Raw genomic sequence first — 57671 nt, 5'->3', positions numbered from 1 at the left:
GGCCCGGCGACCGCGGGCACCCGGGCGTGCGCGCCGGACCCGTGAGGACCGTCCGGGCCGTCCGTGCCGGGGGGCAGCTCGGCTGCCGCGCCGCGCCACCGGGCGAACCGGCGGCGGGGCGCGTCGGGCGACACCGGGTCGTCGGCGGGGCGGCCGCTGCGGGAAGGACTCATCGCCGGGGTAAACGGGCCCGGCCGGGCCGCGGGTTCATCCGCACGGTGGCTTCACCGCCCGCCGTCACCCCGCCGAGCCGCCGTCCGAGCCGCCGTCCGAGCCGTCCGGCTCCGCCGGGTCCGGCATCAGGCCCGTCTGCACCTGGACGGTCCGGCGCCGGGTGATGTGCAGGGCGCGGCCGGGCGGCAGCTGGCGGGGTTTGACGCTGCCGAACAGGGCGCCCTCGCTCGGCGGGCAGGACAGCAGGGCGACCGGGGTGTTGACGTCCTGGAGCCGGCGCAGCAGCTGGTCGGAGTAGGCGCGGCCGATGCCGTTGGCGGAGCGGGCGACGATCAGGTGCAGGCCGAGTTCGGTGCCCTGGGCGAGGTGGTCGAGGATCGGGCCGAACGCGTTGGCGCCGGACTGGCCGGGGATGAGGTCGTAGTCGTCGACGACGATGAACAGCTCCGGCCCGGTCCACCAGTCGCGCAGCCTGAGCCGGGCGGGGGTGATCTCCTCGCCGGGGAGCCGGGCCTCCATGGCGCGGGCGGCGCCGGTGACGACCTGCCGGAGCACGTCGACGGCGACGGCGTAGCCGAGCCGGTACTCCTCCGGGACGCTGTCGTACAGGCCGCGCCGGAAGTCCACCAGCATGATCCGGGCCTCGGCCGGGGTGTAGGCGGTGGTGATGGCGTCGACCATCAGGCGCAGCAGGTTGGTCTTGCCGCTCTCGCTGTCGCCGACCACGAGCAGGTGCGGGGACTCCTCGAAGTCGTGCCAGAGCGGGGAGATCGCGGCGTCCTCCAGGCCGATGGCGACCCGCAGCCGGCCTTCGGGGGCGGGCAGGGCGGCGGCGTCGAGCTGCAGCGGCAGCATCCGCACCTCGGGGGCGCGCGGGCCGGTCCAGTGCTCGTTGACGGCGTCGACGAGGTCGGCGACGCCGTCGGCGAGGCTGTCGCTGTCACCCTGGCCGTCGATCCGGGGGAGGGCGGTGAGGAAGTGCAGCCGGTCCTGGGTGAGGCCGCGGCCGGGGACGCGGGGGACGGTGTCGGCGGCCCGCATGTTGATCATGGAGTCGATGGGGTCGCCGAGCCGCAGCTCGAACTTGGTGCCGAGCTGGTCGCGCAGTCCGCTGGAGAGCTCGCCCCAGCGGGCGGCGGTGACCACTAGGTGGACGCCGTAGTTGAGGCCGCGTCCGGCGATCAGGGTCAGGGCGGGCAGGTGGTCCATGAACTCCTGGCGCAGGGTGCCCCAGCCGTCGATCACCAGGAAGACGTCGCCGTGGCGCTCGTCGGCGAGTGCCGGGTCCCCGGCGGCCCGGCGGCGGCGGAAGGTGGCGACGGAGTCGATGCCGAGCTGGGCGAAGCTCTGCTCGCGTCGGGCGATGATGCCGTTGATCTCGGCGAGGGTCCGGCCGACCCGCTCGGGCTCGTGGCGGCCGGTGACGCCGCCCAGGTGCGGCAGTCCGCGCAGCGCGGCGAGCGTGCCGCCGCCGAAGTCCAGGCAGTAGAACTGCACTTCGCGCGGGGTGTGGGTGAGTGCGAGGCCGGTGATGAGGGTGCGCACCAGGGTGCTCTTGCCGCTCTGCGGGCCGCCCGCGATGCCGACGTGACCGCCGGCCGCCGAGAGGTCGGCGGTGAGGAGTTCGCGCAGCTGCTGGAAGGGGCGGTCCACCACGGCGACCGGGACGGTCAGGGTGCCGACCGGGCCGCGGTCCTCGGGGGCAAGGCCGTACCGCGGGTCGGGGGCGAGCGGCGGCAGCAGCTCGTCCAGGGTGGGCGGGGTCTCCAGCGGCGGCAGCCAGACCCGGTGGGCGGGCGGGCCCACGTCGAGCATCCGGGCGGCCGCCAGCTCCAGCAGGGTCTCGGTGTTCTCCTCCTCCTCGGCGCGCCGGGCCTCCTCGGCGGCTACCGCCTCCGGGTCGGGCCGGCGCGGCGCGGTGTACTCGGTGTCGTAGCGGACGATCTGCCCGGCCACCGCGGCCTGCTGGGCGGCTCCGCGGCGGCGCCGGTACGGCCCGGAGACGTACGCCGCCTTGAAGCGGGTGAGCGTGGCGATGTCGCTGCGCAGGATGCCGTTGCCGGGCTGGGAGGGCAGCTGGTAGGCGTCGGGGACGCCGAGGACGCCGCGGCTCTCCATGGCGGAGAAGGTGCGCAGGCCGATCCGGTACGACAGGTGGGACTCCAGGGCGTGCATCCGGCCCTCGTCGAGGCGCTGCGAGGCGAGCAGCAGGTGCACGCCGAGGGAGCGGCCGAGCCGGCCGATCATGATGAACAGCTCCATGAAGTCGCGGTGCGCGGACAGCAGTTCGCTGAACTCGTCGACCACGATGAAGAGTGTCGGCAGCGGGTCGAGCTGGGCGCCGCCGGCCCGGGCGGTCTCGTAGTCCAGCAGCGAGCTGTAGTTGCCGGCCGAGCGCAGCAGTTCCTGGCGGCGGTTCAGCTCGCCGTGCAGGGCGTCGCGCATCCGGTCGACCAGGGCGGCCTCGTCGGCCAGGTTGGTGATCACCGCGGAGGTGTGCGGGAGTTCGTCCAGGCCGAGGAAGGTGGCGCCGCCCTTGAAGTCGACCAGGACGAAGTTCAGCGTCTCGGAGGAGTGGGTGAGCGCCAGCGCCAGCACCAGGGTGCGCAGCAGCTCGGACTTGCCGGAGCCGGTCGCGCCGATCAGCATGCCGTGCGGGCCCATGCCGCCCTGCGCGGACTCCTTGAGGTCCAGCTCCACCGGGTTGCCGTCCGCGCCGACCCCGATCGGCACCCGCAGCCGCTGCCCGCGCGGGCGGTCCGTCCAGCTGCGGCCGACGTCGTGCTGGTACAGGTCGTTGACGCCCAGCAGGGCGGTCAGGTCGAAGTCGGTGCTCAGCGGCTCGGCGGCGTCCAGCGAGTCGCCCAGCCGGTACGGGGCCAGCACAGTGGCGAGGCGGCGGACGGCCGGGACGGACAGGGCGTCCGGGCGGCCGAGCGGGGTGGCCTCGTCGCGGCGGTTGCGGTCGGCGGCGACCAGGTCGAGCCGGTCGCCGGTGATCCGCAGCCGCAGCCGGAACTGCGCGTGCTGCCACTCCACGGCCCCGGAGAGGTCCAGCAGGACGGCGTTGCGGTAGCCGGCCAGCAGGGCCCGGCTGCCGGCCGGCAGCTTGACCCCGTCCACGACGATCACCGTGTACGGCTCGTCGCGGCCCGGCTGCGCGTCCGGCTCGTACGGCGGACGGTCGGTGAACTCCGGCCCCAGCAGCTGCTCCAGCTCCAGGATCGACTCGGCGACCAGGCGCACCGGTCCGGCGCCGTCGGTCTCGGTGGGGTGCAGGGCGTGCGGCAGCCATTTCAGCCAGGCCCAGTCGGCGCGCCGCTCGGGGGCGACGGCGGCGGCGATGCGCAGCTCGTCGGGGGCGTGGAAGAACGCGAGCTGGGCGATCATCGCGCGGGCCAGGGCGCGGGCCGGCTCCGGGTCGGGCTCGGGGGCGTCCTCGCCGTTGCCCTCGGTGTGGCCCTCGGCGGTGGGGTCCTCGTCCTCGGGGTGCTCGCAGCGCAGCAGCACATGGGCGTAGCCGCGCACGTGGAAGGCGATCGGCTGGTCGGCGATCGAGCCGTAGGCGTGGATGAACCGGCGCAGCGCGTGCGCGCACAGCGGCTCCAGGTCCTCCACCGGCTGGGTGGACAGCGGCGCGAGCTTGACGGCCAGCCGCTGGGTGCCGGTGGCGATCCGGACGTCGCCGAAGTCCGGGTGGGCGGTGCGGCGCTCCCACAGCCGCGAGGTGCGCACCAGCGAGCCGAGCGCGCCCGGCGCGGGGTGGCGCCAGGCCAGGGCGAGCCGCTGGTCGACGATGTGGCGGCGGACCTGACGGCGCATCTGGGAGAGGTAGCGCAGGTAGTCCCGGCGTTCGCCGCGCAGTTGGCGCTTGCGGTCGCTGGCGCCGCGGATCAGCTGGGTCACCAGCATGCCGACGGCGGACAGGCCCATCATGCCCATCGCCACGTAGGTGAGCGGCCCGCCGGAGGACTGCGGGTTGAGGAAGATCATCACCATCGAGAGCGAGCTCAGCGCCATCGGCGCCATGGCGATCATGTTGGACATGCCGCTCTGCTGCTCCGGCAGGACCGGCGGCTCCTGGAGCTGGAGCTCGCCGTCCGGCAGCGCCGGTCCCGGGCGCCGGGGCGGGCGGTCGACCACGACCACGCTCAACGGGCTTCTCCTCTCGCGGCGCCGGCGGGGTCGCCGGTGGCGGTGCGGGCCGGTTGCCGGAGGCGGTGCGCCCGGCGGCCCGGGCCCGCGTCGCACCCGGACGTACGGCCGGCGGGGGTCCGCGGGTTCACCAGGGGCGGGTGCAGGCGGGGGCGGTACGGGCGGGACCCGCGGGTTCACCGGGGGCGGTACGGGCGGTGTCCGGCAGGTCCGGTGAACCGCCCGTACGGGGGCGCCCGTTGCTGGAAGGGGAGACCGGGCAGTCCGGCCGCAGCGGAGGGGCGCGACAGGTGAGCGGTACCACGGTGGCGTCAGGGCTGGTCCGGCTGCGGTTCCGCGCCCCCGAGACCGCGTTCGAACTCGCCCTCCCCGGCGACGTCGTGCTGGCCGACCTGCTGGGCGCCGTCCTCGACTACGCCGGCGCCGCCGTCGAGGAGAGCGGCACCGAGCACTCCGGCTGGGTCCTCCAGCGGGTCGGCGGCCCGCCCCTGGACGAGGAACGCACCCTGGAGGGCCTGGGCCTGCGCGACGGCGAGGAGCTGTTCCTGCGGCCGGGGCAGGAGGCGCTGCCCGAGGTCCACTTCGACGACCTGGTGGACGGCGTCCGGGCCGGAACCACCGCCCGCGGCGACTCCTGGCGGCCCGCCGTCACCCACCACCTCGCCCTGGCCCTCGCCCTGGTGGCGCTGGCCGGCGGCCTGCTGCTGCTCGCCCTGCCCGGGCCGGACGGCCCGCGCTGCGCCGCGGCGGCCGTGGTCGCGGTGCTGCTGCTCGGGGCCGGGGGCGCGGTGACCAGGCTGGTCGCCGATCCGCCGGCCGGGATCGCGCTGGGCGCCGCCGGGGTGGCCTACGCGGCCGCGGCGGCCGCCCTGCTGCCCGGAGTCACCGGCCCGGCCCGGCTGCTGGCGGGCGGTTCGGCGGCGGTCGGGGCGACCGTGCTGGCGCTGGCCGTGATCGGCGCCGGCCCGTTCTTCGCCGGGCTGGCGGTGGCGGCCGTCCTCGCCCTCGGCTCGGGCGCGCTCGCCGCGTACGGGGTGCCGACCACCCACTCGGCCGCGGTGATCGCCGCCGCGGCCGTGCTGTTCGGCGCCTTCGTGCCCGGTCTGGCCTTCAAGCTGGGTGGGCTGCGGCTGCCCGCGCTGCCCCGCAACGCGGACGAACTCCAGGAGGAGATCGAGCCGTTCCCGGCCGAGGACGTGTTCGCCCGCAGCCTCGTCGCAGACAGTTACCTGGCCGGGTTCTTCGTCGCCGTCGGCGCGGTGTGCGCGGGCGCCCTCGCCCTGCTGGCCACCGCCCGGGACGGCGGCTGGGGCGCCACCGCGATGTCCGCCGACCTGTCACTGCTGCTCCTGCTGCACGCCCGGGACATCGGCGGCGTCCGCCAGCGGCTGGCCCTGCTGCTGCCGGGCGCGCTGGGCCTCGCCCTGCTGGCCTGGCGCACCGGGCAGGACGCCGAACCGTCCGGCCGCTTCGCGCTGTTCGCCGTCCTGGTGGTCGTCGCCGCCGGGCTGGCCGTCGCCGCCTGGGCGGTGCCGGGCCGCCGGCTGCTGCCGTACTGGGGCCGGGCCGGGGACCTGCTGCACTCGCTCGCCGCGCTCGCCCTGCTGCCGTTCGCGCTCCAGGTGCTCGGCTTCTACCGGATGATGCGCGGCCTGGCGGGCTGAACCGCCCGACCGCTCCCCCGTCCCCGTCGCTCCGAGGAGGACCACCGCCATGCAGTCCCGACGCGACCAGGTCCAGGCCCACCTGTTCGTGATGAGCCGGGTCGCCGCGGGCATCCTGCGCGCCGAGCCGGACGCCCCCGACACGCCCGTCGGCCGTACCAACCGGGGCGCCGTGCTCGGCCTGGCCGTCGCCCTGCTGATCGGCGCCGGCGCCGGCGTCTACGGCCTGATCAAGCCCGGTGGCGCGACGGGCTGGCAGAAGCCCGGCACCCTGGTCGTGGTCAAGGAGAGCGGCGCCCGGTACGTCTTCGCCGACGGTCTGCTCCACCCGGTGCTCAACGAGGCCAGCGCCAAGCTGCTCGCCGGGGACCAGCTGAAGGTCGACCAGGTCTCCGCCCGCTCGCTGGACGGCACCGCGCGCGGCACCCCGATCGGCATCGTCGGCGCCCCGGACGGGCTGCCCGGCCCGGCCGCCGTCGGCGCCGCCGACTGGCTGGTCTGCACCGTCCAGACCGCGGGCGCCGCAGCGGGTTCGGGCGCGGCGGCCGGTTCGGGCGCCGCCCGCAGGCCCCCGCAGCTGTCGGTCGCCGTCGGCACCCGCCCGGGCGGCCGCGCCGCCGGGGACCAGGCCGTCCTGGTCGGCACGCCCGACGGCGCCACCAGCCTGCTCTGGCACGGCCGCCGCTTCGCGGTGGACACCGCGGGCGGCGCCGTGCGCGCCCTCGGCTACACCGCCGCCACGCCCGTGCCCGTCCCCGCCGCCTTCCTCGCGGCCTTCCCCGCCGGACCGGACCTGCGCAGCCCCGAGGTGCCCGGACGCGGGCAGCCGGGGCCCACGCTGAGCGGGAGCCCGACCCGGATCGGCCAGCTGTTCACCGGCACCGGCGAGGAGCGCTACCTGCTCGCCGACGCGGGCCTCGTCCCCGTCACCGCCACCCAACTCGCGCTGCTCCAAGGGGATCCGCACACCCAGCAGGAGGCGTACGGGGGCGGCCGGGTGGAGCCCGCCCCGGTCGGCGCCGCCGACCTCGCCGCGCACTCCGCGCCCGCCGCAGCCGCGGCCGCCTTCAGCCAGGCCGGCCTGCCCGCCCGGGTGCCGGCCCTGCTCGCGCCCAAGGGCGAGCAGGCGCTCTGCGCGGCGCTGCGCTCCGGCTCCGACGGCGGCGAACTCGACGTCGTCGTCCCGGACACCACCTCCGTGCTCGGCCTGCCGCCGACCCTGCAGCCCGGCGTCATCCCCGCCTGCACCCCGGCGGACCGGATCGCCGTCCGCCCCGGCGGCGGCGCCCTGGTGCGGGCGCTGTCCGGCGGCGGCTTCGGCACCACCCTCTACCTGGTCACCGACACCGGGGTGAAGTACCCGCTGGCCTCCGCCGCGGTCGCCGACCGGCTGGGCTACGGCAAGACCGCCCCGGCCGCGGTGCCCGGGCGGCTGCTCTCGCTGCTGCCCACCGGACCCAGCCTCGACCCGGCCCCGCTCGCGGGCGGCGTCGTCCAGCCGCAGGCCGCCGCCGAGGGCCGCTGCGCCCGCTGACCCGGCACCCGCCCGGGCGGGACACCGCGGGCTGAACCGCCCCATCGGGCACGCCCGTTCCACCTGAGGGGCCGACTCCGTCGGCCCGCGGCACACCCCGCCGGCCGGGCCCCGGCCGGCGCTACCGGAGGAGGTACTGACGGTGACCCAGCAGACGACGATCGACCAGAAGGTCCTGGCCGACATCAGGACCCAAGTCGAGTCGCGGTACACCCAGATGACGCAGACCGCGGCGTACATCGAGGACATCAACACGGCCGTCCGGGACAGCTTCTCCGGCGCGGCCAGCACCACCTTCCAGAACCAGATCCGCGACTGGCTGGAGCAGTACGCGCTGGTCAAGCGGGACTACGAGGCCTTCCACGGGAAGCTCGGCGACAGCGGCACCATCTTCAACTCGGCCGACGACCACACCAACAACCTCGCCCTGGGCGCCCTGGGCGGCGGCCCCGGCCAGCACGTCGAGGACGTCCTCAACCCCAAGTAGCGGCCGGCGCCCCGCCTCCGCACCGACACACTCCTCCCGGAACCCGAAGGGACGCACCATGGGCAGCATGTCGCTCCACTACGCGGGCATCGACAGTGCCATCACCGACCTCGAAGCGCACTCCAAGACGATGCACGAGGCGATGACCTCGCTGCAGGACTACCTCAACAGCAAGATCAACCACGAGCTGCAGGGTGACTACGCGGTGGCCGCCGGCCAGCTCGCGACCACGCTCCACAACGCCGACGGCCAGATGACCCAGAAGATCACGGCGGCCCACCAGGCCCTCACCGAGATCCGCAACGTCATCAAGGACGCGGACATGCGGGCCAGCACCCACTTCGACCACGTGCAGGGCTGACCGCCGTGGGGACGACGGGCGAGGGCGGCGACGGCAACCAGGGCGACGGCGGGAACGGCGGTGACTTCAAGGTCACCGACAACTCCCTGACCGAGTTCACCGCGAAGATCGACGCCCTGGTCAGCGAGATCAAGACCAACGAGAAGGTGGCGCAGTTCAGATCGCTCGGTACGGGTGCGATCCCCTTCCTCGCGGGCAACAACGCCGGGACCTTCAACAGCCCCAGCGACCTGGCCGATGCGATCAAGGCCTACTGCAAGTCGATCGACGGCCTCCTGGGCACCTTCGTCAAGCAGCTGAACACGCTCACCACCGACCTGCGCATGGCGGACCTCTACCTGAACAACGCGAAGGACGAGGCCCTGGACTACGCGCAGTTCATGCGGCTCGCCGAACGGACCCTGAACCCGGGGGCCGGCAGCAAGCCCTGACGGTTCGCCGGTGAGCCGTCGTCACCACCGCGGAGCCGGTCCGGCCACGGGCCGGCCCCGCCTCACGTCCGGTCGCGCCCGGCCGAAGAAGGGTCCGTCATGGGGCACACATGGGATGAAGCGATCACGTTCCTCGGCTCGACGAGCGACGGCAAGTCGACCAGCGCGCAGGACGTGTTCAAGGACGACAAGCCGTGGATCGACACCAGCAACACGTACGCCGACGACGTCAGCGGCTGGCAGACGCCGGACGGCAAGGACACCGGGGTGCACCTCGACTCCTGGGTCGCCTGGTACTTCCAGTACAAGGTTCCGGCCGGGACCGTCTACAACGCCAGCTACGTGGTCGGTTGCCACATCCTCTACCCCAACCTCGACGGCGCGGGCGGCAAACTCGCCGCGTTCACGGGGAGCACGGAGCCCTTCAAACGCCTGTACAAGGCCTTGCCGAGGACCAACGACCGGCTCGACGTCCCCCAGTTCGAGAAGCTGGCCAACCTGCTCCTGGACGTCATGATCCTGCTCGACGGCTGGATCAAGGAGGTCGAGGGGTTCGCGAACACGGTCGCCAAGAAGGACAGCGACTGGCAGGGCAGTGCGGCCGGGGCCTTCCGCGCAGTGCTGATGGCGCTGCGCAACGAACTCGACGCCGACAACCGCAACATCACCCAGGGCGGGGTGGGTTCGTACCTGCTGTCCTGTCGTGACGCGCTCAACACGGCCTTCGAGACGCTGAACACCGCCTGGGAGGCGTGGTTCAACTCGACGCTGGCCTGGCCGACGAACTGCGTGACCGCCGCGCTCATGGAGGGGCTCAAGGGCGCCACGCTGGACGTGAAGGAGGAGGCCAAGGACGTCTCGTTCAACACGTCGCGGCCCGACAAGATCGGATCGCTCGGCGACACCACCTCCGGCACGTACGACCTCAAGTTCACCCTGAAGAACGCGACCTTCGGAGACCCGAAGACGACGGACTTCTGGAAGGCGGTGGAGAAGCGGGGGCGGGAGATCTGGCTCCAGCACGTCGCCGACGTCCTGGACAAGGCCGCCGAGACGGCGCTCACCTCCGTCGGGACGGCCTACGGGATCGCCGCGGGAGCGGCCACCCCGCTGGATCCCTTCCCGCTGATCATGCCGAAGGCCAAGGACCCCACGACGGACGGGCCGGGCGGCAAGGACGACCCGAACAAGAAGGACGAGAAGGTCCCGGACCCGAAGATCGACAACCTGGGCATGGGTGGTGGCGGCGGTGGCGGCCCCCAGAACAAGAGCCTGGGCGGCGGCCCGGACCTCAAGAACCTCGGCCTGGACGGGAACGGCACCGGCGGCAAGGGCAAGCTGGACCTGACCGGCGGCGGGAGCGGATCGGGCGGCTCCGGCAACCACAGCGGGACCACCGGGAACACCGGGCTCGACCTGATCGGCAACCCCGGCCTCGGCAGCGGCGGGCTGAACGACCTCTTCCCCGGGGGCACCGGCTCCGGCCGCCCGACCACCGTGCCGCCCGGCTCCGTGATCACCAAGGACGGCCGGATCGTCGACGAGAACGGCAAGCCCGTCCTCGACGCCAACGGCAACCCCATGGTGGCCGGTCCGAACTACACCATCGGTCCGGACGGCACCCTGCGCGACGAGAAGGGCAACACCGTCTCCCAGTACCGGCAGCTGCTGGCCGACCGGTTCACCGGGGGCGACAGCGGCGGCGGGGACGACCTGCTGACGCCGAGCCACTTCGGTGCCGGCGGCTTCTCCTACAACACGATGGGCCTCGGAGGCTCGTCCGGCGAGGGCGCGGGGGGCCTGCTGGCCCCCGGCGGCGGCCCGATGATCACCGGGATGGGCGGTGGCCTCAGCAACCGGGCGCTGACCTCCAACGGCGACCCGAACGCCATGAAGGCCGCCGTCGACCAGGCCAATGCCGAGCGGGCCGCCGCCGAGAAGGCCGCCCGGGCCGCGGCCCAGGAGCAGTCCCTGCTGACCGGCCGCCAGACGGCCACCAGCTCCGGCGGCATGCCGCCGATGATGCCGCCCGGCGGCGCCGGCATGGGCGGCCAGGGCGGCCCCAACGACAAGGACCGCCGCCGCACCACCTGGCTGGCGGAGGACGAAGAGGTCTGGGGCACCGAGACCGCTGCCGTGCACGGCGTCATCGGACGCTGACCGCGCCCGGGCCGTCGACCCACGCGAACGAAGAGACAGGAAACGCAGATGAGCAACCCCTTCGCCGACCAGATCGCCCAGGCGATGGCGGAGATGCAGACCGAGCTGGCCAGGGCCGAGGAACTGCAGAAGGAGATGTTCGAGCTCACCGCCTCGGTCACCTCCAAGGACCGGCTGGTGACCGTCAAGGTCGGCTCGCAGGGCCAGGTCGTCTCGATGACCTTCCACACCGACGGCTACCGCGAGATGGCCCCCGCCGAGCTCGCCAAGGTGCTCACCGACACCCTCAACGAGGCCCGGGCGAAGGTCGGCGAGGACGTCGCCGAGCGGATCGGCCGCTTCGACGGCCTCGGCGAGACGCTGCGGCTCAACATGACGGGCGGCACCGAGCTGGACGAGATCCTGGCCCCGCTCTGGGCGATGAAGCCCGACTACCAGCCCGAGGACCAGAAGAAGAAGGCCGACCGCCAGGAGGAGTTCCGTGGCTGACCAGGGCGTCACCGCGAAGACCTCGATGCTCAAGCGGAGCTTCGCCGAGTTCTTCGAGCTGAGGGACATGGTCGACAAGATCAGCCTGGAGGCCAAGCACATCAACGACATGAACCTGACCGTCGGCGGCAACGACGAGATCGGCAAGCAGTACCACAAGCAGGTGGACGAGGGCACCAAGAACCTGACGGACCTGCTCCGCACGATCCACGCCACCATGCTGTCGGTCGGCGAGAACGGCGAGGTGCTGGCCGCCACCCTCGACAACGCGAACGACCAGGCCGGCGCCATCGCCAAGTTCTGAGCCACCGCTTCCGAACCATCGCCCCTGAAGCACTCCTCCCGGACCGACCGGAAACGGCAGGCAGCACGTGCCCCACTCGTCCATCGAGGTCAGCCCCTCGACAGCGCGCTTCTTCACGATCATCACCGGCATGCCCTGGCCGGAGATCAAGGAGGGCGACCTGCGCGACATCCGGGACGCGTACGAGCAGTTGCACGAGGAACTGCCCGCGATGCGGGACCTGATCGAGACCGTGGCGATCAGCTGCCTGAGGCAGTTCAAGGGCCAGGCCGCGACGACCTTCGCCTGGAAGATGAAGTCGTTCATCGGCGAGGCCGACGGCGGCGAGGACTACGTCTCCGCGGCGGCCAAGTCCGCCAAGGAGCTCGCCGACTGCGCCGGCGACGTGGCCAACTCGGTCGAGTACACCAAGTGGATGGCGATCGCCCAGCTGGTCCAGCTGATGATCGAGATCGCCCTGGCGATCTTCTGGTCGCCGTTCAGCTTCGGCACCAGCCTGTCCGGGCTGGTGCTCAAGAAGCTGCTCACCAAGGCCGCGCTCAAGGCCCTGATGCTGTACCTGATGAAGACCATCCTGATGCACACCTTCTCGGGCGTGGTCGGCGGTGTGGTGCTGGACCAGATCCTCCAGAAGATCCAGATGGACCAGGGCAACCGCAAGGAGTTCGACAAGGAACTCACCAAGCAGGCGGCGCTGTTCGGCCTCATCGGCGGCGTCCTCGGCGGCCCGCTGGACCTGCTCGGCATGGGCCTCGGCAAGCTCCTCGGCCGCCTCCTCGGCAAGAGCGGCGGCCGGCTGCTGGCGGACAAGCTCAGCAACTTCCTGGTCCACGGCGACCTGGAAGGCCTCAAGGGCCTGCTGGAGGCCGCCGCCAAGGGGGCGGAGAAAGCGGAGGCGGGATCGCTCGGCAAGGTCAGCAAGGAGCTGCTGGAGAAGTCCGAGCAGGAGCTCGCCAAGCTGCCCTTCACCAAGAAGGAGGCCAAGGCCTTCGCCCGGGAGCTCGGCGGGCTGATGGAGGCGGGCTCGGAGCAGCTGCGGCACGGTTTCGGGAAGACCGGGAAGGGCACGCTCTCCGAGATCTTCGTCAAGGACATGGAGCGGATCTTCGGCAAGCACCTCGCCGAGAGCCTGGGCGGCAAGGAGATCGCCGGGAAGCTGGGGCGGGAGTTCGGCGAGGCCTTCGCAGGGCACTGGGGCTCCAACGAGGCCGCGCGGGCCGGAGTGAAGGACGCGCTCTCCGGGGTCTTCTCCAAGGAGGCCGGGGAGAAGCTGTCGGCCCGCCAGGTCACCATGCTCACCGAGCACCTGCCGCAGCTCGCAGGGCAGTTGACCGAGGGGAACAAGATGTTCCAGCTCGGGATGGCGCTCGGCAACTACCTCCGCAGCGGCGTGCAGAACGTGCTCACCGAGGGGTTCTACAACCTCATCTTCGACGACCGGCACGAGTTCTCCGTCTCGGCGGGGAGCTTCGTCGGCGGGATGATGACCGGGGCGATGGGCCACCTGATGCACCTGGGCTCGCACCCGCTGATGACCAGGTACCACACCTGGGTGCAGGAGCAGCAGGCCAAGCAGGTCGGCGAGGGGGCCTCGAAGTACTTCCCGTACTACCACCCGATCAACCTCGCCGCCCTGGCCTGCCTGGCCTCCGGCAAGGTCGTCCCCTTCCCGGTGCCGCGGATGGGCCACCCGGGCGCCTTCGAGGTCGCCAAGCTGCACGGCGCCTCGCTGGACGACATCGGCAACACCATCAACAAGTTCGCGGGCGTGGAGCACGAGTCGCCGAAGCCCGACCCCGAGGTCGCCGAGCTGATGCAGAAGCTGCTGCCGCACATGGACCTGGAGTCCGGGGAGCACGGCGACTCCGGGACGATCGGCCTGGCGGGGCTGCACTTCCTCGGCGAGAACCAGAACACCCACGCCGACACCCACGTCGAGCCGGCGCCGCCGCACCGGAAGACCTCCAGCCCGGGCGAGTCCGAGCCGGAGCCGCACGGCCGCTCCAACCAGAAGGCGGCGAAGGCGGGTTCGTCCGCCACCACCCCGCCGGTCCGGCTGCAGTCCGACCCGGACCAGCCGACCGGGCCCAAGCCGGACGCCGCCAAGTCCGAAACGCCGAAGCAGGAGGCGCCGAAGAACGACGAGCCCGGCAAGCCGGCCCCCCGCCGCACCCAGTCCGCCGGCGAGCAGCAGACGACGGCCCAGCAGCCTGAGCCGCGCGAGACCCCTCAGGAGAAGACCGCGACGGCGACCGCGAGCGCCGGCGCCGCCCACGTCCCCACCTCCTCCGACCACCGGCCCACTCCGCGCCCCCCGATGAGGGAACCGCGCACCGAGCAGCAGCCCGATCCGAACGTCGCATCCGTCCTGCTGGGCCAGGAGCACAGCCAGGAGCAGACCCGGGACCGCCGCACCGGAGTCCAGCAGGAGCGGGATCCGAAGCTGCAGTACCTGGTGGAGGACGACGACGGCTACCTGCGGTACGTGCCGGCGGAGCGCGACGACGACCTGCCGATGTCGCCGCCGAACCACGACACCGTCCTCGGGGAGTCGTCGGACGACCGGTTCCCCCGGACGCCGCAGGACGGAACGGACGGCACGGCGGTCGGGGACACCCAGCCGAACGGCGACACCCAGCAGCAGCCGCCCGTCCAGCACCACCTCCCGGCGGCGGACCCGGTCGACTTCCCCGGCTGGCAGCCCTACGTGGACGCCGACGGCGTGGCCGCCGCCCCGTTGCGCCCCGACCGCACGGCCTCGCGCCCCGGCCCCGAGCCGCTGACCGACGCCAACGGGGTCGTGCGCGACCACGACGGCTGGCAGTTGAAGCCCGGGGTGGTCCCGGGGTCGCCGATCACGGCCTTCCCGCGCGCCTGGCAGCGTCCGCCGGGCGCGCCCGAGCGGGTGTACTACCCGGAGGGCTGGAGCGCCGACACGGTCGCCCGGCATGTTTACGAGGCGGTGAGCAACGGCCAGGCCCATGCGCGGCCGGACGGTCTGATCGGGGTGGTCGGCCGGGCCGGGGACGTCTGGATCGAGGCGGTCCTCGACCCGCAGTACCGGCTGCTGTTCCACCGCCCGCTGGCCGACGCCCCTGCTCCTGTCGCCCCCCACGAGGCGTGGCACGAGACGGCCGTGGCCGGCCGCGGGGCCGTGACGGAGCTTCTCGGGTACGACAAGGTGAGCCTGCAGCGGGTGCGGTTCGACACCGGGCAGGAGGGTTTCGAGTTCACCGTCCGGCTGCACCTGGAGCCGTCCGCCGGCATGACGCACGCCGAGCTGGAGGCGGTGCGGCAGCAGGTGCGGACGCTCGCGACCCGGTTCACGGCCGACCAGCAGGCGGGTGCCGACGACGGGCAACTGCTCAATGTGCGCGTGGAGTTCACCGAGACAGCGGGCGACGACGCGCTCACCCTCGCGGTCACGCCCGGGATGGAACCGACGCTGCGGGAGGTGCTGCCGCAGCAGTTCCGGGAGGCGGCGGGCAAGCACGACCTCGACTTCGTGATGGGCATGCAGACCCGCAAGGCCCCGCCGGTGGCCGAGGTCCACGTCGTCGAGACCGGTTCGGGCGGCCCGCGGTCCTCGTTCACGGACGCGGCCTGGGACCACCCCCGCCGCGGCCTGCCCTCCGAATGGAACGACGCCGAAGCCCGGATCGCCGCCCGGCACGTGCTGCGGACGGGTGAGGCCGAGGTCGTGGGCGAGGCGACCGGGGACCGCTCCGCCCCCCGGGTCCACCGCGGCGAGTTCGCCGGCGTGCGGCTCAACGTCCGGGTGGAGGACGGCGTCATCACCGACGTCTGGGGCGAGCCGCACCAGAAGCTGCGCCCGCAGACGACCGCCCCGGTGCACGAGCCGGAGGTGGTGCTGGTCCCCACGAAGGAGATCAGGCCGCCCCAGGACGCGTTCACCCGCGCCACGGCCGACCGGAAGTGGGAGTCCTTCGACGCCCGCCGGGTCCGGCTGGCCGACGGGGACACCGAGACGGTGCTGACGGTCCGGGTCCACCTGAACCTCGACCCGGCGCTGGATCCGGCGGATCCGCAGACCGCCGACTCCCTGGAGGCCCTTCGGCAGCGGGGCAGGGCAGGGGTCGAGAAGGTCTACAACCTCGGGCAGCGGCTGCCCAGCGGTGATCTGCTGCGGGTCGAGATCGAGTTCGTCCCCGACGCGGGCACGGCCCACCACACGGTCACGGTCGTGGAGAAGTCGGCCCGGGAGAACCTGCGCGAGTGGGGCCTGACGACCGAGTCGCGGGTGATCGCCCACGAGATCGGCCATGCGCTCGGCCTGCCCGACGAGTACCGGGAGGCGAAGTCCAGGCGCCGGGCGGTCCACCCGGACCTCGGGATCATGGCGGGCCGCTACACCGACGGATTCGGCCGTTCCCTGGTGGACATGGACAACCCCGACGGCGGCCCGGTCCGGGCACTGCCCCACACCCCGCCGGCCGTCCGGAACCTGCGGCAGCTCGGCGGGGTGGTCGACGCGGCCTTCGGCCGGGACCGCGGCCCGGCGCCGGACGGCGACCGGCCGGCCCGGGCCCGGTTCAGCGAGGACGTGCTGCGCCGCGCGCTGTACGGCGGGCCGGACGGCCTGGACGGCCACCTGGTGCCGCCGCGGGGCTCCGAGCGGCCCCGGCCGCAGCGGGTGCCCGGGTCGGAGCAGGCCAACGGCACGTTCAAGGTGGTCGGCGGGCCCGCCGCCGCGCCGAGGATGCACGTCGGGGAGCTGGCCGACCACCGGCCCGGGGCGGTGCGGAGCCGGACGGTGTTCCCCGAGCACTGGACGGCGGACGACGCGTCCTACGCCGCCGAGCAGGCGTACCACCACGCCCGGCGCACCGGCAAGGTCACCGAGACCGGCCTGTACTCCTACCACTGGGTCGGCGAGTACGGCGGCGTGCGGATCGAGGGCGAGATCAAGGCGGGGGAGTTCACCTCCTTCCGCCCCTCCGACGACCAGGGCGGCCTGGACACCCCGGCGTACGTGCCGTGGCGTTCGACCGGCGGGGCCTTCGACCTGCGGGTCCAGGACCACGTCCGGTACGGCGACCGGCAGACCCTCACCGGGGTCCACCACGAGCCGACGGCCTCGGCCGCCACCGTCCACGGCATCAAGGTGGACGACAAGCCGCTCCTGGTCAACGACAACGGCACCTACCGGGCGGGCGTCCGGTTCCTCGACCCGACCGTGGTCGTGGGCGCCCCGATGGCGACGTTCGACTCCCGCTGGCACCGGCGCGCGGACTGGGAGACCCACACCTTCTACCCCAAGGCGTGGAAGGCGCACGACGTCCTGACCGCGGTCGAGAAGGCGTACGCGGCACGGCACACCTCCGAGACGCTGGGATCCGGCGCCGTGCGCTGGGTGGGCGAGGCGGACGGCGTACGGATCGAGGGCATCGTCCGGGACGGCCGCCACCTGACGCACCGCCCGACCGCCGAGCAGCCGCTCACCGCCTGGACCAGGCCCCCGGCCGGGGACGGAACCGGCGGCCCCGCCCTGACCGGCCGGCACATCCGCCTCGCTGACGGACAGGTGGGCATCGAGCTCAAGGCGGCGGTGCACCTGCGCCCCGCGGACGGGGCGTCGCCGGAGGAGACCGCGGCCGCCCGCGCGGCGGTGCGGAGGGCCGTCGACGAGTTCGTCCGGAACCAGCGGTCGGACGGCGATCCGCCGGTCCGGCTGACGGTCGAGTTCACCGACCACGAGGCCGACGCGCACCCCGACGCCGTGCTCCGGGCGGACTCGCTCACCGGCGACGCCGACCTGCGCACCCTCCTGCCCGGTCTTACCCGCTCGCTGACGCCCGGGTTCACGGAGACGGCCCGTCGGGCGGCCGGTCCGGCCCCGGACCCGGCCACGTCCTCGGCGTGGACGGCACCCGGGGGGAGGCGGCCCGTGGAGCCGGCGCTGGTCGAGCCCGGCGCACCGGGGACGGGCACGCGACCGCCGACGGAGCATCCGTTCGACTACGACCCGATGGCCTCGGACGCCTTCTCCCCGAACCTGCGCGCCGACGCCGGCCGCAACCTCCCGGACGGATGGACCGCGGCGGAGGCCCGGCACGCGGCGCTGAAGGGCACCCGGATCGGGCGGGAGACGCGGGACCCCGACAACAACCTCGTGCTGGTCTCGCGGGTGGAGTACAACGGCGTCACGATCGAGGTCAGGCGGGACTGGCAGGAGTACCAGATCCTCGACTTCTACGGGGTCGGCAACAAGGCCGCCTTCCCGGCGCAGTTCAACAGCCCCGTCCCCGAGCCGGCCCGCAGGACGACGGGCGAGCCGCCGGCCGGCGCGCACGAGCTGCCGGCCACCGCCGAAGCCTCGTCCTCCTCGTCCTCGTCCTCGTCCTCGTCCTCCTCGTCCGCACAGCCCGCGCCCGTCGTGCACCCCGCGGTGTTCCCGCACCTGGCCCAGGACCTGGCGACGGCGCTGCTGCCCGGCCACCAGTCGGCCGAGGTCACCCTGGGCGACACCCCGCCGCAGCGGTTCGAGCTGCGGCGCGGCACCACCACGCCGGACGGCGAGCCCGTCACCGTCCTCGTCCTGCGCACCCACCTGGACGCCTCCGGCCTCACCGGGCCGGACGCCCAGGCCGACGTGGCCGCGCTACGGGCGCGGATCCGGGAGGCCGCCGCCGCGTTCGACACCGGCAGCAGGCTCCCGGACGGCAGCCTGCTGCGGGTGCGGGTGGAGTTCGTCGACGGCACCGGCGACCCGCACCGGACGGTGCGCCTGCACGAGCGCAGCGTCAGCCAGGACGGCGAGAACTGGCACCTCGGCATCTCCCGGGACGCGCTGGTCCACCAGCTCGGCCGGGCCCTCACCGTCCCCGCCGCCGAGCACACCCACGACGGGGTGGACCGGGTCGTCCCGGAGCTGTCCCCGCCCGTCCTGCGCTCCCTCGGCGCGGTCGCGGACGAGGCGCTGGGCAGTCCCGGCCACCACACCGAGGACGGCACCGTGGCGCCCGCCGTCCGGGAGCCGGGCGTCCTCCTCGAAGCCGGGGGCGTCCGCCGGACGGGCCTGGACGGCCTCGATCCGACGGGCCGGGGCCATCTGCACTACCCCGGCCACTGGAGCGCCGCGGACGTCCGGGCAGCCGTCGCCCGGGTGGCCGGCCACCCGGACCGGTGGGTCGACCTGGGCGACGGCCGCACCCGCTGGATCGGCCGCCACGACGGGGTGCTGATCGCCGGGATCTCCCAGGACGGACGGGTCGTGGCGCACGGCCCGGCCGAGACCCGGCCCGATGGCGCTCCGCTGTCCTCGCGGACCAGGGTCCTCCACGTGTCGGCCCCCGCGGAGCTCGGCGGCGAGGGCACCCCGGACCTCCGCATCAGCTGGGCGCTCCTCGACAGCGGCCACGAGCTGCACGACATCGCCCTCACCGTCCACCTCCGCCCGGCGGCCGGGATGTCGCCCGGGGAGGTCCGCGCCGCGGCCGCGCGGCTGCAGGCCCAGGCCGCGGCCCACTTCGGCGAGCTCGACGGCACCCGACTCCTGCGGCTGACCCTGGAGTTCACCGACCGGCCGGGGCCTGGCGTGGTGGACATCGCCGTCCGGCCCGACGCCGATCCGGTGCTCGCCGAGCACCTGCCGGAGGAGTTCGGTCGCGAGAACGCCGAGGACGTGGCCGACCTCGTGTTCGAGAGCACCGCGGAGGAGCGGGCCGGAGCCGACGCGTACGACGCCCCGCTGTTCCGACTGCAGGACCCGGGCGACCCAGACGGGTCGGGCGAGCTGCGCTCGGCGTTCGACCGCCGGGACTGGCAGCGCCGCAGCCCCGGTTTCCCCGCGGACTGGACGCTGGACGACGCCCGCTACGCCGCCCACCGGGTCTTCACGGAGCACAACGGCCCGAGCAGGGGCCGGCCGGAGGAGATCCTCACCGGGGAGTTCGGCGGCGTCCGCCTCCGGCTGCGGGTGCGCAACGGGCGGGTCGTGGACGTCTGGGCGGCGCCCGGCGGCCGCCACTCCGGCGATCCGGCGTCCACCGGGTCCGGCCGGGTGCTGGCGACGGCGGAGGTGCGCCCGCCCGTCGACCGCTTCCTGCGCTCCCAGCAGGCCCAGTTCATCCAGTCCTACGAGGCCCGGCGGGTGCAGGAGCCCGGTGGCGACACCAGGACCGTCCTGACCGTACGGATCCACCTGGAGGCCGAAGGCCTGGAGGGATCCCCGGCCGAAGTCGAGCAGCAGCTCGACCTGGTCCGGCTGAACGCGGAGGCAGGCGTCCGGGACGTCCTCAACCAGGGCCAGCGGCTGCCCGACGGTGACCTGTTGGAGGTCGCCGTCCGGTTCGTCGACAACCCGGAGGACGCCCACCACGTCGTCGAGGTGCAGCCCCACACCTCGCAGGAGCACGCCCAGCACTGGGGCGTGGACACCGAGCCACGGGTGATCGGCCACGAGGTCGGCCACCTGCTCGGCCTGGTCGACGAGTACCGGCGCCAGGACGTCGGCCCGCGGCCCGTCCACCCGGAGTTCGGCCTGATGACCGCGCCCGGCCGGGACGAGTTCGGCCGGGTCTGGTACGACGCGCAGCACCCCGTGGCGACGGAGCGGCAGTCCCCGCCGGTGTCGCTCCGGCCGCACAACCTGAACGAGCTGGGCGCCGTCCTCGACCGGGTCTTCGGCACCGCCCCCCGGCCGGTGCCCGCGGGCGAGTTCCCGCTGCGGGCGACGTTCGGCGAGGACGCCCGCCGGATCTCGCTCTTCGACGGCCCGGACCGCCTCGGCGGCCACCTGGCCCCGCCGCCGGCCGCCGACCGGCGCCGGCTCCCGCGGCTGCCCGGGGCGGAGAACGCCAACGGCACCTACCGCGCCGACGCCGGCGAAGCGGCGCGCGACCGGTTCCGGACGATGTTCCCCGCGCACTGGACGGCCGAGGACGCGGTGTACGCGGCGCAGCAGGCCTACCTGCACGCCCGCCGCAACGGCGGGATCACCGGGCACGGAAGCCTCTCGCAGCACTGGGTCGGCGAGTACGCCGGCGTGCGGATCGAGGGCGGGATCCGGGCGGGCGAGTTCACCTCCTTCCGCCCCGCCGCCGACCAGAGCGGGCTCACCGCGGAGGCCTTCGTCCCGCGGCCCGTCCCGCACCCCTACGGCCACCGGGTCGAGGACCTCACCCGCTACGGGGACCGGCACGCCCTCACGGGCTTCCACCACCACAGCAGCCGCCGGCCCGTCGACGCGGCCGTGCACGGCGTCCACATCGGGACGGTCGTGGGCACCAACCGCAACGGCACCTACCGGGCGCCCGCCTACTTCCTGGACCCGCAGGTCGCGCCGAACTCGCCGCTGAGCGACTTCCCGTCCCGCTGGCACCGCCCCGACGGCCAACCGGCCCGCACCTTCTACCCCGACTCCTGGGTGTCCGAGGACGTCCTGGAGCGGGTCGACCGGGCGTACCGGGCCCGGGTGTTCGAAGAGGAGTTGCCGGACGGCAGCCTGCGGTGGATCGGGACGTCCCAGGGCGTGCGGATCGAGGGCATCACCCGGGACGGGCAGCACCTGGTGCACCGCCCCACCGAGTGGCAGCCCGCCCGCCACGGGGACGGGGAGGACGGGGGGCTCACGCTGTGGGAGCGGCCCGTGGTGGAGGGCGACATCGACTACTCCATCGGCTACCGCCGGGTGCGGCCGGACGGCGAGGGGCAGCCGGACACCGAACTGGTCGTCCAGGTGAGGGACCACGGCGCAGAGCTGACCCGAGAGCGGCGGCAGGCGCTCCAGCAGACCGCCGACACCCAGGCCCGGGAGTTGTTCCCGCCCGAGGACCAGCCCGGTGGCCGCCCGGTCCGGGTCAGGCTCCGCTTCGTCACCGAGGCCACCAACCCGGACGCGATGCCGCCGGTGTCCTCGAACGAGATGGCGTTCGCCTCCCAACTCCGTTCGCGCCTGCGGAACATCGGCGAGCTGGTCGCCGGGCTGCACCGGGCCCCCGCGCCGGAGCCGCCGCTGACCGCCCCGGTGACCCCGGGCACCGGCCACCGCCCGCCCACCCGCACCCGGCTGGCGGACCTGGAGGCCGCCGGCCTCGACGCACCGGCCTTCGCCCCCGCCCACGCGGACCACGAGGGCCGGGGCCTGCCCCGCGAGTGGACGGCCGCCGAGGGCCGGTACGCGGCGCGCCGGGTCGCGGAGCAGCAGCTGGCCTCGCTCGGGGCGGACGAGACGGGCACGGTCACCGGCCGGTTCGCCGGCGTCGAACTCCGGGTGACGCTGGAGGGCGGGCGGATCACCGGCTTCGAGGGCACCCCGGGCCAGACCTTCGCCGACCAGTACCGCTCGCGCGCCGAGCGCCACCAGCCCGACCTGATGGCCCTGCACGCGGACGCAGGCGCGCCGATCCACCACCAGCCGGAGCCGCCCGTCCTGGAGGCCGGCGGGATCTGGCAGTGGCTCGACGACGGGTACGGCACGCCGTACGAGCCGGTCCGCCCGTCCGCCCCGTGGCCGGCCACCGAGCACACGGTGGACGACAACGGCGTGGTCCGGGTGCACACCTGGGAGACGGTCGACGGGGTCCACCCGCAGTCGCCGGAGGCGGACTTCCCGCAGAACTGGCGCCGGCCGGCGGACTCCCGCGGCAGCGCGGTGTACTACCCGCAGCACTGGTCCGCCGACGAGACCTGGCACCACGTCCAGGAGGCCTACTCCAACCGCACCTCCGAGACGTTCCTCCCGCCGGAGGCGCGGCGGGTCCGGACCATCGGGGCCGACGGCGGGCCGCAGTTCCTGGACCTGACGGGCGGCGACGCGTGGCACTGGGCGGGCGAGTCCGGCGGCGTGCGGATCGAGGGCGTCTTCTACCAGGGCGCGATCTACCTGCACAGCCCGACGCTGGTGCAGCCGCAGGTGCGGTTCGGTTCGCAGGCGGGCTTGGACGGGGATCCGTTCGGGGTGCCGTCGCGGGTGCGGCGGATGGTGTTCGAGGACGGCGTGGAGGGGGTGGAGCTATCCGCGCAGATCCGGGTGGGCCGGGCCGCCGGGGTGGGGGACGAGGCGTTCGCCGAGGCGCAGTTGCGGATGCAGGCGCTCGCCGACGAGTTCGTGGGGCAGAGCCTGGTGCCCGGGGACCTGCCGTTCCGGCTGCGGCTGGACTTCGTGGAGGTGCTCGCCGGTGAGGGCGTTCTGGTCGGCGGCCCGGAGCCGCAGCACCTGGCCGAGTTGCTGCCGGACCTCGTGTCCGAGGTGCACAACGCCGGCCTGGGCGACCTGACGGCCGGCCTGCTGCTCGACGCGCCCGAGGTGCCTCCCGCTCATGCGCCGGGCACCTGGGTCCACGGCGAGGCCGAGGACCTGACCGCAATGTTCGCCGCCGACCTCCCGGCCCACGCGGGCCGCGGCCTGCCGTCCGACTGGACTCCGGAGCAGCGGCGCTACGCCGCCGACTGGGTCGCCTCGCACCACCCCGGGCGTCCCGTCGGCGAGACCGCCCCCGACGGGACGCCGGCGCCGACCGTCCACCGCGGCAGCTTCGGCGGCGTCCGGCTGAGCGTCCTGACCGAGAACGGCCTGATCGTCGACTTCTGGTCCGCGCCCGGCGGCCTGCCGCGCCCGGTGGTGCACGAGTCCGGCGGGCCCTGGCAGCGGTCGGAGGACCCGGGCGGTGCCGGGCCGTACGAGCCGCTGCGGCCCGGCTCCGCCTGGCCCGCCACCACGCACACGGTGGACGACAACGGCGTGGTGCGGGTGCACGCCTGGCAGACGGTCCCCGGGGTCGACCCGGAGTCGCCGGAGGCCGCGTTCCCGCAGAACCGGCGCCGGCCGGCGGACTCCCCGGGCACCGCCGTGTACTACCCGCAGCACTGGACGGCCGAGGACACCCTGGTCAAGGTCTGGCAGGCCTACCACAACGCCCACCACCGGGAGCACTTCGAAGCGGGCGAGCGGGACGTCTGGATCACCGGACCGGACGGAGAGCCGCAGTTCGTCCAGCTGGCGCAGCTGTCGTCCGCAGAGGGCGACGGCATCGCGGAGCACTGGGTCGGCGAGGTCGACGGAGTGCGGATCGAGGGCATCCGCCTGAACGGCGAGATGGCCCTGCACAGCCCGACGCTGGTGCAGCCGCAGGTGCGGTTCGGTTCGCAGGTGCCCTTGGACGGGGATCCGTTCGGGGTGCCGTCGCGGGTGCGGCGGACGGTGTCCGAGGACGGCGTGGAGGGGGTGGAACTGTCCGCCGAGATCCGGGTGGGCCGGGCCGCCGGGGTCGGGGACGAGGCTTTCGCCGAGGCGCAGTTGCGGATGCAGGCGCTCGCCGACGAGTTCGTGGCGCAGAGCCTGGTGCCCGGGGACCTGCCGTTCCGGCTGCGGCTGGACTTCGTCGAGGCGCCCGCCGGTGACGGCGTCCTGGTCGGCGGCCCGGAGCCGCAGCACCTGGCCGAGCTGCTGCCGGACCTCGTGGACGAGGTGCACAACGCCGGCCTGGGCGACCTGACGGCCGGCCTGCTGCTCGACGCGCCCGAGGTGCTTCCCGCTCATGCGCCGGGCACCTGGGTCCACGGCGAGGCCGAGGACCTGACCGGCCTGTTCGCCGCCGACCTCCCGGCCACCGCGGGCCGCGGCCTGCCCTCGGCCTGGACCCCGGAGCAGCAGCGCTACGCCGCGCACTGGGTCGCCGCCCACGAAGACGGCCGGCCCCTGCACGAGCAGGCCCCGGACGGGCCGCCCGCGCCGACCGTCCACCGTGGCGGCTTCGGTGACGTCCGGCTGAACGTCCTGACCGAGAACGGCCTGATCGTCGATTACTGGGCCGAGCCGTCCGCCCGCAGGGTCTCCGGCGACGAGGACCTGGGGCCCGTGCTCGCGGTGGTCGGGCCGCCCCGGGACCCGTTCCTCGCCGGCCTCGACGACCGGGAGGTCCAGGGATTCACCGTCCAGCGGATCGCGCGGCGGGACGACACCGGTGCGGTCGTGGACCGCGAGACCGTGCTGACGGTCCGGCTGCACCTGGACACCGACCGGCTGGACCTGACCGACGCCCGGACCAGGCGTGAGCTGGCCGAACTGAGGAAGCGGACCGCCGAGGGCGCCGACCGGACCTTCAACCTGGGGCAGCGGCTGCCGAACGGCGACCTCCTGCGGGTGCGCACGCAGCTGGTGGACCGCCCGGGCGACGGCGCGTCGACCGTCGTCGTCGAACCCAAGGACCTGCGCGAGAGCCACCAGGAGTGGCACCTGCGCTCGGCCTCCTACTTCATCGGGCACGAGCTGGGCCACCACCTCGGCCTGCGGGACGAGTACCGGGAAGCGAGCCACCGCCGCCGGCCGGTGTACCCGGACGGCAGCCTGATGGCCACCCACCTGACCGACCGGCGCGGCCGCTTCGCCATCGACTCGGCCGACAACGCGACCGGGGACCGCGAGCCGCACGTCACCGACACCCTCCTGCAGCCCCGCCACCTGCGGCAGCTGGGGGCGGTCGTCGACGGTGCGCTCAGGTCCGCCGGACTCGACGCCCTGGCACCCAACGTCCCGCACACGGCCGACGGCCTGCCGCCCACGGTGAAGCTGTCGGGGGACGTCGTCCTCCGCTCCCTGTTCGGCGGGCCGGACGGCCGCGGCGGCCACCTGATGCCGTACCCGGGGTCGGACCGCCCGGCGCCGGAGCGGGTGCCGGGGGCGGTGAACCGCAACGGCACCTTCCTGGTGCGCGAGGACCTGCGGCACCGGACCGAGACCTCCCGGTCGGCGGGTGACGTCGAGGGCCGCCGGACCAGGGTCATGTTCCCGAGCCACTGGACGCTGGAGCAGACCGTGTACGCGGTCGAGCAGGCGCACCTGGCGGCACGTCGGGCCGGGACGGTCGACCGGCGCCCGACGGCCTCCGCCGGAGGGGCCTCCGACGGCCCCGCGGACGTGACGTACCGCTGGACCGGCGAGTACGCCGGGGTGCGGATCGAGGGCGAGGTACGCGGCGACCGCATCCTGTCGTTCCGCCCGTCCCACGACCAGGCCGGGCTGGACGTCCCGACGCACCTGCCCTGGCGCGGCAAGGACCCCGCCTTCACCCAGGCCGCCGAGGACCACCTCCGCTACGGCGACCGCCTCGTGCTGGACGGGGCCCACACCGCGGCGGGGTTCGGCAGCGGGGTCTTCCACGGAGTCCGGGTGCGCGAGCTGGCCGGCAGCGCCAACCCGAACGGCACCTACCAGGCCAAGGTGTGGTTCCTGGATCCGAAGGTGAGCCCGGACTCGCCCGAGGCCTGGATCTCCTCCCACTGGTACCGGCGCAACGACGCGCCGACCCACACCATGTACCCCCGGGACTGGCGGCAGAGCCGCATCGAGCGGGCCGTCGAGGAGGCCCACCGGAACCGGCGGACCGTCAGCACCGACGGCCGGACCGAGCAGTGGGTCGGCGAGGCCGACGGCGTGCGGATCGAGGGCATCACCCGGGACGGGGTGCACCTCACCCACCGCCCGACCGCGGAGCAGCCCGCCCCCTCCCGGCACGAGCCGGGGGCCACCGTCACGGCCTCGCCCGCCCGACAAGTGCCGATCGGCCCGGCCGGCCGGCTGCACGGAGCGCTGCGCGAGCTGGTGTCCGCCGACGGCACGCGCGAGCTCGAACTGACCGTCCGGGTCCACGTGGACCCGGCGGAGGCGGCCGCCTACCAGGGCAACCTCCGGGCCGAGCTGCAGCGTCACGCGGACCGGCTGCTGGGCGGGGCCGAGGGCGAGCCGCGGGTGCGACTGCGGCTGGCGATCACCGCCGACCCGGCCGCGGCCCACCCCCGCGGCCCGGAGGACCTGCCGGCCCTGCTGCGCGCCCTGGACGAGCAGCAGGTGGACCCGGAGGACGGGATCCGCGATGCCCTGTTCGCCCTCGTCCCCGACCTGATGGACGCCGCCCAGGCCGAACTGCACACGTACGTACGGGACTTGGCCCAGCAGCACCCGGCCGTCGGCGCGCCCCCGCTGCGGGCGCCCGGTGCGCCCGGCACCGGCACCCGGCTGCCGGCGAACGAGCTGACCCACCTGGCGACCGACCAGGCCGCCGCCGTGGCGGCCGCCATGCCCAACCTGCGCCCCGACGCGGGCCGGGGCATGCCGGACACCTGGACGGACGAGCAGCGCAGGACGGTGGCCCACAACGTCCTGGAGGCCGCGCGGGAGAAGGGCGTCACGGCGGACACCTTCCGCTGGGGTCTCGTCACCTTCGCGCTGGAGATCCGTACCGAGAACGGGATGATCGTCGACTTCCAGGGCCTGCCCAGGGCGGCGCAGCCGAACCAGGCCCCGGCGCCGCACCGTGCCCCGGAACCGCACGAGTCGTCGGCCGACGCGCAGTCGCCGGCCGCGCCGCACCGGGAGGCGCAGCCGGACGAGCAGTCCGAGCCCCTGTACACGATGCCGATCCTCGGGGCCGGGGGCTCCTTCTCGGCCTGGACCGCCCCCACCCCGGTCGGACCGCCGCCCGGCGGGGTCTGGCACCGGGTCGGTGCCGTCGGCGCCCCGCCGCCCGAGCCCGTGCGGCCGCCCAGCTGGCCGGCCACCGACCACTCGGTGGGCCACAACGGCGTCGTGCGCGTCCACGACTGGACGCCGGTCCCCGGGGTCGTGCCCGGGTCGCCGGAGGCACAGCTGCCGTGGAACCTGCGCCGGGCGGCCGACGCCCCGGCCAAGGCGGTGTACTACCCGCTGGACTGGACCGGGCAGGCCACCCGCCAGCGGGTCGAGGAGGCCTTCGCCAACGCGTTCCACAGTGAGCGGATGCCCGACGGCACCCTGCACTGGGCCGAGTCACCGACGAGCGCCGACGGCCTGGTGCCGATGGCCGGCGGTGAGGTCCGGTACTGGATCGGCGAGGCGGGCGGGGTGCGGATCGAGGGCCTCTCCGTGGACGGCCGGGTGGTCGCCCACAGCCCGACGCTGAACCAGCCGCACGCCGCGCACACCGTCTGGGCCGAGGACCACATCGTCCACGACGGCGTCCTGCACGACGCGGGCGACGAGTACGGCGTGCCGCTGCGCGTGCGGCGGGTGCTGTTCGACAGCGGCCAGGAGGGCGTGGAGATCCTCGCCGACCTCGAACTGGTCCACCCGGGAGGCCCGAACCACCCGGACGTCGAGGCCGCGCAACGGCACCTCCAGGACCTGGTCGACGCGCACTTCGGCAACCTCCCCGGCGCCGGCCTGGTCCGGCTGCGGCTGAACTACGTCGAGGGGACGGAGGACGCGCCGCAGCTCGACGTCGTCAACGACACCGTCACCTCCTTGGCCGAGCTCTTCCAGGACCTCTCGGACGCCCTGGACGCCACCGGGCTGGCCGGCCTGACCGGCGAACTGCTCCACGGATCACCGCCGTTGGACCACCAGGCGCGCCGGCTGGCGGTGGCCGAGAACCAGCCACCGGACCCCGTGGACCCGGTCGCCGGCTGGGTCCACGGCCAGGCCCCGGCCATCGCGCAGGCCTTCGCCCCGGTGCTCGAACCCGGAGCGGGCCGCCGGCTGCCCGCGACCTGGCCGGACGACATGAAGCGGTACGCCGCGCACTGGGTCGTGACGCACAACGAGCCGCGGAGCGCGCACGAGAGCGCCCCCGGTGGCCCCCCGGCGCCCCGGATCCATCGCGGCGACTTCGGCGGGGTCCGGGTCGCCGTCAAGGTCGAGGGCGGCCTGGTGTCCGACTTCTGGGGCGAGCCCCACCACCGGAGGGTGTCCGCTGCGGAGGACCTCGGGCAGCCCCTGACCACGGCGGTGCCGCCGCGCAACGACTTCGTCCGCGGGCTGCAGTTGCGCGGCGGCCAGCGCTTCGAGGTCCACCGGGTGGAACTGCGCGACGACACCGGCCGGGTCGTCGACCACGAGAAGGTCCTGACGGTCAGGCTCCACCTGGACACCCGCCGCCTGGACCTCCAGCGCCCCGACGTCCGCGAGGCCCTGGAGGCCCTGAAGTCGCGCGTCGCCGAGGGCGTCGACCAGGCGTACAACCTCGGTCAGCGGCTGCCCGACGGCGACCTGCTGAGGGTCCGTGTCGTGCTCCTCGACACGCCCGGGCCGGCCGCCCAGACCGTGGCCATCCACCCCGAGCCGGGGCGCGTGCACCACCGGGCCTGGCACTTCGGCACCCCCGCCGTGACCCTCGGGCACGAGATCGGCCATCACCTCGGGTTCCCCGATGAGTACCGGGAGTCCGCCAACGGCCAGCGGCGCCGCCCGATGTACCCGGACGGCGGCCAGATGGGCTCCCGGCTCCTGCTCCCCGGCGGCCGCCTGCACAACGACGCGGACCACCCACCGGGCGGCCCGATACGCCGGCTGCCCGACACGGTGCTCCAGCCGCGCAACCTGCGCCAGCTGGGTTCGGCCATCGACCTGGCCCTCGGCACGCCCTCGCGCGTGCCGGCGGCGGACAGCACCGGCAAGCCCGTCCAGCACGGCGGATTCACGGCGGACGGCCTGCCTCGGCGGGTCTCGCTCGGCGGCGACGTCATCGAGACCGCGCTGCACGGCGACCGCAAGGGCAGGGGCGGCCACCTCTATCCGACGCTGGGCTCGGGCCGGACCCGGCCCGCCGAGGTGGCCGGCTCGCTGAACCGCAACGGCACCTTCGAGGTGGCGGCCACCACCGCCGAGCGGGTCATGCACTCCGGCCGGCGCTCCGGCGACTTCGACCAGACCCGCAGCCCGCTGGCCACGCGGACGATGTTCCCCAAGCACTGGACGGCGGAACAGGCCGTGTACGCGGCCGAGCAGGCCCACCTCGCCGCCCGCCGGGCCGGCGACGCCCCGCAGCCCGGCCGTCCGCCCGCCGGCACCGGCCTGCCGGTCGGCCCGCGGCCCGGCGAGCACCCGCTCACCGCCCGCAGGGCCGTGGGCATCGAGCGGGCGGGGGACGCCACGTACCACTGGCTGGGCGAGTACGACGGCGTCCGGATCGAGGGCGAGGTCCGGGGCGGCCGGATCGTCTCCTTCCGGCCCTCCACGTGGCAGGACGGGCTGGACACCCCGGCCCAGTCGCCCTGGCGCCCGGTCGACAGCGTCTTCAGCCAGCTGACCGAGGACCACGTCCGCTACGGCAACCGCCGCACCCTCGACGGCGCCCACCACGTGCCGAACCCGGTGGCCAACCAGTTCCGCGGCGTCCGGGTCGACCAGCCGTGGAAGACCAACGACAACGGCACCTACCGGGCCGCCGTCTGGTACCTCGACCCGAAGGTCCACCCGGACTCCCCGGAAGCCCGGTTCCCCGGCAACTGGCACCGGCGCGACGACTGGCGCACCCACACCCTGTACCCCGCCGCCTGGACCCCAGCCAAGGTCGAACAGGCGGTGGCGCAGGCGTACGCCGACCGCCGGACGCAGAGCCCGCCCGGGGCCCGGCCCGAGCACTGGATCGGGCTGGCCGACGGCGTGCTGATCGAGGGCGTCACCGAGGACGGCCGGCACCTGACGCACCGCCCGGCCACCGTGCAGCCGCACCGGCAGTGGAGCGCCGCCGACATCGTCGCGCAGTCCCCCGTGTGGGTGGGCAGCCTCGGCACGACGGCGTACATCCCCGGGGCCTTCCGGCACGTGCGCTTCGACAGCGGCCAGAACGGCGTCGAACTCGCCCTCAACGTCCACCTGGGCGGGCTGACGGACACCCCGAACAACCGGGCCGAACTGCAGCGCAGGCTCGACGAGTTCTTCGGCCGGGCCGGTGGGGAGCCCCTGGTCCGGGTCCGGCTGGACTTCGCCGCGGACCCGGGGCAGGCGCTGCGCCGCCGGCCCGGGTTGGACCCGGTCGCCGTGGTCATGGAGGCGGACCGCCAGGCCGGCCTGCGGACCGACCCTCGCCACGCGGCCGCGACCAGGGACAACGGCCTGCTGACCGCGCTCGACGTCCTGATCCCCGACGTCCTCCAGACCGCCGGGCGCGACCTCCCGGCGTTCGCCCGCTTCCTGGCGGCGCACAACCCGGCCCCCCTCACCCAGGTGGCCGCCGTGCCGCAGGTCCGGCCGCTGCGGGCGCCGGACGCACCGTGGACCGGCGCCCGTCCCCCGGCCGGGGACATGGCGGCGGAGTTCGGGCCGCGGGTGGACCGGGCCATGCCCAACCTGGCGGCGGACGCCGGCCGGGGCATGCCCGCCGCGTGGGCGCCGGCCGACCGCCGCAGCCTCGCCTACCACCTGCTGGAGGACGCGCAGCGGCGGCTCGCCCTGGGCGGGGCCGCCGGCGCGGCGCTGCCCGTCGAGATCGTGCGGGACTTCCCGACCCATCGCGTGACGGTCCGCCAGCAGAACGGCCTGATCACCGACTTCTGGGCCACCCCCCGGCCCGACGCGAGTGGCCCGGGGGGTGGCGTGCGCCCCGCCCCGCTGCACGCCATGAGCCACGACGGGCTGGAGGTGCCCCTCGGCGTCGAGGAGTTCGGCCTGCCCGGCGCCCGGGTGAAGGTCTCGGGCAACGGCCTCTGCCTGCTGAACGCGGTCGCGGTCAGCGCGCCCCACCTGGTCTCCGGATCCGGGAGCGGGGGCGGGATCCACGCGCTCCGGCGCGCGGTCGAGAACCACTACCGCGACCTGGCGCCGGAGGACTTCCCGGCCGAGGTGCTGCGCGGTCTGCGCGGACAACTGCTCGGACGTCTCGGCGAGTTGAGTGACCGGCAGCTGCTGGCGTACGTCCCCGAGGCGGACCGGCCGAGCTTCGCGGGGATGCGCCGGAGCGAGCTGGAGGGCATCGTCGCGCAGTACATCACCGACGGGCACAGCCCCGCGCTGCCGCACGAGCGCGAGGCCCTGCTGCGGACCGTCCGGAACTGGCGCAGCCAGTGGGGGACGGCCGCGGGGGAGATGCTTCCGGCGGCCCTGGCCCACGCCCTGGGCATCCGGCTGCGACTGATGCACCACGACGGGATCCACGACCGGGGCGTCCTCGGCCCGGAGGGCGGGCAGCCCGTCACCGTGTACTACAACGGCGTCGACCACTACGACGGCAGCAGGCCCGTGGAGCCGGTCCTCCGGCCGCGGCACGAGGAGCACGCCGACGCACGCGGCCGGGAGCACGCCCAGGAGCGGGCCGACGAGGACGTCCTGCCCGGGAAGGCCACCGAGCAGGAGAGGTCCGAGCAGGAGAAGTCCGACGGGCAGCTGCTCGGGGAGCTCTTCGAGGAGCCGAAGCCCGAGCCCCCCGCCAGGCCCGCCGCGATCGCCGGCACCGACCTCGTGATCGGCCTGACCGAGCACGAGGCGGCCGTACGCGACAAGGTCATCGACGTCCTCGCCAGGATCACCCCGGGCGACCGCGCCGCGATCCGCTCCTTCGCCGACGCCTACTTCGGCCCCGCCACGCTGCGGCCCGTGCTCGCCGCGCTCTCCCGGGGCGAGGTCTGGACGGCCCCGTTCGACGGCAGCGGCTGGAGCGGCAGCATCTCGCTGCGCGGGGAGGTCCTGAAGCGCACCTTCCTGCGCCAGGAGAAGATCGAGATCGAGAACGGCGCCGACCGGACGGTGCTCACCGGGACGCGCGGGGACCTGCGCTCGCAGTACAACCTCGGCTTCCAGGGCAAGCACGCGAGCGGCACCGGCGACCTCGCCGAGCTGGTCGGCTACTTCCACGACCGGGGCAGCAGCGAGGTGCGCCTGGACGCCGGCGGGCAGGTGGCGCGCTCGAAGACCGCCACGCTCAACGACGTGTACGCCACCGAGCTGAAACTGGAGCTCGACTTCGGCGACCTCCGGCACGAGAGCGCCCTGGTGCACACCGAGGACGGCCGGCGGACCGCGACCGTGGAGGTCGGGACGACGGTCGGCATCCCCGTGCACGACCCGGCGGACGAGACGCCCCGGGTGCCCCCGAAGCGGCTGCTCGACGGCCGGATCGGCGGCCAGGACATCGTGCTGGACCTCTCGCCGCGCGGCGAGCAGCACGGACTGCGGCCGGTGGAGGCACTGCTGCACGGCGTGGAGGCCAAGGCCGTCCGGGAGCTGGGCGAGCACTGGCCCGCGCTGCGCCGCAAGCTTCTCACCGAGGTCGACTTCGTCCGCCTGCAACGGGACCTGAAGAGCATGACGGCGGACGAGCCGGTGACCGTGGTGCTGACCGACCGGCGGGGCCGGACGCTCGCCTCGGTCGGGATCACCGCCAGGGTCGTGGACCCGCACCAGGTGGGCACCACCAAGGAGACCGAGTTCACCATCGGCACCGTCCACCAGCAGGTGCACAGCAGCGTCACGGACCGCGCCCACGCCACCCAGCTCCCGGTCGTGCCCACGTTCGGGCCGAAGGCGGACGGCGCGCTGGTGAACGCCGGGGCCACCGGACGGCTGGGGCGCGAGCACGTCGAGGTCTCGGGGCACGCGCAGCTCTCCCAGCTGACCAGCAAGTCCAAGGTGCCCGGTGTGGTCTACGACGGCACCGTCCGGTTCGAGCTGACCTTCAACGGCCGGGACGAGAAGCACCCGGCGGGCGAGGCCGGGGTGAAGCTGCTGGTCGACCGCGCCGACACCGGGGACGCGCCCGGGGAGCCGCCCGCACCGGAGCAGCCCGCCTCGGAGCCGCCCGGCCCGGTCGCGGCCAAGGCGCCGCCGGAGCACGTCTGGACGGAGGGCCTGGACGAGACGGTCGTCCTGCGGGACCTGGAGAGCACCGCGGCCCTGCGCCGGGCGGTGGACGCCAAGGGCCGGGAGCTGTTCGGGGACGGCTGGAGCTCGGTGCGCGAAGAGGTCATGCACGCGTTCGGCCAGCCCAGGCTGGCGTCCCGGCTCACCGCGATGACCCGGGGCGAGCCGCTGGAGCTGAAGCTGCACGGCAAGGACGGCGTCGTGGTCACCGCCACCGCCGAGCTCGCCAAGCTGACCTACCGGCGGGAGGACGCCAAGGCCGAGCTCAACCAGGTGAACGAGACCGGCGAGTTCTCCGCCGACCGCAGGCTGCTCACCCGTACCTTCGCCGGCCAGGGCCAGCTCGGCGGGGTCGTCCGCAAGGAGACGCCGGGCATCGAGCTCTCCGCCACCGGCAGCGGCCAGCAGCGGGACCGGTTCGCCTGGCGCGGCCGGGACGCCGACCGCTCGTACGCAAGCGGCAAGCACGGGGTCGCGCAGGCGATCTACGGCGCCGAGCTGGTGCTGGAGGTCCGCTTCGGGGAGGCCGCCGGCAGGCCCGGCGGCACCTCCGTCAGCGAGCGCGTTCGGGTCGAGCTCGGCCTGGACAGCCGGGAGACGACGGACGTCACGGTCCACCGGAACGCGGACGGCGAGCCGGAGTTCACGCCGGAAACGCCGAAGCCGCCGAAGCCGGCGCAGGACGTGGCAGAGGCGCCGTACCGGACGCCGCAGCGGATGGCCGAGCGCCACCAGCTGAACGCCTCCTACGTGGTGCACACCCTGACCGGCGCCGCCCGGGTGCGCGAGACCGTCACCGAGGCGGTGTGGGCCAAGTACGGCGACCTGTCCGACGAGGTGCGGTTCCGGATCGGGGAGACCTTCGGCCGGGTCGCGTTCAAGACGCAGCTCTCCCAGCTCACCCGGGGCGGGCGGATCACCGAGACCGTCTCCGGAAAGACCTGGCGGGCCGACATCACCGTCACGGCCGAGCTGGGCGCATCGACGTACCACTCGACCACGGAGAAGTACGAGTTCGAGTCCGGCACCCAGACGTCGAGCGGCCAGGGCTACGCCCGGGACCGGCTGAACCGCTACACCGGCGGCGTCCTGGGGAAGCTCAAGACCACGTTCGTCGACGTCACGGCCGGGTACACGCACCGGATCGACCGCACCTACGGCGGCGCCGCGGACACCATCGCCTCGGTGTCCAACCGGGGCAAGCACACCGAGCCGGCCGTCTTCTTCGACACCGCCACCCGGTACCGGGTCGAGGTCAGGTTCACCCGGCTCGGCCTGCACGACGGCACCTTCCGGGACCACGTGGACGGCAGCGCCCGGGTGGCCGTCCCGCGGCGCGACGCCCTGCCCGTGGACGCCGGGGCCGCGCCGCCGGCCCCGGCCACGACCCGTCAGCCGGCGGGCTACCTGGACCACCGGCGGCTGGACTCCTCGACGGTCGTCGGCGACGTGTACCCGCTCCACCAGGGCCGGTCGCTCGCGGAATCGGTCCTCCACCAGCTGGACCGGACCGAGGGCAACCCCTTCGGCAGCGACCGCGAGGGCATCGTCCGCAAGCTGACGGAGGAACTGACCCCGACCAGGCTGCAGGCACGCCTCAAGGCCATGACGGCCGGGGACGCGATCATCGTGCGGCACGGACGCACCACCGTGCAGATCGACGCCGTCCTGCTCGACCGCAGCGACCACCTGGGCGGGACCGGGACGACCGAGTTCAACGCCGCCACCCAGGTGAACCACAGCTTCGCCAGCTCCGACGGCGTCACCAACTTCGGTGCGGGCCACGGCAACAACCTGACCGTCGGGGTGAACGGGACGATCCCGGTGGCGGGAGCCGTGCCGGTGACGGTCGGGCTGACGGGCACCGTCGGCTGGGGCAAGGACCACATGGACATCCTGAGCCGGAGCACCGGCGCCGGGATGGCCAGCAAGGCCAAGGTGCCCGGCAGCGCCTACGACGGCGATGCGCAGCTGCGCCTCCGGATCACCCGCAGGCCGCTGACAGGGGCCTCAACCACGGTGGTGCGCACCGCGCGGATCGGCTACGAGGCCATCGTCGAGACCGGCGAGACCAGGCCGGCCCCCGAGTCGAAGCCGAAGGCCGGATCCACGACCGGATCCACGACCGAATCCACGGCGCAGGAGGCACCGCCGCCGCAGCCCGTCCCCGTGGTGGAGCCGGAGCAGGTCGCCGTCCCCGTCCCGCCCGCCCGGGTCTGGCAGGGCCTGCGCGACACCGACGTGCTGCGCTGGCTCGGCGACGTCGGCGGTGTGCAGGACCTGGTGCGGCTGCGCGGCCGGGAGTACTTCGGGGCGCGGGCGTGGCGGCAGCTCGGCGCGGCGGTGGAGAACATCACCTCGCACAGCCACCTGTCGGCGCTGTTCGGCACCGCGAGCCGGGGCACGGAGATCGCCACGGCCTCGCCCGGGCGGTGGCTGCTGGGCCAGGACAAGGGCGTCGAGGTGCGGGTGAAGCTCCTGGAGCTGGTGCACCGGACCAACGACACCGCGGTCGAGCTGAGCCCGGCGAACAGCCTCGCCTCCGGTTCCGTCCTGACCGAGCTGAACGCCCGGCAGGCGGGCCTGCAGGCCCAGGTCGGCGTCAAGCTCGCCGGCGACCTCACCCACACCCCGGGCCTCACCGGCGGCGCCCAGCGGCTCTGGCGGGACGGCGGCGCCCTCGGCGAGACCGGCCCGCTGGTCGTCAACGGCAAGGGCTCGGTGCCCATGGCCCGGTACGCGGGTGCTGCGGAGATCGAGGTGACCTTCTTCGACGGCAGCCGGGAGTCCGTCGCCGAGCGGGGGCTGGTGCCGTTCACCGTCGACCTGCCGCTGTCGGAGACCACGGACCGGCAGGTGCCCGCGGACCACTACCTGACCTTCAGCGAGGACGCCGGGGACGGGAAGCCGAGGTTCGGCGGGGACGCGCTGCTGCTCGACGACGTCCGCCGGGCGCTGGAGCAGGACGGAAGCCTCCCGCCCGCCGTCGGGCAGGAGCGGCTGCAGAGCACCGTCCGCTGGGGCAGGGCGGCCTACGGCCGGGAGTTCACCACCGCGACCCCCGAGGGCCTGGCCCACGTCCGGGCCGTCGACCGGCTGGTCGAGCTGGCCGGGGGCACCTCGACCGGCACGGTGGCCCTGGTGCGGGAACTGCTCGGGACCCCGGAGGGCGCCGAGCCGACGACCGACGGCCTGCGGCGGGTGGCCGACTTCGTCCTGCGCTGCCGGGAGCGGGGGGAGCCGTGCACGCTCGCCGACCTCCGGGACTGGTTCGCGCTCCGCCGCCCGGCGCCGCCGCTGTTCGCTCCGGAGCACCCGGAGCACCCGGAGCCCCAGGAGCGGTCGGAGCCGCCGGCCCCTCCGCTCGCCCGGCAGGCCCAGCCGAAGGACGCGTTCGTCCTGTCGCTGGAGGAGGAGATCGTCAAGGCGCTGAACCTCTAGGCCCGGCCGGGCCGTGGGTACGGAGTGGGACGTCCGCAGACCTGTCGCTCGGGCGCTCCCGCCGACAGGGACTGCAAGTGGAGCCGAGGAGCTGCGGTGGGCACGAGCACGGTTGGGAACCGGTCTCAGAACGGGGCGGCGGCGGGCATTCAGCTGCCCTCGGTGGCCTGGGAGATGGAGGAGGGGCCGGCCGGCGCGGGCCCGGTGGCCCCGGCCGCGCCGCCGGCCGTGCCGCAGTACGGGCAGGTCGCCGCCGTTCCCGCCTCGCTGCCCGACCCGGGCCCCGACCCCGACCCGGGGGCCGCGGCGGAGGCCGAGGCCGAGCCCGCCGGTCCCGCCCCGTCCGGGCGCCGGGCCCGGCTGAAGCGGCCCGTGATCATCGCCGCCGCGACCGTCGGCGTGGTGCTGATGGGCCTGCCGTTCCTGATCACCGACGGCGGCAAGTCCGGCCGCGGCGGCTCCGGCAACGGCGGTCACAGCACGGCGGACCGGCCCCCCGTCGAGGGCCCCGAGCTCGACGACCTCGCGCAGCCCCCGGCGCCCGCCGACCCGGTCGTCCCCGTCCCCGGCGCCCCGGCCGGCGACCCGACGCAGGGCCAGCCGGCCACCCCCGGCGGGGATCCGGCGGCCCCGGGGGCCCCGGTCGTCCCCGGCGGCCCGCCCGGGACGACCACCGGAACCGTCCCCGGCGCCGGGACGGCTCCGGGCACCGGCAGCAGCCCGCTCACCCGCCCCAACCCGGGCGCCCCGGCGCCGGGCGGCAACGGCGGCGGTGGCGGTGGCAGCACCGGCGCGGGCGGTGGCTCCGGCCCCGCCCCGGGCTCCGGCTCCGGCTCCGGCACCGTCCCGGCCCCCGTGCCCCAGCCGCCGGCCCCCGGGCAGCCGCCCGCCCCCCAGCAGCCGCCCGCGGCCGGCAAGCCCGCCCCGCCCAGCTTCAGCGCCATCGGCGGCAACGGCTGCGGCAACTCCGCCGTCAGCTTCGCCAAGAACGGCTGGTGGACCCAGGGCACCGCCGGCTGGCTGACCAACTCCGCGGGCGGGTACACCGGTTCGGGCTGCAACGGCTCGTACGTCTCGCTGCCGATGTCCGGCGCGGCGAACAAGGACGACCCGGAAGGCAACTCGGCGGTGTGGACCTTCTCCACGGCGCCGGTCACCAGCGGCAGCTGCCGGATCTCCGTCTACGTCCCGAACAACGGCGACCTCAAGGCGGTGGGCGGCAAGCCCTCCTACTACACCGTGGCGAACGCCTCGGGCGGCGCCGGCGCCTTCAACGTCGACCAGCCCGCGAACCGCGGCAAGTGGTACGACGCCGGCCCCTTCCCGGTCAGCGGCGGACGGATCTCCGTCACCCTGCACTCCCGGGGCATCGACTGGGGCGGCAGCGCCGACAAGGCCCACCACGCAGCCGCCGCCGTGCGCGCCGACTGCACCGGCTGACGGGTAGCCAGGTCATCCGCGAGCCACCGAGTCGGCCACCGGGCCGTCCACCGAGCGAGTCACTGAGAGGGAAGGCCACGCCATGTCGCGCCACGTGCTGACGGTATGCCCGGAACAGCGGGACGGCCGCTACCGCACCATCGGCGACGCGCTCGCGGCGGCCCGCAGCGGGGCGGTGATCTCGGTACGCCCCGGGCGCTACGAGGAGAACCTGGTGATCAACAAGCTGGTCACCATCACCGCCGCGGAGGCCCGGGGCACGGTCCGGATCACCGCCCGGCGCGGCTGCGTGGTCCAGGTCACCGCCGAGGCGGTGCAGCTGACCGGCCTGATCCTCCAGGGGCAGGACGAGGAACTGCCCGCCATCGACGTGCCGCGCGGCCAGGCCGCCGTCCAGGACTGCGAGGTCGTCGGCAGCTCCTGGACGGCCCTGCTCACCCGCGGGGACGGCACCCTGGCGATGCGCGGCTGCCGGGTCACCAACCCGGCCGGCGCGGGCATCGTGGAGACCTCCACCGGCAGCAGCGTCATCGAGGACTGCGTCATCGAACACCTCGGCAGCTCCGCCGTCGTGATCGGCGAACGCGCCAACCCGCTGCTGCGCAACTGCGTGCTGCGCGACGCCCGGGGCAACGGCATCTGCGCCAACGGCGAGGCCCGGGGCACCTTCGAGAGCTGTGAGGTCTCCGTCACCGACAAGCCCGGCATCGCCCTGGAGGAGCACAGCACCACCCGGCTGCTGCGCACCACCGTGCGCGACACCACGATCGGCGTCTACATCTCCTCCACCGCCCGGGTCTCCCTGGAGGACTGCACCGTCACCGGCACCTCCGGGCACGGCTTCGTGCTCGCCGGGGGCACCGACCCGCTGCTGCGCCGCTGCCGCGCCTCCCGGACGGCGGGCCACGGCGTCCACGTCACGGCCCGCTCGCGCGGCACCTTCGAGGACTGCGAGATCGACGGCGGCGAGGGCACCGGCCTCTGGGTCGGCGACTCCGCCGGGCCCTCGCTGGCCCGCACCGTCGTCCGCGACTGCGCCGACGGGGTCGAGCTGACCGGTGCCAGTGCGGCCGACGTCGACCGGATGGAGGTGCGGGACGTCACCGGCACCGGCGTGCTGATCACCGACGGCGCCAACCCGAGGCTGCGCCGGGTCGCCGTCCACCGGGCGAAGGGCGACGGCGTGGCCGCACTCCGGGACGGCCGCGGGCAGCTGGAGAACTGCGAGGTCCTGGACGCGGGCCGGGCGGGCGTGCGGATCGCGGAGGGCGCCGACCTCCGGCTCGGCTCCACCGTGGTGCGCGGCGCGGGCGGCTCCGGGGTGCTGCTCGGCCGGGTCGGCACGGCGACGCTGCGCGACTGCGAGGTGTCCGGCTCCGCCGAGGACGGGGTCACCGCCGAGGACGGCGCCGAACTGACCTGCACCCGGGTCCGGGTGACCGGCAACCGCCGCCACGGCGTGCGGATCGGGGCCGGCGCCCGGGCCGCCCTGGCCCAGCTCACGGCGAGCGAGAACACCGGGGACGGGGTGCGCACCGACTCCGTCGAGGCCGTCCGGCTGACCGGCTGCACCCTCTCCCGCAACCGCGGCTCCGGCCTGCGCCAGGGCGCGCCGAGCGAGCGGCTGTCGGTGGAGGACCTGGTCAGCGAGGAGAACGAGCTGCCGGACGCGCACGGCACCGCCACCACCGGCGCCGCGCCCGCCCCGGCGGCCGCACCGCAGACCGGGGCGGCCCCCGGCGCCCCGGGCGGCGCCGCGGGGGAGCCCGCCGCCGCGGGCGGGGCCGTGCCGGACGGCCGGCCGGGCCCGCTGGAGGTGCTGGAGTCACTGGTCGGCCTGGCGGGCGTCAAGGAGCAGGTCGCCACCCTGGTGAACCTCAACAAGCTGGCCCGGCGCCGGGAGCTGGCGGGCATGCCCGCGCTGCCGATGAGCCGCCACCTGGTCTTCGCGGGCCCGCCCGGCACCGGCAAGACCACGGTGGCCCGGCTGTACGGCAGCATCCTGGCCGAGCTGGGGGTGCTGCGCAGCGGGCATCTGACCGAGGTGGCCAGGGCCGACCTGGTGGCCTCGGTGATCGGCGGGACGGCGCTCAAGACCACCGAGGTGTTCCAGTCGGCGCTCGGCGGGGTGCTCTTCCTGGACGAGGCGTACACGCTGTCGGCGGGCTCCGGCGGCAGCGGCCCGGACTTCGGGCGGGAGGCGATCGACACCCTGGTCAAGCTGATGGAGGACCACCGCGAGGACATCGTGGTGATCGTGGCGGGCTACTCGGCCGAGATGACCGACTTCCTGGCCTCCAACCCGGGCCTGGCCTCCCGGTTCAGCCGGACCGTGGAGTTCGCCAACTACTCGGTGGAGGAGCTGGTCACCATCGTGGAGCGAGCGGCCGCCGGGCACGGCTACGAGCTGGCCGGCGGCACCAGGGAGGCCCTGTCCGGGCTGTTCGAGCGGCTGCCCAAGGGCGAGGACTTCGGCAACGGCCGGGCGGCCCGCAAGGTGTTCGAGGAGATGGTCGACCGCCAGGCCACCAGGCTCGCCACCCGGGCAGACATCTCCGACGAGGACCTGGCCCTGCTGGTCCCCGAGGACGTCGCCCCCGAGGAGGCCCCGCAGGCCGCCCGCCGGGACGGCACCGAACTGCTCGCCGAACTGCGTGCGATGGTCGGCCTGCCGGCCGCCAAGGAGCAGGTCGAGGACCTGGTCAACCTGATCCGCCAGGTGCGTCGGCGGGAGGAGGCCGGGCTGCCCACCGCCACCATCAGCCACCACCTGGTCTTCGCCGGCCCGCCCGGCACCGGCAAGACCACCGTCGCCCGGCTCTACGGGCAGCTGCTCGCCGAGCTGGGGGTGCTGCCGGGTGGGCAGCTGGTCGAGACCGCCCGCGCCGACCTGGTCGGCCGGTACGTCGGCCACACCGCCCAGCTCACCAAGGAGGCCTTCGACCGGGCCCGCGGCGGGGTGCTCTTCATCGACGAGGCGTACACCCTCACCCCGCGCCACGGCGGCGGCAGCGACTTCGGCCAGGAGGCGGTGGACACCCTGATGAAGCTGATGGAGGACCACCGGGACGAGGTGGTGGTGATCGTCGCCGGCTACGAGGACGAGATGCGGCACTTCCTCGCCTCCAACCCGGGCCTGGCCTCCCGCTTCTCCCGCCAGGTCGAGTTCGGCCACTACACCGACGACGAACTGGTCACCATCGTGGGCCGGCTCGCCGAGAACGCCGGCTACACCTGCGCGCCCGAGACCCTGGAGGCACTGGCCCGCCTGTTCGCCGCCGTCCCGCGCGACCGCACCTTCGGCAACGGCCGCTTCGCCCGGCAGACCCTGGAGGGCATGATCACCCGCCAGGCCGGCCGGCTCGGCCGCCTCGACTTCGCCGACCTCTCCGAGCTCAGCCTGCTGCTGCCCGAGGACATCGCGGTGGAGCGCCTGGGCAGCTCGGTATGACCCCCCAGGGCCCAGGGCCTGCCCCGCCTGCGCCCGGCGGTGCACGCACCCTGACGCCGCGGCCCGATCCGGCACCGTTCGCGGGGCGGGCCCCAGGAACTCCCCGGGAGGCGGTCCGCCCGGTGGGGGCGGCCGTCCGCCGGGGGCGGCGGGGGGTCGCCGGGGCGGCGGCGGTGTGGGCCGCCGCCGCCCTGCTGGGCCCCGTCGCGCCGGCGGTCGCCGACGCGCCGGGGGCCCCGGCCGGAGCAGCGGCCGCCCCGCCTGCGGCCGGGGAGCTCCCGGCGATGAGCCAGACGCTCCCGGACGTCCGGGAGAACGGCTGCCGCAAGCCGTCCGTCCGGGCGACCGTCGACCGCGCCCCGTGGGCCCAGGTCTACCTGCGGCCCGAGTCGGCCTGGTCGCTCGGCCGGGGCGCCGGGGTGACCGTCGCCGTGCTCGGCTCCGGAGTGGACGCCTCGGCGGGCACCGGTGCCGGGGTGCTGGCCGGCCGGCTCCGGACGGGCCCCCGGCTGCACGGGCAGGGCGACGCGGGCCGGGACTGCGTGGGCCACGGCACCTTCCTGGCGGGCCTGGTCGCCGGCCGCCGTACGCCCGACAACGGACCGGCCGGGATCGCCCCCGAGGCGACCGTCCTGGCCGTCGCGGTCACCGACGACGCCGGGACGACCACGCCGGACCTGCTCGCCCAGGGCATCCGGGCGGCGGCCGACGGCGGCGCCCGGGTGGCCGTGGTCGGGGTGCCGGTGCCGGCGCCGAGCCAGGCGCTCGCCGACGCCGTCGAGTACGCCACGGCAAAGGGGCTGCTGCTGGTCGCCCCGGCCGGGCCGGACGGGCAGTCGGGCAGGGGCGCGGTCTTCCCGGCCGGCTACCCGGGCGTGCTCGCGGTGGCCTCGATCGGTCCGGGCGGCGCACCCTCCCCGGGCGACCCGGGTTCCGGCGGCGCGGCAGGTGGCAGCGCGGTCTCCGGCGGCTCCGGCGGCGCAGCGGGCGCCGGTCCGGGCGCCCGGGTGGACCTGGCGGCCCCCGGCGAGGGGCTGCAGGCCGCCGGGCCGGGCGGCGGCTACTTCACCGCCTCGGGGCCCAGCGGCGCCGCCGCCCTGGTCGCCGGCACGGCCGCCCTGCTGCTCTCCCGGGAGCCCGGGTGGACGCCGGCCCAGGTCGCCGAGCGGCTCAAGTCCACGGCGTACCGCCCGGGTTCGTCGCTCCCGGACCCGGCCGTGGGCTGGGGCACGCTGGACGTGGTGGCCGCCGTGACCGCCCAGCCCCCGGCCACCGCCGCCCCCTGGGCCGTCGTGGAGCCGGTCACCGTCCCGCCGCCCGCCGACCGGACCGCCCTGGCCCGGGCCTCGACGGTGGCCGGGGCGAGTGCCGCCCTGGTCGCGGTGGTCGCCCTCGCCGCCGCGGTGGCCCGGGCGGGCCGCCGCCGCAGCGCGTCCTAGGGCGTGTCTGGCCCCGCCCCCTCCCGCCCAGGACAAGGGCCGGGCGGCACCGACGTGGCATGGGTCACGTCGGAATCGGGCGGTTTCGGGTGTTCTGCCTGGTGGTTGCCGGACTGTCGGTGGGGTGACCGGCCCACCGGGGGTCCGTGATCGCGCCGGGTCTAAATATGATCGGAAGCCACGTTCGTCGGTTGCCAGTGCTGTACGTATGTGCAACCCGGGGGCGGTCCCGACCGTCTCTCTGTGTGCGGTGCGCCAGATCGTCCGGGGCGTCGCTTCCGTCGGTGAAAGGTACGCGCATGTCAGGTCAGTGGGGCGAGGGCCCGGCCCGGGGCGAGGACGCGTCCGGCGCGCTCACGACCGAGGGCACGGAGAGCGGCGGCACCGTGCCGTCGCCGCGCTCCGGTGGCCGGGCGGAGGCCCGCCGTGCGGCCCAGGGCAAGGGCGGCCGCGGTGGCGACGGCGGCCGCGGTGGCGACGGCCGGGCCGAGGGCGGTGCCGGCGGCCGGGCGGCGGCGCGCAAGAGCGCCAAGCCGAAGAAGAACGTGAAGAAGATCGTCGCCTGGACGACGGCGGGCGTGCTGGTGGTCATCGCCGGCGTGGGCGGCGCGATCTACTTCAAGCTGAACGCCAACATCAAGTCCTTCGACGGCGACGCGATAGCCACCGACCGCCCGCCGGAGTCGAAGGCCGACGCGGACGGCAACAAGCCGGTCAACGTGCTGCTGATCGGCTCCGACAGCCGCGGCAAGAACAACGCCGACCTCGGCGGCGGCGAGGACGGCGGCGCCCGCTCGGACACCACGATCCTGCTTCACGTCTACGCCGACCACAAGCACGCCGTGGGCATCTCGATCCCGCGCAACGCGATGGTCCAGATACCGTCCTGCAAGCTCCCCAACGGCAAGTGGACCAAGGGCGGCAACACCGACCTCTTCAACGCCGCCTTCTCGACCGGCGGCAGCGACGACGGCAACCCGGCCTGCGCCCAGAACACGGTGGAGAAGCTCACCGGCATCCGGGTCGACCACACCCTCGTGGTCGACTTCAACGGCTTCGCCTCGATGACCAAGGCCGTCAACGGCGTGGACGTCTGCCTGCCGCAGCCGATCTACGAGGGGGACATCAACCCCAACCTGCACAAGAAGGGCGCGCTGGTCCTCCCGCAGGGCAAGCAGACCGTGGACGGCCAGAAGGCGCTGGACTACGTCCGCCTGCGGCACGGCATCGGCGACGGCTCGGACATCGGCCGGATGAAGCGCCAGCAGGCCTTCCTGGGCTCGCTCGCCTCCAAGATCAAGAAGGAGGGGATGAACCCGACCACCCTCCTGCCGCTGGCCGACGCCGCGACCAAGTCGCTGACCGTCGACCCGGGCCTGGACTCCGCGGACAAGCTGCTCTCCTTCGGCCTGTCGCTCAAGAACATCGACATGAGCAACCTCAAGTTCGTGACGGCGCCCTGGCGTTTCCGCACCCAGGACTCCAACATCGACCTGATCCAGCCGGACGCCAACAAGCTCTGGGACACCCTCAAGGCCGACCAGACCATCGACGGCCAGAACGCCACCGGCCAGCAGCCCGACGCCCCCGCCAGTGGCACCAGCCCGGCCCCGCAGCCGCCCGCGGCCACCACCCCGCCGGCCCCGGCCGGGGACGCCGGCAACGCCGCGATCAAGGTCGCGGTCTACAACGGGACGCTCGTCAACGGCCTGGCCGGCAAGGGCACCGAGCAGCTGAAGGCCGCCAAGTTCACCGCCTCCACGGCGGGCCAGGCCGCGAACACCAAGTACAAGACCACCACGATCGAGTACGGCTCCGGGCAGAAGGCCAACGCGGAGAAGATCGCCGCGCTGTTCCCCGGCGCCGAGCTCGAATCCGGCACCGCGCGCGGCATCTCGGTGATCGTCGGCCAGGACTTCGCGGCGGCCGTCGGCCTCGCGCCGGGCTCGACCGGCGCGGCGCCGGCCGCCACCCCGGGCGTCCCGGCGCCCCCGCAGCCGCTGCCCACCACCGTCACCAACGACGCCCGCTCGGCGGACGACGACATCTGCGCCAACACCACCTACGGCAGCGGCGGCTGACCGCCCCACCCGCCGCGGACCCGACCCCCGCACCGACCCGCGCACCGACCCCCGGACCGGCGCCCCGGACATCCCCGGGGCGCGCGGGCCCGGGGGTCGTGCCATCGTGAGGAGGGGCCACAGGAGGGGGCCCAGCGGGCACCGAAAGGCGGACGCCATGCCCGAGATCGCCCTGCAACTCGACATCGCCGCACCCCGGGCCGTCGTCCTCGCCGCGCTCACCACCCACGACGGGCTCACCGCCTGGTGGACCACCGCCGTGGACCGGGAGGACGACGTCCTGCTCTTCGACTTCCCCGACGTCCCCGAGCCCTTCCGGCTCCGGGTCGAGCGCGCCGACCGGGACCGGGTGGTCTGGGCCAACGCCGGGGCCTTCCCGCCGCACTGGGCCGGCACCTGGATCAGCTGGGACCTCGCCGAGCAGCCCGGTGCACCCGACCGCACCCGGCTGCTGTTCCGGCACGGCGGCTGGCAGCCGGGCAGCGAGGAGGGCGTCCCGGCGGTGGCCGGCACCTGGGCCGAACTGCTGGTCCGGTTCAAGGACTACGCGCAGAGCGGCAAGGTGCAGCCGTACTTCGTCACCGCCCGGCGGCACGACGCCCCCTGAGCCGGCCCGCCGGGCCGATGCCGTCGGACGCCGTCCGGTGGCGGGAACGCGGTGCCGGGCCGAAGGTGGCGGTGTGGCGCCGTCCCGGTGCCCGCCGCAGCCCCGCCCGACCGCCGCAGCCCTGCCGACCGCCCCGGCCGGCCACCACCGCCTCCGGGAGGCCCCGCGATGCCCGTCGTCACCGACCCGTACCCGCCCGGCACCCCGTGCTGGGTCGACCTGCTGGCCAGTGACCAGCAGGCCGCGCTCGACTTCTACCGCGACCTCTTCGGCTGGCAGGGCCAGGTCGGCCCGGTCGAGTTCGGCGGCTACTCCGTGTGCATGCTCAACGGCCGGCCGGTCGCCGGGATCATGACGGCGCCCGGGCCCGAGGACCGGCCCGCACCGCCCGTCGCCTGGACCACCTACCTCGCCTCGGACGACGCCGAGGCGAGCCACCGGGCGATCGCCGCGGCCGGCGGCACCATCCTCTACGAGCCGATGGACGTCGGGACGATCGGCCGGATGATGGTCGCCGCCGACCCGACGGGCGCGGTGTTCGGCGTCTGGCAGGCGATGGACTTCATCGGCGCCGGCGTGGTCAACGAGCCCGGCGCGCTGGTCTGGAACGAGCTCAACACCACCGACACCGCCGCGGCCGGCCGCTTCTACCAGCCCGCGCTCGGGCTGCGCCCGGCCACCGTCCAGGGCATGGACGGGTACTTCTCGCTCAACGTCGGCGACCGCACGGTGGGCGGCATGCAGGCGGTCCCCGGCTACCTGGCGCCCGGCACGCCCTCGCACTGGATGACCTACTTCTCGGTGGACGACACCGACTCGACGGTGGACGCCCTGGTCAGGGCGGGCGGTTCGGTGCTCCAGCCGCCGTTCGACCTGCAGTCCGGCCGGATGGCCGTCGTCCGCGACCCGCAGGGCGCGCTCTTCGCGGTCATCCAGGCCCCCGAGCCGCAACTGCCCGACTCTCCGTAGCCGTAGCCGTAGCCGTAGCCGTAGCCGTAGCCGTAGCCGTAGCGGTAGCGGTGCCGCAGCCGCTTCCGCGACGCGCCGCCGGGAAATGGGCGGCTTCCCCCCGTTCCCGGGTAAGACTGCACCCATGCTGGGGCTACCGGACGACATCCGTGCTTTCCTCTTCGACCTCGACGGGGTGCTCACCCAGACCGCGAAGGTGCACGCCGCGGCCTGGAAGGACACCTTCGACACCTTCCTGCGCGCCGAATCCGCCCGCACCGGCGGGCCGTTCGTCCCGTTCGACGCCGTCACCGACTACGACACCTACGTGGACGGCCGCCCGCGCCTGGACGGCACCCGGGCCTTCCTGCACAGCCGGGGCGTCGACCTGCCCGAGGGCACCCCCGACGACCCGCCCAACTCCCGTACCGTGCAAGGGATCAGCCGGGCCAAGAACGACACCGTGCTGCGGATGATCCGCGAACAGGGCGTCCAGCCGTACCAGGGCTCGGTCGACTACGTGCACCGGCTGCGCGCGGCCGGGCTGCCCAGCGCGGTGGTCTCCTCCAGTGCCAACTGCCGCGACGTGCTGCGGGCGGCGGGCATCGAGGAGCTGTTCGACGTGATCGTGGACGGCAACGTCGCCAAGGCCGAGGGCCTGCCCGGCAAGCCCGCCCCCGACACCTACCTGTACGCGGCCCGCGCGCTCGGCGTCGAGCCCGCGCACGCCGCGGTCTTCGAGGACGCGCTCGCCGGGGTCGCCTCCGGCCGGGCCGGCGGCTTCGGCGCGGTGGTCGGCGTCAACCGCACCGGCCAGGCCGCCGAACTGCGGCGCGACGGCGCCACCGTGGTCGTCGACGACCTTTCCGAGCTCCTGGGGGAGCAGTCATGAGCGAGCGCAGCACGGGGGTCCCCCCGGCCGAAGGCCGGGGGAGACTCATCAGTGGGTGCGTGTGGGCGCATGCCCCTGCCGAGCGCAGCGAGGTGGGCGCATGAGTCCCGCGGACAACTTCACGATCGACCCCTGGCAGATCACCGAACAGGGCCTGGACCTGGCCGCGATGGCCCGCGCCGAATCCGTCTTCGCGCTCTCCAACGGCCACATCGGCCTGCGCGCCAACCTGGACGAGGGCGAGCCGCACGGCCTGCCCGGCACCTACCTCAACGGCGTCTTCGAACTGCGCCCGCTGCCGTACGGCGAGGGCGGCTACGGCTACCCCGAGTCCAGCCAGAGCGTCATCAACGTGACCAACGGCAAGATCATCCGGCTGCTGGTGGACGACGAGCCCTTCGACCTGCGCTACGGCGAACTCGTCAGCCACAAGCGCTGGTTGGACTTCCGCGAGGGGCTGCTGCACCGCGAGGCCGAGTGGACCTCCCCGGCCGGGCGGACCATCCGGGTGCGCTCCTCCCGGCTGGTCTCGCTCACCCAGCGCGCCATCGCCGCCATCGAGTACAGCGTCGAAGCAGTGGACGCCCCGGTGCGGATCGTCCTGCAGTCCGAGCTGGTCGCCAACGAGCAACTGCCGGGCGGCCCCGAGGGCGACCCGCGCGCCTCGGCCGTCCTGGAGGCGCCGCTGCAGCCCGAGGCGCACCACGCCGGCGGCACCAAGGCCGTCCTGGTGCACCGCACCCGCTACAGCGGCATCCGGGTCGCGGCCGGCATGGACCACGTCATCGAAGGCCCGGAGAGGACCGACACCGTCGCCGAGGGCGACGCCGACCAGTGCCGGATCAGCGTCACCACCGTCCTCGAACCCGGACAGCGCCTGCAGCTCGCCAAGTTCATGGCCTACGGCTGGTCCGGCACCCGCTCGCTGCCCGCCGTCCGGGACCAGGTGGAGGCCGCGCTGACCGCCGCCCGGTACACCGGCTGGGACGGCCTGGTCGCCGAACAGGCCGACTTCCTGCGGGAGTTCTGGGCGACTAGCGACATCGAGATCGAGGGCGACGTCGAACTCCAGCAGGCCCTGCGGTTCGCCGTCTTCCACGTCCTGCAGGCCGGCGTGCGCAGCGAGGAACGGGCCATCCCCGCCAAGGGCCTCACCGGCCCCGGCTACGACGGGCACAGCTTCTGGGACACCGAGACCTTCGTCCTGCCGGTGCTCACCTACTGCCTGCCCGCCGCCGTCAACCAGGCCCTGCGCTGGCGCCACACCACCCTCCCGCTGGCCCGCGAACGAGCCGCCCAACTCGGCCTGGCCGGCGCCGTGTTCCCGTGGCGGACGATCCGCGGCGAGGAATGCTCCGGGTACTGGCCGGCCGGCACCGCCGCCTTCCACATCGGCGCCGACATCGCCGCCGCCGTCGCCCGCTACGTCCGGGCCACCGGGGACGCCGAGTTCGAGCGCGAGTACGGGCTCGAACTCCTCGTGGAGACCGCCCGGATGTGGCGCTCGCTCGGCCACCACGACGCCGCCGGGAACTTCCGCATCGAGGGCGTCACCGGCCCCGACGAGTACAGCGCCGTCGCCGACAACAACGTCTTCACCAACCTGATGGCGCAGACCAACCTGCGCGCCGCCGCCGAAGCCGCCGTCCGCCACCCGGGCGAGGCCGCCGCCCTCGGCGTCGACACCGAGGAGACCGCCGCCTGGCGGGACGCGGCCGCCGCCATGTACATCCCGTACGACCAGGACCTCGGCGTCCACCCGCAGGCCGACGGCTTCACCGACCACCAGGTCTGGGACTTCGAGAACACCCCGCCCGAGAAGTACCCGCTGCTGCTGCACTTCCCGTACTTCGACCTGTACCGCAAGCAGGTGGTCAAACAGGCCGACCTGGTGCTCGCCATGCAGGTCCGCGGCGACGCCTTCACCGACGAGCAGAAGGCCCGCAACTTCGCCTACTACGAGCGCCTGACCGTCCGCGACTCCTCGCTCTCCGCCTGCACCCAGGCCGTCATCGCCGCCGAGGTCGGCCAGCTCGACCTCGCGTACGACTACACGGCCGAAGCGGCCCTGATGGACCTGCACGACCTCGGCGGCAACACCCGCGACGGCCTGCACATGGCCTCGCTCGCCGGGGCCTGCATCGCCCTGGTGGCCGGCTTCGGCGGGCTGCGCGACCACGGCGAGACGCTCTTCTTCCGGCCCCGCCTGCCGTCCGGGCTGATGCGGATCGGCTTCTCCCTGCTGGTGCGCGGACAGCTGCTCGGCGTCCGGATCAGCCACGCGGAGACGACGTACACGCTGCGCCGCGGCGAGGTCACCCACCTGCGGCACGACGGCGAGCTGGTGCAGGTCAAGGCCGGTGTGCCGGTCACCCTGCCCACCACCGTCCCGCCCGCCCAGGAACGCGTCGCCCAGCCCCCCGGCCGCGAACCCGCCCGCCGCCAGCCCCAGGCGGGCCTGGCCACGGGCAAGCTCGGCCAACAGGACCACCTCGCGGCCGAGTAGCGGCCCGTTCTCCTTCCCCGGGCTCCCGGGGTGGGCCCGCGGCACCGTCGCCCGTTCGGCCCACCCCGGCTGCGCTCCCCCTCACCCCGGCGGAGGGTGCAGGTGCCCGGGACAACCTGCACCCGGCGAAGGAGGCACACCCGTGGCGAGCGTGGCCGAACAGATGGTGGAGGTGCTCCGGCAGGCCGGGGTGGAGCGGGTCTACGGCGTCGTCGGCGACAGCCTCAACCCCGTCGTGGACGCGATCCGCCGGGCCGAGGGCATCGGCTGGGTGCACGTGCGCAACGAGGAGGCCGGCGCCTTCGCGGCCGCCGCCGAGGCCGAACTCAGCGGCCGGCTCGCCGTCTGCGCCGGCTCCTGCGGCCCCGGCAACACCCACCTCGTCCAGGGCCTCTACGACGCCCAGCGCAGCGGCCTGCCCGTCCTCGCGCTCGCCTCGCACATCCCCTCCGGCCAGATCGGCACCGGCTTCTTCCAGGAGACCCACCCCGAGCGGGTGTTCACCGACTGCAGCAGCTGGTGCGAGATGCTCTCCACTCCCGCCCAGTTGCCCCGGCTGCTGCGGATCGCCATCCAGCACGCGCTCGGCTCACCCGGCGTCTCGGTGCTCGCCTTCCCCGGGGACGTCGCCGCCCTGCCCGCCGCCGGACCCACCGGCACCAGCCACTTCCTCACCGAACAGGCCGTCGCCGCACCGCCCTGGTCGCAGGTCCAGGAGCTCGCCCGGATGCTCAACGCGGCCCGCAAGGTCGCCCTGTTCTGCGGCGCCGGGGTGCGCGGGGCACACGCCGAGGTGATGGAGGCCGCGCAGGCCCTTCACGCCCCGGTCGGGCACTCGCTGCGCGGCAAGGAGTGGATCCAGTACGACAACCCGTACGACGTCGGCATGAGCGGCCTGCTCGGCTACGGCGCCTGCCACGAGGCCCTGAACTCCGCCGACCTGGTGCTGCTGCTCGGCACCGACTTCCCGTACGACTCCTTCCTGCCGCAGGCGCACACCGTGCAGGTCGACCACGACGCGACCCGGCTCGGCCGCCGCACCGCGCTCGACCTGGCCGTCCACGGCGACGTGGCCGCCACCCTGCGGGCCGTGCTGCCGCTGCTGGACGAGAAGGAGGACCGCGCCTTCCTGGACGGCATGCTGCGCAAGCACTACCGGGCACTGGAGGGCGTGATCGGCGCGTACACCCGGGACATCGAGCAGCACCTGCCGATCCACCCCGAGTACGTCGCCTCGGTGCTGGACGAGGTCGCCGCCCAGGACGCGGTGTTCACCGTCGACACCGGCATGAACAACGTGTGGGCCGCCCGCTACCTGCAGCCCAACGGCCGCCGCCGGGTGATCGGCTCCTTCCTGCACGGCTCGATGGCCAACGCCCTCCCGCACGCGATCGGCGCCCAACTCGCCTGCCCCGGCCGGCAGGTGATCGCGATGGCGGGCGACGGCGGGATCGGGATGCTGCTCGGCGAACTGCTCACCGTCGCCAAGTACCGGCTGCCGGTGAAGACCGTCGTCTTCAACAACGGCGCGCTCGGCATGATCAAGCTGGAGATGCTGGTCTCCGGCTACCCGGAATCCGAGATCGACAACGGGGACGTGGACTACGCGGGGATCGCCCGGGCGATGGGGATCCCCGCCAAGCGGGTCGCCGAGCCGGCCCGGGTCCGGGAGGTGCTGGCCGAGGCGCTGGAACGGCCGGGCCCGGCCCTGGTGGACGTGGTCACCGACCCCAACGCGCTGTCCATCCCGCCGCGCATCACCGCCGCCCAGCTGAAGGGCTTCGCGCTGGCCGCCGGGAAGACGGTGCTCTCGGGCGGCGTCGGACGGATGGTCGACCTGGCGCGGAGCAACCTGCGGAACATCCCGCGGCCGTGAGCCGGTTCCGGGGCCTTGCCTCTGAGGCAATTTTCTTGCCCACCTGGCAGGCCGGGTGTCCACTGGACACATGACCACCAGCTCCACCGGCACCCCCGCCGCCGGCGACCGGTTCGACGACCAGGAGGTCGCCGGCCTCGCCGCCCGCCTCCGCGAGCACCGGCTCGGCAGCCGCCTCACCCTGGAGGTCGCCGCCGCACGGGTCGGACTCTCCCCAGCGTATCTGTCCCGGCTGGAGACCGGCCGCCGGCAGCCCTCGCTGCCCGTCCTGCTCGGCCTCGCCCGCGCCTACGGCACCTCGGTGTCCGGGCTGCTCGGCGAGACCATGGCGGAGCCCGACCCGGTCGTCCGCGGCGGCGCCATCGAGCCCGGGCGGGCCGGCGGCTGGGGCTACCGCCGGGCCGGCGCCCCCGGCCGCGCCATGCAGGCCTTGCGGGTCCACGTCCCGCCGGGCGTGCAGGACGCGGTGGTCCGGGTCCACCCGGGCGAGGAGTGGCTGTACGTCCTGCGGGGCGCGCTCCGCCTCACCCTCGGCGACCGCGTCCACCACCTCGCCGAGGGCGACTCCGCCCACTACGACTCGCTCACCCCGCACTGCATCGCCGCCGAGTCGGAGAACGGCGTCGAACTGCTCTTCATCCACACCCTGCTGCAGAGCCCCGGCGGCGAACTCTGCCTCGGCGGCGGCCCCGCCGCGACCCACTGACCGATCGTCAGAACACCTCGGAGGAGATCACCATGGCCGATCCCACCACCACCCCCGCTGCGACCGCCGACACCGCCGCCGGCCCGAAGACCATGGACGCCGGCAAGTGGGCCAACAAGCGCGTCTACCTCCGCCTGGTCATCTACACGGCCGGCATCCACGCGTTCGCGGGCTTCATCATGCTCCTCTTCGAACTCGGCAGCCGCAACAAGTAGTTCACCCCCGCCCGCCGCCGCTCACGCCCTGCGCAGCAGCTCGCAGAGGGCCTGCAGGGCCGCCGGGAAGGCGTGGTCGGGTGGGGTGGCGTAGCCGATCACGAGGGCGGGCGGGGCGTCGGTGCTGCCCGGGGCGGCGAGGTGCCAGGCCAGGCCGTTGAGGGAGAGCCCGGCGGCCTGGGCGCGGGCGAGGAGTTCGGGTTCGGGGGTGGAGCCGGGCGGCAGTCGGAGGAGGGCGTGCAGGCCGGCCGCGATGCCGGTGACCCGGACCTGCGGGGCGTGTTCGGCGAGGGCGGCGATCAGCTGGTCGCGGCGGCGCCGGTAGTGCAGGCGGCAGCGCCGCACGTGGCGGTCGTACGTCCCGGAGGTGATCAGCTCGGCCAGGGTCAGCTGGTCCAGGACCGGGGACATGGTGTCGGCGAGCACCTTCAGCCGGGCCACCGGTTCGAGCAGGGCGTCCGGCAGGGCGAGCCAGGCCAGTCTCAGGCCGGGGGCGAGGCTCTTGGCGGCGGTCCCGGCGTAGACGACCCGCTCGGGGTCGAGGGCCTGCATGGCGCCGAGCGGCTGCCGGTCGTAGCGGAACTCGCCGTCGTAGTCGTCCTCGATGACGTACCGGTCGTGGTCGCGGGCCCACCGCACCGCCTCGGCCCGCCGGTCGGCGGAGAGCGGGGCGCCGGTGGGGTACTGGTGGGCCGGGGTGAGCAGGACGGCGCCGGGGCGGGCGTCGAGCCGGTCGAGGAGGGCGCCGTCCTCGTCGAGCGGCAGCGGGGTGGTGGTGAGTCCGGCGGCGCGGATGACGGCGTGCTGCGGCGGCAGCCCGTACTCCTCGACGGCGAGGGTGCGGGCGCCGCGGTCCCGGAGGGCGGCGCAGAGCAGGCCGAGGCCCTGGGTGACGCCGGTGCAGACGAGCAGGTGGTCGGGGTCGGTGCGGACGCCGCGGACCCGGGCGAGGTAGTGGGTGAGGGCCTGCCGCAGTTCGATCCGGCCGAGCGGGCTGCCGTAGTCGAGGGCTTCGTGGGGTGCGGTGGCGAGGGCGCGGCGGGCGGCGGCGAGCCAGGCGGTGCGGGGGAAGAGCGAGATGTCCGGCCGTCCGGACGTCAGGTCGTGCCGGGCAGTGCGCCGTTGGGGCGTGGTCCGGGCGCCGGGGCGCCGGCCGGGGCGGGCGGCTCGGGTACGGCCCGTCGGCCGACGGTGGTGCCGGAGCCCTGGCGGGAGTCGAGCCAGCCTTCGGCGGTGAGTTGGCCGTAGGCCTCGACCACGGTGTTGCGGGCGATGCCGAGGTCCTCGCCGAGGGCGCGGGAGGAGGGCAGCCGGGTGCCGGGCGCGAGCCGTCCGTCCTGGACGGCTTCGCGCAGGGCGTCCTCCAGGGCGGCCCGCAGTCCGGCGCCGGCGGCGCGCCGTTCGGTGAGGTCCAGGTGCAGGTCGCCGCCGAAGGCGGTCCAGGAGCTGGTCACGTGCCCCATTCTCGCGCGTGCGGGGGCCGGCCGGGGCGTCACCAGGTGGTGCCGGCGGGCTCCTCGATGGTGGTGTTGATGCGGTTGAAGAGGTTGGTGAGTCCGATCATCAGGATGATCGCGGAGAGCTGTTCCTCGGTGAAGTGGTCGGTGGCGGCGTCCCAGACCGGGTCGGGGACGGCCTTGCCGGAGCGGTCGGCGATCCGGGTGGCGGCCTCGGCCAGTTCGAGGGCGGCGCGCTCCTCCTCGGTGAAGAACGGCGCCTCCCGCCAGGCGGCCACCGCGTGCAGCCGTTCGTCGGTCTCGCCGTGCCGCTTGGCTCCGTTCACGCCGGCGAACACGCAGGCGCTGCAGCCGTTGATCTGGCTGACCCGCAGGTGGACCAGCTCCAGGAGCTGCGGGGCGACGCCGCCCCGGTGGACGGCCTGGTAGATGGCCTGGATGCCCTTGGTCGCCTCCGGCAGGACCGTGGCGGGGTTCTTCATGCGGGCAGTAGTGTGGGCGGTGGTCATCGCGGGCTCCTCTTCGTCGGTTAGCGTCCCTCACCCAACCGACGGATCGCGACGCGAGGATGTGACAGGTGACCGGAGAGAATCTTCTGGCCGAGCGCTTCGAGGCGGAACGCCCCCAACTGCGTGCGGTGGCCTACCGGATGCTCGGGTCGATCGCCGAGGCCGAGGACGCCGTCCAGGAGGCCTGGCTGAAGCTGAGCCGCAGCGACGTGGGCGAGGTGCGCAACCTCGGGGCCTGGCTCACCACGGTCGTCGGCCGGGTCTGCCTGGACCAGTTGCGCTCCCGTACGTCCCGCCGGGAGGAGCCGCTGCCCGAGCAGGACGGCCAGGTGCGGCTGCCGGACCCGGTGGTGAGCGGGCTGGCGGCGCTGGACCCGGTGCACGAGATCCTGGTCGCCGACTCGGTCGGGATCGCGCTGATGGTGATCCTGGAGACGCTCTCCCCGGCGGAGCGGGTGGCCTTCGTGCTGCACGACATGTTCGAGGTGCCCTTCGACGGGATCGCGGAGGTGCTGGGCCGCACCTCCGCCTCCACCCGGCAGTTGGCCAGCCGGGCCCGCCGCCGGGTCCAGGGTGCGACCCCGGCCGCGGACGCCGACAACGCCCGCAAGCGCGAGGTGGTGGAGGCGTTCCTGTCCGCGGCCCGGGGCGGGGACTTCGACGCCCTGCTGACGGTGCTGGACCCGGAGGTGGTGGCCCGCTCCGACGGCGGCACGCTGGTGCCGAGCGCGCTGCGCCGCGGCGCGGCCGAGGTGGCCACGAACGCGATCACGTTCGCCACGTTCGCCGCCGACGGACGCCTGGTGCTGGTCAACGGCTCGCCCGGGGTGGTGTCCTTCGCCGAGGGGCGTCCGCTGTCGGTCATGTCGTTCACCATCCACGACGGCCGGATCACCGCGCTGGACATCCTCACCGACCCGGTCCGGCTGGCCGCCCTGGGGCTCAACCCCTGACCGCCCGCCGGTGCTGCCCGCCGGGTGCCCGCCGTGCCCCGGGAGTCCGTCCGGCCGCTCGCCGGACGGACTCCCGGGCGCGGCCGGGCCCGTGGAGAACCAGCCCGTCGGGTGCGTTGTCGGACCCTCGCGCTACCGTGCCCCGCATGGCGAACTTCGTACTCGTGGCGGGCGCGTGGCTCGGTTCCTGGGCGTGGAGCGAGGTCGTGCCGCAGCTGCGCGCGGCCGGGCACGGGGTGCACCCGTTGACGCTCTCCGGGCTCGCGGAGAAGCGGGGCGCGCCCGCCGGGCAGCAGGTGCACGTGGCGGACATCGTGGCCGAGGTGGAGCGGCTCGGCCTGCGGGAGGTGGTGCTGGTCGGGCACAGCTACTCGGGCATCCCGGTGGGCCAGGCCGCCGAGCGGATCGGCGACCGGCTGGCCCGGCTGGTCCTGGTGGACGCCAACGTGCCGGTGGCGGGGCAGTCCTTCGCCGACCAGATGCCGGAGCCGGCCGCGCTGCGGGCGGAGCTCGCCGCCCACGGGGGCTGGTGGCCGCCGCTGCCGCCCGCCGAGTTCGCCGGTCAGGGGCTGACGGCCGGGCAGATCGCCCGGATCACCGCCGGCGCCACCCCGCACCCGGGCCCCTCGCTGACCGAACCGGCCGTGTCCGCGGGCCCGTTGAGCGCCCTTCCGGCGGTGTACGTGAAGTGCCTGCTGGACTGGCCGGAGCCGCCGCCGGGGGTCGCCGCTCTGGCCGCGGCGGGCCACTGGCAGCTGGTGGAGCTGAACACCGGGCACTGGCCGATGTTCTCCCAGCCGGCCGAACTGGCGCGGATCCTGCTGGAGTCGGCTCGAAAGGCTCAGACCGACAGGTAGACCGCGCTGCCGAGGCCGGCCAGGAAGCAGTAGACCGCGAACGGCGTCAGGCTGCGGGTCTCGAAGTACTTGGTGAGGAAGCGCACCGAGACGTACCCGGCGGCGAAGGCGGCGACGCTGCCCGCGACGACCGGGCCGAGCACGGCGGAGTTCTCCGGCTTGAACAGCTCGGGGACCTTCAGCACCGAGGCGGCCAGGATGACCGGGGTGGCGAGCAGGAAGGAGAACCGGGCGGCGTCCTCGTGGTGCAGTCCGCGCAGGATGCCGGCGCTCATGGTGACGCCGGAGCGGCTGATGCCGGGGAACAGCGCGAGGATCTGCGCGGCGCCGATCCAGGCGCCCTGCCCGTAGCCGAGCCTGGTCAGCCGGTGGTCGGAGGCGACCGCCGGGTCCGTGCCGGGCTCGTCGACGGGGGCGGCGTGCCCGGCCCGGCGGCGGCCGGTGCCGCCGCGCTTGAGCCGTTCGGCGCCGAGCAGCACCAGCCCGTTGAGGGCGAGGAAGACGGCGGCGGGGACGGGCTTGCCGAGGGCGTTGCGCAGCGCCTTCTCCAGGACGAGCCCGGCCACCCCGACCGGGATGGTGGAGAGGATGAGCAGCCAGGCGAGCTTCTCGTTGCGGCTCTCCACCCGGCGGTGGCGGATCGAGCTGAACAGGCCCCCGATGACGCGCACCCAGTCCTGCCAGAAGTACACGACCAGCGCGAGCGCGGTGGCCAGGTGCAGGGCGACCAGCGCGGCGAGGTAGGAGGAGCCCTCGGCGGTCATGTCCAGGTCGTGCTGGATCTTCCCGCCGATCAGGGCGGGCAGCAGGATGCTGTGGCCGAGGCTGGAGACCGGGAAGAGTTCCGTCACACCCTGCAGCAGGCCGACGCCTATCGCTTCCGGGTAGGTCAGGGTGGACATCGCGCACCTTCGCTCGGGGGTCGGCGGCCGGCCGATTCCGGGGGCCTCCGCGAAGCTACTA

Annotated in this window: 26 protein-coding genes and 1 pseudogene (1 of these 27 running past the window's edge); 22 read left to right on the top strand and 5 right to left on the bottom strand. The window is 74.6% G+C overall.

Annotated elements, in window-relative coordinates; all coding sequences use genetic code 11:
* Both CRP52_RS14420 and eccCa read right to left on the bottom strand, forming a co-directional pair.
* On the bottom strand, nt 1-173 hold the 5' end (the start) of the coding sequence (locus tag CRP52_RS14420; RefSeq protein WP_097236764.1) for a hypothetical protein. 2905 nt of this gene lie to the left of the window's left edge; only the first 173 of its 3078 coding nucleotides appear in the window; its start codon is at nt 171-173; its stop codon lies off the left edge, out of view.
* A 64-nt stretch (nt 174-237) separates the two neighbouring features.
* The gene (eccCa, locus tag CRP52_RS14415) at nt 238-4329 is read right to left on the bottom strand and encodes a type VII secretion protein EccCa (RefSeq protein ID WP_257032479.1); all 4092 of its coding nucleotides are present in this window, start codon (nt 4327-4329) and stop codon (nt 238-240) included.
* A 290-nt stretch (nt 4330-4619) separates the two neighbouring features.
* Between eccCa and eccD the strand changes: the two genes are divergently transcribed.
* From eccD to CRP52_RS14315, 20 genes are all read left to right on the top strand, one after another.
* Entirely contained in the window at nt 4620-5993 is a 1374-nt protein-coding gene (eccD, locus tag CRP52_RS14410; protein ID WP_097236763.1) for a type VII secretion integral membrane protein EccD, read from the top strand.
* A gap of 49 nt (nt 5994-6042) precedes the next feature.
* On the top strand, nt 6043-7527 hold the full coding sequence (gene eccB / locus CRP52_RS14405; RefSeq protein ID WP_097236762.1) for a type VII secretion protein EccB: 1485 nt from the start codon (nt 6043-6045) through the stop codon (nt 7525-7527).
* Nucleotides 7528-7669: 142 nt separating this feature from the next.
* Nucleotides 7670-8014 carry a hypothetical protein gene (locus CRP52_RS14400; protein ID WP_097236761.1) on the top strand — a complete coding sequence of 115 codons (345 nt, stop codon included), beginning with the start codon at nt 7670-7672 and terminating at the stop codon, nt 8012-8014.
* A 67-nt stretch (nt 8015-8081) separates the two neighbouring features.
* Nucleotides 8082-8375 (top strand): hypothetical protein, encoded by a 294-nt coding sequence (locus tag CRP52_RS14395; RefSeq protein ID WP_143685742.1) that lies wholly within the window; start codon nt 8082-8084, stop codon nt 8373-8375.
* Between the two features lie 5 nt (nt 8376-8380).
* Nucleotides 8381-8806 carry a hypothetical protein gene (locus CRP52_RS14390; protein WP_097236759.1) on the top strand — a complete coding sequence of 142 codons (426 nt, stop codon included), beginning with the start codon at nt 8381-8383 and terminating at the stop codon, nt 8804-8806.
* Between the two features lie 99 nt (nt 8807-8905).
* Nucleotides 8906-10966: a hypothetical protein gene (locus CRP52_RS14385; RefSeq protein WP_097236758.1), complete on the top strand. Its 2061-nt coding sequence runs from the start codon at nt 8906-8908 to the stop codon at nt 10964-10966.
* Between the two features lie 48 nt (nt 10967-11014).
* On the top strand, nt 11015-11455 hold the full coding sequence (locus CRP52_RS14380; RefSeq protein WP_097236757.1) for a YbaB/EbfC family nucleoid-associated protein: 441 nt from the start codon (nt 11015-11017) through the stop codon (nt 11453-11455).
* Nucleotides 11448-11759 carry a hypothetical protein gene (locus tag CRP52_RS14375; RefSeq protein WP_097236756.1) on the top strand — a complete coding sequence of 104 codons (312 nt, stop codon included), beginning with the start codon at nt 11448-11450 and terminating at the stop codon, nt 11757-11759. Before CRP52_RS14380 ends, CRP52_RS14375 begins: the two co-directional genes overlap by 8 nt.
* Before the next feature lie 67 nt (nt 11760-11826).
* On the top strand, nt 11827-36771 hold the full coding sequence (locus CRP52_RS14370; protein ID WP_097236755.1) for an EndoU domain-containing protein: 24945 nt from the start codon (nt 11827-11829) through the stop codon (nt 36769-36771).
* A gap of 96 nt (nt 36772-36867) precedes the next feature.
* Nucleotides 36868-38211, top strand: a complete 1344-nt coding sequence (locus CRP52_RS14365; RefSeq protein ID WP_143685741.1) for a hypothetical protein — start codon at nt 36868-36870, stop codon at nt 38209-38211.
* 82 nt (nt 38212-38293) lie between these two features.
* Nucleotides 38294-41662, top strand: a complete 3369-nt coding sequence (locus tag CRP52_RS14360) for a right-handed parallel beta-helix repeat-containing protein (protein ID WP_097236753.1) — start codon at nt 38294-38296, stop codon at nt 41660-41662.
* Nucleotides 41663-41946: 284 nt separating this feature from the next.
* Nucleotides 41947-43101 (top strand): S8 family serine peptidase, encoded by a 1155-nt coding sequence (locus tag CRP52_RS14355; protein ID WP_143685740.1) that lies wholly within the window; start codon nt 41947-41949, stop codon nt 43099-43101.
* Nucleotides 43102-43400: 299 nt separating this feature from the next.
* Complete coding sequence (locus tag CRP52_RS14350; RefSeq protein WP_097236751.1) at nt 43401-45182, top strand: LCP family protein; 1782 nt, start codon at nt 43401-43403, stop codon at nt 45180-45182.
* A gap of 157 nt (nt 45183-45339) precedes the next feature.
* Nucleotides 45340-45789 (top strand): SRPBCC family protein, encoded by a 450-nt coding sequence (locus CRP52_RS14345; RefSeq protein ID WP_097236750.1) that lies wholly within the window; start codon nt 45340-45342, stop codon nt 45787-45789.
* Nucleotides 45790-45957: 168 nt separating this feature from the next.
* Nucleotides 45958-46758, top strand: a complete 801-nt coding sequence (locus tag CRP52_RS14340) for a VOC family protein (protein ID WP_097236749.1) — start codon at nt 45958-45960, stop codon at nt 46756-46758.
* Nucleotides 46759-46882: 124 nt separating this feature from the next.
* Nucleotides 46883-47629 carry an HAD family hydrolase gene (locus tag CRP52_RS14335; protein WP_179852797.1) on the top strand — a complete coding sequence of 249 codons (747 nt, stop codon included), beginning with the start codon at nt 46883-46885 and terminating at the stop codon, nt 47627-47629.
* A gap of 100 nt (nt 47630-47729) precedes the next feature.
* A complete protein-coding gene (locus tag CRP52_RS14330; protein WP_097236748.1) occupies nt 47730-50135 on the top strand; it encodes a glycoside hydrolase family 65 protein in 2406 nt (801 codons plus the stop codon).
* Nucleotides 50136-50277: 142 nt separating this feature from the next.
* Nucleotides 50278-52011 (top strand): pyruvate dehydrogenase, encoded by a 1734-nt coding sequence (locus CRP52_RS14325; protein WP_257032477.1) that lies wholly within the window; start codon nt 50278-50280, stop codon nt 52009-52011.
* A 70-nt stretch (nt 52012-52081) separates the two neighbouring features.
* Nucleotides 52082-52717, top strand: a complete 636-nt coding sequence (locus CRP52_RS14320; RefSeq protein WP_097236747.1) for a helix-turn-helix domain-containing protein — start codon at nt 52082-52084, stop codon at nt 52715-52717.
* 32 nt (nt 52718-52749) lie between these two features.
* The gene (locus CRP52_RS14315) at nt 52750-52932 is read left to right on the top strand and encodes a DUF6126 family protein (protein ID WP_097236746.1); all 183 of its coding nucleotides are present in this window, start codon (nt 52750-52752) and stop codon (nt 52930-52932) included.
* 21 nt (nt 52933-52953) lie between these two features.
* Here the strand turns inward: CRP52_RS14315 and pdxR are convergent.
* Nucleotides 52954-54386, bottom strand: a pseudogene (pdxR, locus tag CRP52_RS14310) (MocR-like pyridoxine biosynthesis transcription factor PdxR).
* Nucleotides 54387-54424: 38 nt separating this feature from the next.
* Nucleotides 54425-54898 (bottom strand): carboxymuconolactone decarboxylase family protein, encoded by a 474-nt coding sequence (locus tag CRP52_RS14305; RefSeq protein WP_257032476.1) that lies wholly within the window; start codon nt 54896-54898, stop codon nt 54425-54427.
* A 68-nt stretch (nt 54899-54966) separates the two neighbouring features.
* Between CRP52_RS14305 and CRP52_RS14300 the strand changes: the two genes are divergently transcribed.
* Nucleotides 54967-55851, top strand: a complete 885-nt coding sequence (locus tag CRP52_RS14300) for a sigma-70 family RNA polymerase sigma factor (RefSeq protein ID WP_097236744.1) — start codon at nt 54967-54969, stop codon at nt 55849-55851.
* A gap of 146 nt (nt 55852-55997) precedes the next feature.
* Entirely contained in the window at nt 55998-56708 is a 711-nt protein-coding gene (locus CRP52_RS14295; protein WP_097236743.1) for an alpha/beta fold hydrolase, read from the top strand.
* Here the strand turns inward: CRP52_RS14295 and CRP52_RS14290 are convergent.
* Nucleotides 56693-57610 carry an undecaprenyl-diphosphate phosphatase gene (locus CRP52_RS14290; RefSeq protein ID WP_097236742.1) on the bottom strand — a complete coding sequence of 306 codons (918 nt, stop codon included), beginning with the start codon at nt 57608-57610 and terminating at the stop codon, nt 56693-56695. The two genes, CRP52_RS14295 and CRP52_RS14290, sit on opposite strands and share 16 nt — an antisense overlap.
* Between the last annotated feature and the right edge of the window lie 61 nt (nt 57611-57671).

Origin of the sequence: Streptomyces sp. 1331.2 (genome assembly GCF_900199205.1) — a bacterium.
In the GTDB taxonomy this organism is placed as follows: domain Bacteria; phylum Actinomycetota; class Actinomycetes; order Streptomycetales; family Streptomycetaceae; genus Kitasatospora.
This window is presented reverse-complemented; position numbering and strand designations above follow the sequence as displayed.

Bases quoted from the DNA above. Each gene is read 5' to 3' on its own strand.
- eccB (WP_097236762.1), top strand. From the start codon at position 6,043: ATGCAGTCCCGACGCGACCAGGTCCAGGCCCACCTGTTCGTGATGAGC.
- CRP52_RS14395 (WP_143685742.1), top strand. From the start codon at position 8,082: ATGTCGCTCCACTACGCGGGCATCGACAGTGCCATCACCGACCTCGAA.
- CRP52_RS14385 (WP_097236758.1), top strand. From the start codon at position 8,906: ATGGGGCACACATGGGATGAAGCGATCACGTTCCTCGGCTCGACGAGC.
- CRP52_RS14380 (WP_097236757.1), top strand. From the start codon at position 11,015: ATGAGCAACCCCTTCGCCGACCAGATCGCCCAGGCGATGGCGGAGATG.
- CRP52_RS14360 (WP_097236753.1), top strand. From the start codon at position 38,294: ATGTCGCGCCACGTGCTGACGGTATGCCCGGAACAGCGGGACGGCCGC.
- CRP52_RS14355 (WP_143685740.1), top strand. From the start codon at position 41,947: ATGAGCCAGACGCTCCCGGACGTCCGGGAGAACGGCTGCCGCAAGCCG.
- CRP52_RS14350 (WP_097236751.1), top strand. From the start codon at position 43,401: ATGTCAGGTCAGTGGGGCGAGGGCCCGGCCCGGGGCGAGGACGCGTCC.
- CRP52_RS14345 (WP_097236750.1), top strand. From the start codon at position 45,340: ATGCCCGAGATCGCCCTGCAACTCGACATCGCCGCACCCCGGGCCGTC.
- CRP52_RS14340 (WP_097236749.1), top strand. From the start codon at position 45,958: ATGCCCGTCGTCACCGACCCGTACCCGCCCGGCACCCCGTGCTGGGTC.
- CRP52_RS14335 (WP_179852797.1), top strand. From the start codon at position 46,883: ATGCTGGGGCTACCGGACGACATCCGTGCTTTCCTCTTCGACCTCGAC.
- CRP52_RS14330 (WP_097236748.1), top strand. From the start codon at position 47,730: ATGAGTCCCGCGGACAACTTCACGATCGACCCCTGGCAGATCACCGAA.
- CRP52_RS14320 (WP_097236747.1), top strand. From the start codon at position 52,082: ATGACCACCAGCTCCACCGGCACCCCCGCCGCCGGCGACCGGTTCGAC.
- CRP52_RS14315 (WP_097236746.1), top strand. From the start codon at position 52,750: ATGGCCGATCCCACCACCACCCCCGCTGCGACCGCCGACACCGCCGCC.
- CRP52_RS14305 (WP_257032476.1), bottom strand. From the start codon at position 54,898: ATGACCACCGCCCACACTACTGCCCGCATGAAGAACCCCGCCACGGTC.
- CRP52_RS14295 (WP_097236743.1), top strand. From the start codon at position 55,998: ATGGCGAACTTCGTACTCGTGGCGGGCGCGTGGCTCGGTTCCTGGGCG.
- CRP52_RS14290 (WP_097236742.1), bottom strand. From the start codon at position 57,610: ATGTCCACCCTGACCTACCCGGAAGCGATAGGCGTCGGCCTGCTGCAG.